Source organism: Orbaceae bacterium BiB (assembly GCA_036251205.1).
GTDB lineage: Bacteria > Pseudomonadota > Gammaproteobacteria > Enterobacterales > Orbaceae > Orbus > Orbus mooreae.
Genome location: CP133958.1, coordinates 1,384,118 through 1,441,788, shown reverse-complemented (window position 1 = coordinate 1,441,788; position 57,671 = coordinate 1,384,118). Strand labels below are relative to the sequence as shown.

Genomic DNA, 57,671 nt, shown 5'->3' with positions numbered 1-57,671 from the left:
GGTGGTAATGCGCTTAAGTTTTATGCTTCAGTTCGTTTAGATATTCGTCGTATTGGTGCAGTGAAAGAAGGTGAAGATGTCATTGGTAGTGACACTCGCGTAAAAGTTGTAAAAAATAAAGTTGCAGCACCATTTAGACAAGCTGAGTTTCAAATACTATATGGTTGTGGTATATCTAAAGAAGGTGAGTTGATTGATTTAGGTGTTAAACATAAATTAGTTGATAAAGCCGGTGCTTGGTATAGTTATAATGGTGAAAAAATTGGGCAAGGTAAAGCTAACTCAATTAAATTCTTACAAGAAAATCCACAAAAATCTCAAGAACTGGAAGAGAAATTGAGAGAACTATTATTAAGTAATCCTGGTAGTCTAGCTGCGGCTGAAGAAGATTCACCTATTGGCGATGATGAATAATCCATCGCTATACAAAGAGTTATTACATAAAGCTGTGCAGCTACTTGCACAGCGTAATCACTCAGCCTATGAATTAAAAAATAAGCTAATCTCCTTCTGTCAAAAAAAATATTCTGGTGAAGAGGATGATGGAGATACTATTTATCCTGTTATTAACCAAGTGATTGATGAATGTATAGCAAAAAAATGGTTGAATGAAAACATTTATATTGAGCAATATATTGCGATGAGATCTCGTAAGGGTTATGGTAATAATCGCATTATATTGGAGCTAAAACAGCGTGGAGTGACTAATTCGGCAATCATGAACGTGATGTCAGCGTCGAATATTGATTGGATTGAAATTGGTATTAAACAAGTTACTAAAAAATTTCCTCTTATTGAACATAACGATTTAAAACAAAAAAGTAAAATATTTCAGTTCTTATCTTATAAAGGTTTTTCACAAGATCAAATTCAGCTTATTTATTCAGCAATATAATTATTTTTTTCTGAACGATTAATTTGCTGATTTTCTCTCATCAATAAATATTTTTCTCTCATTTTCCATAAAGTTATCCTTGAAGTCGTTTAGCGATAACAGTATATTAATCAGATAAAGTATTAATACACTATTAATTATTGGAAGTATAAATGAAAAGTACCACTGAAATTCGTCAAATGTTTCTTGATTTCTTTCATAGCAAGGGACACGAAGTTGTAGAAAGTAGTTCACTTGTTCCACATAATGATCCCACTTTGCTTTTTACTAATGCTGGGATGAATCAATTTAAAGATGTTTTTCTTGGTATGGATAAGCGCGCTTATTCAAGAGCAACTACGGCTCAACGCTGTGTTCGTGCAGGTGGTAAGCATAACGATTTAGATAATGTAGGTTATACTGCTCGACATCATACATTTTTTGAAATGTTAGGTAATTTTAGTTTTGGCGACTATTTTAAGCGTGATGCTATCCATTTTGCGTGGGAACTATTAACGAGCGAAGGTTGGTTTAATTTACCAAAAGATCGTTTACTTGTGACAGTTTATGCAACAGATGATGAAGCTTTTGATATTTGGGCAAATGAAATAGGGATACCAAAAGAGCGAATTATTCGTATTGGTGATAATAAAGGTGCACCATATGCTTCGGATAATTTCTGGCAAATGGGTGATACCGGCCCATGTGGTCCATGTAGCGAAATCTTTTATGATCATGGTGATCATATTTGGGGCGGTCCTCCAGGTAGTGCAGAAGAAGATGGTGATCGATTTATTGAGATTTGGAATATTGTCTTTATGCAATTTAATCGCTTGTCTGATGGCACGATGGAATCGCTACCAAAACCGTCAGTTGATACAGGGATGGGATTAGAACGGATTTCAGCGGTATTGCAGCATGTTAATTCTAACTATGATATCGATTTATTTAAAAAATTGATTAAAGATGCAGCTTCAGTAATCGGCACTACTGATTTGTCTAATAAATCATTGCGCGTTATTGCTGATCACATTCGTTCATGTGCATTCTTAATTGCAGATGGTGTCTTACCTTCAAATGAAGGGCGTGGGTATGTATTACGCCGCATCATTCGTCGTGCAGTTCGACATGGCCATATGTTAGGTGCAAAAGATATTTTCTTTTATAAGCTCGTTCAATCATTAATTGATGTTATGGGCGATGCAGGCAGCCACCTTGTGAAGCAACAAAAACAAGTTGAAGATACTTTAAAACTTGAAGAAGAACAATTTTTAAAAACGTTAGAGCGCGGTTTACTATTATTAGATCAAGAGTTAGCTCAAGTTTCGGGTAAGATCTTACCAGGTGAAGTCGCTTTTAAACTTTATGATACTTATGGTTTTCCATTAGATCTAACGGCCGATGTTTGTCGAGAAAAAAATATCCGTATCGATGAAGCTAAATTTAATCAATGTATGGAGCAACAACGCCAGCGTTCGCGTGAAGCTGATAATTTTACCGTTGATTACAGCAATAGTATTAAACTAGATAGTACAACTGAATTTGTTGGTTATCAGGAAACAGAAGTTGCAGCTAAAGTGTTGGCGATTTTCCAAAATGGAAAAAGTACACAAAGTGTACAAGCTGGTCAAGATGCAATTATTGTATTAGACAAAACGCCATTTTACGGTGAGTCTGGTGGTCAAGTCGGTGATAAAGGTATATTTACCGCACCAGATACTATTTTTACAGTGCAAGATACCCAAAAATACGGCCAAAGTTTTGGTCATATTGGTTCAATGACCAAAGGAAAATTAAATGTTGGCGATATGATTACAGCCGCAATTGACACTGAACTGCGTGACCGAGTTCGTCGTAATCACTCCGCAACACATCTATTGCAGGCTGCGTTACAGCGTGTATTAGGGAATCATGTACAGCAAAAAGGATCGTTAGTGAACGATAGCTATTTGCGTTTTGACTTCTCTCATATGAGTCCTATCTCGTTGGCTCAGCTACAAGAGATTGAGAATCTTGTTAATCAGCAAGTTCGTCGTAACTCACCTGTTGCTGTTGAATTAATGCCAATTGAACAGGCTAAAAATAGAGGGGCGATGGCATTATTTGGTGAAAAATATGATGATATTGTCCGTGTATTAACGATGGGGAATTTTTCAATCGAACTTTGTGGTGGGACTCATGTCGATCGCACTGGAGATATTGGATTATTTAAAATTATGTCTGAGTCAAGTATTGCATCTGGGGTTCGACGTATTGAAGCCACGACAGGGCAATCGGCTATTGAACTGGTACATAGTGATGATATCAAACTTAGCGATATGATGTCATTGTTGAAGAGTGATAAACACAATCTTGTAGCAAGATTATCACAATTGATTGAACAAACTAAATCGCTAGAAAAGAATATTGAACAATTGAAATCACAACAGGCATCTCAAGAGAGTGCTCAACTAGTTCGTCAGGTTGAAGAGATCAAACAACATAAGTTATTAGTTGCTAAAGTTGATGGTGTTGAAGCGAAAGTATTACGTGAGATGATTGATGATTTAAAGAATCAGTTAAAATCAGGTGTTATTGTGTTAGCAACAGTAAATGACGATAAAATCAGTTTAGCTATTGGTGTAACTAAAGATTTAACTGAACAAATTAAGGCGGGTGTATTCGTTTCCTTATTAGCAGAAAAAGTTGGTGGTAAAGGTGGTGGACGACCTGATTTTGCTCAAGCTGGTGGGACAGATATTGCTGCATTACCAAATGCATTACTAGAGATTAAAGGTGCTATTGTCGAAAAATTGAACTCAATGTGAAATCGGATTATGTCGGAATAGGGAGATCGGATGTTAATATTAACAAGAAGAGTTGGTGAAACACTTATTATTGGTGATAATGTTGCTATCACCGTTTTAGGGGTAAAAGGAAATCAAGTCAGAATTGGAATTAACGCACCAAAAGACATTCCTATTCATCGAGAAGAAATTTATAACCGGATTCATCAACAGAGTGATGAACAAAATAGCAGCGAAGATACATCAGAAAACCCATAATTGGGTAGTAAATACACAACTGACACAGATAAATGAAAAAAATATTTGACATATTTTCTGTAAAACGTAATATGTGCGCCATACGTTACAGATTTATAGCGTGTATTTTATAAAGAAACGGTGAGATGGCCGAGAGGCTGAAGGCGCTCCCCTGCTAAGGGAGTATAGGGTCAAAAGCTCTATCGAGGGTTCGAATCCCTCTCTCACCGCCATTTATATCGTGCATCCGTAGCTCAGCTGGATAGAGTACCCGGCTACGAACCGGGCGGTCAGGGGTTCGAATCCCTTCGGATGCACCATTTTCTTACTTTATGTGCATCCGTAGCTCAGCTGGATAGAGTACTCGGCTACGAACCGAGCGGTCAGGGGTTCGAATCCCTTCGGATGCACCATTTTATTTTACTCCTTTTCTACCTGCATCCGTAGCTCAGCTGGATAGAGCACTCGGCTTCGAACCGAGCGGTCAGGGGTTCGAATCCCTTCGGGTGCACCACTTTATTTCTCATCTAATATTTATTAGCAATATATGCTTAATTATTGTTTCTCAGTGATTCAAAGAATGGTATCATATGGCAATTTTAGACCCTTATAATAAATGGTTGTGAGTAACGATGATAAAAACAATTTCAGGACATAAATTAAATAAAATCGTATTAGCTATTTGTCTTTCTTCTGTCATTAGTGGGTGCACACTGACTGGCTCGAATATTTCAACTAGTAATAAAAATGTGGTTAAACAGCAAGATGATAACTTTGATATTAATAAGTTAGTCGATATTTATCCTGTAACCCCAATGTTAATTCGTGATTTATATAAATCTCCTGTCGTTGCTCAAAACAATCTTCAATTAGATAAAGAAATTAAAAAATATCAATATCATATTGGTGTTGGTGATATCATCAACGTAACAGTTTGGGATCACCCAGAATTAACAATTCCTGCTGGTTCATATCGTAGTGCTAGCGAAGCGGGTAACTGGGTTCATGCCGATGGTACTATCTACTATCCCTATATTGGTAAATTGAGTGTTGAAGGTAAAACGCTAGAGGAGGTTCGTAATACGATCTCTACTAAACTTGCGACTTATATCGAGAGTCCACAAATTGATGTTAGTATCTCTTCGTTTAACTCACAAAAAGCCTATATTACTGGTGAGGTAACTAAATCAGGCAAGCAACCGATTAGCAATGTTCCATTAACTTTATTAGATGCGATTAATAATGCCGGTGGCCTGACTGATAAAGCTGATTGGCGTCATGCGGTATTAACACATAACGGTCAAAAAGAGCAAATCTCATTACAAGCATTAATGCAATATGGTGATTTAACTCAAAATAGATTGTTATCAGGTGGTGATATTGTTTATGTACCGACTAACGATACGTTAAAAGTATTTGTGATGGGAGAAGTTGAAAAACAATCTACGTTGGTGATGGATCGCGCTGGAATGACCTTAGCAGAAGCGCTTGGAAATGCATCGGGTATTAATCAAAAAACCAGTGATACTTCAGGGGTTTTCGTTATTCGATCTGTGATAGATGGTGGTGATGCTGATAAGCAAGGTAAAATTGCTAGTGTGTATCAATTGAATTTAAAAGACGCGACAGCAATGGTACTAGCTACCAATTTCCAATTAGAACCTTATGATGTGGTTTATGTGACAACCGCGCCAATCGAAAGATGGAATCGTACTATTATGCAAATTTTACCAACCATTCAAAGTGCTAATAGTATGACTGAAACCATTCGATGGATTCGTAACTGGCCTAACTAAAAACGGATAAGTGATTATAAAGAATGTTTGATTCAATTTGTGTGGTATGTATTGGTAATATTTGTCGCTCACCAATTGGTGAGCGTCTTTTACAGAAACTTTTCCCAAATAAGAAAATTTCTTCGGCCGGTATTGCTGCTGAGGTTGGCGATCCTGCTTATCATAAATCAGTTACAGTTTCTGCTCAGCATGGTTTATCTCTTGATGAGCATATAGCAAGACAACTGACCAAATCGATTTGTGCTGAACAAGACCTGATTTTAGTGATGGAGAAAGGCCATATTGACGCAGTGTGTAAAATAGCGCCAGAAGTCAGAGGGAAAGTGATGTTATATGGTCATTGGATTAATGAGATGGAAGTGACGGATCCTTATGGTCATAGTCTAGAGTTTTTTGAAAGAACCTATGAGTTATTAGATAAATCAGCACAAGCTTGGGCGAGTAAGTTGAAGTAAAATTATAAGGTTTAATTAGGTTATGGTTACAAAAGAAACAAAAAATTTGTCCAAAGATAGTGATGAAATTGATTTATTAGGTTTACTCTATGCCTTGCTTCATAAATGGAAAATTATTGTTGGATTTACTATTTTCACTACCTTAATTGGTGTGCTCTATGCCGTTTTTGCTACTCCAATTTATAAAGCAGACGCCTTAGTTCAAGTTGAACAAAAATCAGCAAATTCATTGTTAAATGATTTTTCAAGTATGCTTTCTGGTACGAAACCGACGTCAAGTACTGAAATTGAATTGATTCGTTCACGTATGATTGTGGGTAAAACAATCAAAGATTTATCACTGGATATTGATGTTAAGCAGTCTTTCTTTCCTATTTTTGGTAAAGGATTTGCCCGATTGATGGGAGATAATAATCAGATTGCATTATCTCGTTATGATGTACCACAAAGTTGGAATGATCAGCCACTTGAATTAAAAGTGATTGATGGTGAACATTATACTTTATCCAAAGATGGTAAAGCGCTTTTATCTGGAACTGTCGGCGAATTTAGTACTAATCAGGGTGCTGCGATTTTAGTTAGCCAGATAGATGCTAAGCCAGGGACCGTATTTTTAGTAACAAAACGTTCACAATTACAAGTCATCAATGATATTTTGACTAACTTATCGGTAGCCGACAAAGGTAAGGATACTGGTATGCTTGAATTAAGTTTGCAAGGCGATGATCCTGTACTTATTCAAGATATTTTAGATCAAATTAGTAAAAATTATTTGGCACAGAACGTTGAACGGGGCTCAGAGGAAGCTGCGAAAAGTCTTCAGTTTTTAAAGAGTCAGTTACCTCGTATCAAAGCTGAGTTAGAAGATTCTGAGAATAGACTTAATAAATACCGCCAAGATAATGATTCTGTTGATTTATCACTAGAGGCTAAATCAGTCTTAGATTTATCGGTACAGCTTGAAGCGCAGTTAAATGAGTTAACATTTAAAGAGGCCGAAGTATCTAAGTTATACACTAAAGAGCACCCAGCTTACCGTTCTTTATTAGAAAAACGCCAAACTTTATTAAATGAACGAGATAAACTTAATAGTAAAATTACGTTTTTGCCTCAGACACAGCAAGAAATTCTTCGTTTAACGCGAGATGTTAAAGCGAATAATGAAGTCTATATGCAGTTACTTAATAAACAGCAAGAGTTAAGTATTTCTGAAGCGAGTGCAGTCGGTAATGTTCGAATTATTGACAATGCCTTAGTGCAACCTAAACCGGTTAAACCGAAGAAAGTCATCATCGTTGGTGTTGCCTTCTTATTTGGTCTGATTCTCTCTTCTGGTGCTATTATTTTAGTAACAGCCTTAAGAAAGACCATCGACTCTGTTGAACAGATAGAAGATATTGGTTTAAACGTATATGCGAGTGTTCCTCTTTCTGATTGGCAAAGTAAGCAAAATCAAACCTTCAGAAATACGCTCAAAGCTCATCGTAAAAAGAATATTAGAGCCAAGCAATTGGTATCGGTTGGTGCTCCAAACGATCTTTCTGTTGAAGCTTTACGTAGTTTAAGAACTAGTTTACATTTCGCGATGTTAGAGGCTAAGAATAATATTTTAGTGATATCAGGATGTAGCCCTGAAATTGGTAAAACCTTTATTACAACTAATCTATCGGTGGTAATTGCAGACTTAGGTAAAAAAGTTTTACTGATTGATTCTGATATGCGTAAAGGGTATTTGCATGAATTGATGAACATAAATATGAAGCACGGTTTATCTGAATATTTATCTGGTCAGCAAGATATCTCCTCAGTTATTCATAAAACACCGTTAAACTCTTCACTGGATTTTATTCCAAGAGGTGTTGTACCGCCAAATCCATCTGAGCTGTTAATGCATCCAAGACTCGCTGAGCTATTAGAATGGGCAAGTCAAGAGTACGATATGGTATTGATTGATACTCCACCTGTATTAGCCGTAACTGATGCATGTATTGTTAGCCAGTATGCAGGTACGCTGATGTTAGTGGTTCGTTATGGTCAAAATACGATAAAAGAAGTTCAATTAGGCGTGCAACGTTTTGAACAAAACCACATTCAAGTTAAAGGTGTGATATTTAATGGTGTGGTACGTAAGGCTGGTAGCTATTATCAATATGGTTATAGTTATAAATAATTTATAGTTTTGAGTGTGAATAAAAAAAACCACCTTTTATCAGGTGGTTTTTTTATAGGTTTATCAGTAATAATATCTGATGTTTTATTATTCTATTTTACTGTGCAGAATAATTTTGCTAATACGATTGTGTTATATTTAACGCATCGTGACAAATTCTTCAGCAGCAGTTGGGTGAATTGCAACAGTATTATCGAAGTCTTTTTTGGTTGCTCCCATCTTTAAAGCAACAGCAAAGCCTTGTAATATTTCATCCATGCCATAACCAATCCCATGAATACCAACAATCTTTTCTTCCTTACCGGCACAAACTAACTTCATTTTACAAGGTTGTCGGTGATGAGTTACTGCGGTATACATTGCGGTAAAGCCAGATTGATAGGTTTTAATATTTTCCTTACCATAAATTTTTACAGCCTCAGGTTCTGTTAATCCGACTGTTCCAATTGGTGGATGGGTAAAAATAACGGTTGGAATATCATTATAATCTAAATGTTCATCAGGTTTATTATTAAATAATCGTTCTGACAATCGGCGTCCTGCGGCAACAGCTACAGGTGTTAGAGCTACAGCTTCAGTATCATCACCCACTGAATAAATTCCAGCTATATTAGTATTTTGATATTTATCGACTTCAATAAAGCCTGACGATTTAACTTTTAGTCCAGTGACTGCAAGATTAAGTTTATCTGTTGCTGGTTTTCGTCCAATTGCCCAAATTAAGCAGTCAACTTCGTAATTTTGACCATTTTCCAGTTGTAAAGTCAGTGAACTATCACTGTTTTTTATAACCGCTTTAGGTATTGAATTCGGATGTAATTGCTGGCCTTCTTGTTTAATCACATCCATTAATGTATCAATAATAATTGGATCTAAAGAGCGTAATGGAGTGTCCTTACGAATAAATTGGTGAACTTCACTACCTAATGAGTGAAGAACACCAGCAATTTCACATGCAATATAGCCAGCTCCCACAATTGCAACACGCTTTGGCTGCTCAGTTAAGGCAAAAAAACCGTCAGAAGTAATACCATATTCTGCTCCTGGAATATTAGGAATCATCGGCTCACCACCGACGGAGATTAGAATATGTTCTGCTGTATATTGTTGACCATTTACTTCAAGTGTTTTTGGGTCGATAAACTTAGCATAGCCATTAATGACATCAACTTTATTATTTGTTAAGACTCTATCATAAGATTGATGGATTCTATCAATATATGCGCTGCGACTCTCGATGAGCTTTTTCCAGCTAAATTGATTAATTGTCGTGTCAAATCCGTAGTCGGGGCCATAATGATTAATTGCTTCTGCAATTTGTGCTCCATACCACATCACTTTTTTTGGCACGCAGCCAACATTAACACAGGTTCCGCCTAATGCCTTAGCTTCAATGATGGCACATTTTTTACCATAAGATGCGGCACGATTGATCGATGCGATACCGCCACTACCACCACCTATTGCAATATAATCATAATGTTTTACTGTCATCTCTTTTATACCTTTTAGTAAGAATATTTATAACTTATCATATAATTAAATAGATAAAAACCTATAATAAGGTAATAGAATAATCGTTATAATCTATTAAAGCATAAATTACTTTATTAATTATTCAGATACTAACTCTTTAAGTAATATATGCCCCATCCCCTCTGGATCAAGAATATCTTTTAACCAAGGTAGAATGCTCTCCATTTGCTGTTGTAGTTTCCAAGGTGGATTAATAACAATCATTCCGGAAGCTGTCATTCCTTTCTGGTTATTATCCGGTCTAACTGCTAGTTCAATTTGCAAAATTCGTTTAATCCCACTGTTTACAATACCATCAATCATACCTTGAGTTTGTTTACGATTGACTACAGGATACCAAAGTAGATAACAACCCGTTGCAAATCGTTTATAGCCTTCATGTAATGCTAATGGTATTTTTTGGTAGTCATCTTTTATTTCATATGAAGGATCTATCAAAATAACACCTCGACGAGACTCTGGTGGTAATTTAGATTTTAGTTGTAAAAATCCATCCTCTCTGAGGACTTGGGCTCGTTTATCTTTATTAAATTCTTGCCTTAATAGTGGGTAATCGGACGAGTGAATTTCCGTTAAAGAGAGCTTATCTTGTGGGCGTAATAACTGCTTTGCAATCAATGGTGAGCCTGGATAGTATTTCAGCGTTTCACTACGATTGTAATATTTTAGAACAGACAAGTAAGGATTTAATAGATCTAATATTTCTGTCTGTTGCCAAACTCTGGCAATACCTGATAAATATTCTGCTGTTTTTTCAGCATGCTCACTCTGTAATAGATAGCGTCCAGCACCTGAATGGGTATCTAGGTATAAAAAAGGTTTATCTTTTTCTTTGAGTGATTCAATACATAGTGTCAGGACAATATGCTTTAATACATCAGCATGATTACCTGCATGGTAGCTGTGTCGATAACTTAACATTTTAATCTCTACTAAATATAATATTTGTTCAGTATATATGAATTGGACAAGTGAGTGGATTTTTATTTCGTTAAAATATTGCTGTAATATACTATTATAGTGAAAAAATACTTGAATTGAAGTCAGATGAATTAATTATTAAATCATAGAATAATTAATTCACCTTTAAAACAGTAATATTATGAGTGACTATTTCATTGCTTGATGTAGCTTATAATAAACTTGAAGTAGCTTTTGATGTGCATTAAATTGCGTTAAATTATCATCAACATTAAACAGGCCGAAGAAACTCTTTTTCGCCGTTGCATATTGCCACATTTCAGTTACACATTCTTCACCATACATTTTATTAAATGCTGTTTGATAATCAGAAAATTGTTTACGATCTCGCATTAACATAAAATCGACTAATGTGGCTAGACAGCGATAAGCGTGATTACGTTCAGGCGTGAAAATAGAACTATTCATCTCAATCGTCCAGTCGAGCCATAATTTTGCTTGTTCTAAGTCTTTACCAGCTAAAGCTAACATCGCTTTAAGCTCACCAACTCGTAAAGTATACCAAGCATTATCTTGTCCTGTCGCAAGTCCAAGAAGTTCGCGCACTCGAGCAAAATCATCTAGCCCATCGTCATCAAATTGCTCAATTAGAGCCAAATACTCTTTTGCTTTTAATTTACTTTCTGGTAAGGATAAGATGGTATCCCGCCAGTGGATAGCCATATTGTTATTGGCAATGAGTAGATCTTCTGGAGGATAGATTTCAGACATTCCAACAGCAAGGATACGACAAGCATAAACCTCTAAATGCTGATAATCCATGATCAACACTTCAACATCTTGCTGATTAATAATAGCCATTAAATCATGAAATTCTTGTTCGGTAGAATTTGTACCACTTTTATTTGTAAAAGACCATTCAACAAACTCATAGTCTGCCGTTTGTTTAAATAGATCCCAAGAGATTAAACCACTTGAGTCAATAAAGTGAGTTTCAAGATTACTTAAATCAGCAACATCATCATTATCAAAAGAGGGTGGAGAGAATACGTCTAAATCTTTTAAGCTACGTCCTTGTAATAACTCGGTTACAGTTCGCTCTAATGCAACACCAAAATTAGGATGGGCACCAAATGAAGCATAACAAGTACCATTATTGGGATTAAATAGTACCACACAAATAACCGGATATTGTCCCCCCAAAGAAGCATCAAAGCAAAATAGCGGAAAACCTTCTTGTTCTAAGGTTTTAATTGATTCTACCGTATTTGGATAACGTTGTAATACTACGTCAGGAATCAGTGGTAAGCTGATTGCTTCGGTGATAATACGATTTTTGACATAACGTTCAAAGACTTCAGATAAACCTTGTACCCGGGCTTCAAACATCGTATTACCAGCAGACATACCATTTGAAGCATAGAGATTGGCAATTAAATTAACGGGAACATAGACTGTTTTTCTATCAGATTGCTGTTCAAAAGGTAACGTACAAATTCCCCGCTCTGGATTGCTAGATTGTAGATCGATTAAGTCGCTAGCAGTCAGTTCATCATTTGCATCGTAAAACGCTAATAATTTTTTACTTAAAATACCTTTAGGTATGGTATCACTTGGGCCAATTGGAAACCATTTTTCATTAGGGTAATGGACGAAATCAGCATTAGCGGCCTGTTTTCCAAGGTAAAAATCAGAAAAGAAATAATTGGTTGATAAACGTTCAAAATATTCGCCTAATGCAGAGGCTAACGCAGCTTTTTTACTCGCTCCTTTACCATTAGTGAAGCACATTGGACAGGCTTTATTTTGGATATGTACTGACCATACATTGGGAACCGGATTTAGCCAAGACGCTTCTTTGGCTTCTAAATCATAGTGACTGAGTAGTTTTTCAAAATGGTTAATTGAGTCTTCAAGTGCTGCATCTTTGCCTGGAATATAAGTTTTCATGTTGTTTCTCATTATCATTTATAGGGTTGAATTAGGCTCAGTTGATAGCTCACTTAATGACCAACGAGGTTTTACTGTAATCGATAAATCAGTCGCGATATGCTGGTGTTTAAATCGTACCATACCCGCATAAGCAATCATGGCACCATTGTCGGTACAAAATGCTAGCCTTGGATAGTAAACCTGCCCTTGTCTTTTTTGCATTAATTCAGCTAATTTTTGTCGTAATGTCAAATTTGCACTAACTCCACCCGCAATGACTAACCGTTTATAACCGGTTTGTTCAAGTGCTCGTTTAGATTTGATCACTAATGTATCAACGATAGCATCTTCGAATGCTCGAGCAATATCCGCTCTAGTTTGCTCATCAAGTGGACTATGTTGGTGAACGGTATTAGCTGCAAAGGTCTTTAAACCTGAAAAGCTAAAATCAAGCCCAGGTCGATCCGTCATTGGACGAGGAAATGTAAACCGTTGACTATTCCCTAACTGAGCTAGTTTTGATAATTTTGCACCACCAGGATAGTCCAATCCTAATAATTTTGCTGTTTTATCAAATGCTTCACCCGCAGCATCATCAATAGACTCACCTAACAGTTCATATTGACCAATTTCCGTCACTTTAATTAGTTGGGAATGGCCTCCAGAGACTAATAAAGCAATAAATGGGAATTCTGGTGGATTATCTTCCAGCATAGGTGCTAATAGGTGTCCCTCCATATGATGAACAGCTATAGCCGGCACACCCCAAGCGTACGCTAAAGAGCGACCAATTGATGCTCCAACAAGTAGGGCTCCAATTAATCCAGGTCCTGCGGTATAAGCTACTGCATTAATATCTGAACTGGTCAAATTTGCTTCTTTTAATGCTGCTTGAATTAAGGGAATCGTTTTACGAATATGATCACGAGAGGCAAGTTCAGGAACTACGCCGCCGTAATCAGCATGTAGACTGATTTGTGAGTAGAGTTGGTTTGCAAGCAATCCTCGTTCATCATCATAGATAGCAATACCTGTTTCATCACAGGAAGTTTCAATACCAAGAATTATCATACTCAATTATCTTTATGGCTAAAGGGAGTAATATCATTTTCACTCCACATATCTTGTTCATTATTTTCATCGACCAGAATTCGATGGGTTTCATTTGCCCATTCACCAAGATCTATTAACTGGCAGCGTTTACTACAAAATGGGCGATAAGGATTTTTTTCATCCCACTCAATCATTTTTTGACAAGTAGGGCAATTTACAATTAATGGCTCTGTTTTCATGTATCATAGATCGTGTTTTAATAAGTTCCAGCACACCTTAGCAGGTAGCTAACTCAAATTCAACACAGTTAGTGTCTATTTTATCATTTAGTGATGGTTCAAGATGTACAAATCTAATCGCGTAACGAGCTGCATTACCAGATACTTGTGGGTATAAGCTATTAGCAAGTGGCAGCCTTATTCTTAATAAACTACTAGAATCGGTACAGTTCTGGTAAAAATTATTATTACATGAAAAAGGTTTGAAGATGCTGCATTGACGAATAAGTGGTAATAAAGTAGAAATAGCTTGATATAATGTCAGAAAACTATCGCGCCATATTGTAACATGAGTATTTCGATAAGTTTGTGGCTGTTGTAGCCATAAATAGAAAGAGGGAAGATCAAAACTACAACAACCGCCAGGAATCGTCAGTCGTTTACGGATCGCGGAAACAAATCGATCCTCTTTTAAACTCTGCCCCATTTTATCATTCTTGCTTAATTGATTTTGTATATAGTTGATTCGTTCAAGTAATGTTTCAAGTAGATTACTATCAACTCCTGCCACATTCAACCAAGTAGAGAGTTTTTGTTTCTGCTCATCAAGCTCTTTATATAAATCACCTCGCACATCGTTGCGTTCGACGATTTCTAATAACTCTGAAAGCGAATGAAAGAACAGCAACGCATTAGCTGTATTTACTGTTTTATTCTCTTCAAGCTGCTTAATCAAAAATTCAATACGTAACCAAGTGCGCATCTTTTCATGCAGAGGATGTTCAAAAATTACCTTATTATCCATATTAAGTTAACTCTTATTTGCATTGTGAGACAGTATGAGGTATTTATGATGCAATTGTTCAACTTGTGAAGATAGTGCTGATAGTTGCCCATTATTGACGATGATATCATCAGCAAAACTCACTCTTTCTTTATTACTCTTTTGAGATGATAACATGTTTTTCGCTAAATTTTCATCAATATTATCGCGTTTTTGTAGCCTCTCTAGTTGAGTTTGATAGTCGGTATCAATAATCAATATGCGGTCTGCATAATTATGTAAATTGTTTTCAATTAATAATGGCACTGACCAGATGATATATGGGCTCTGCTGTTTTGCAATTTGTCGTTGTGTTTCATCAGCAATGAGTGGGTGTAGATAGTTATTTAACCAGATCCTCTCTTGGGCATTATTGAAAATAATATTACGTAGTTTGCTACGATCTAATTCGCCCGTTGTGAGTAATATCTGTTTCCCAAAGTGTTGAGCTATCTGCTCAAGGGCGATTGAACCTTTTTCGACAACTTGTCTTGCAATTAGATCTGCATCAATAATTGGCACGCCAAGTTGAGCAAATAGATTTGTTACGGTTGTTTTCCCACTGGCAATTCCACCACTTAACGCGACAACATATGGCATATAATTAATAAATATTCAATATGATACATCACATTAGCTTATCATATCAGTAGGCAACTTCAAGTCTGATGTTAACTAGATAAACTAGAAGGTTAGTTGAATGATAATATTAATAAGCGTAGATAAGCACAGATCAATAGACATGAGCCAAATGGCACCAGAATATTTTTTTCTATTGGCCGAACAATTGCTTTATAGATTATAAAGTAAGTGATTCCGACTATTGATGCATATAACAGTAAATTCACTAATTCAGTAACTGGCAACCATGTGCCGAGTGCGGCTAACAGTTTTATATCACCGCCACCTAAACCTGCTCGTTTTTTTATTAAATAATAGACCGCAGCGGGTATCGATAATAATGTATAACCATATATTGCACCAAAAAGCGCATCATAAAAAGTGATCAGCCCAACATCAAAATAAGCGAATAGTAGTCCTGTTAATAATAGAGGATAAGTCAAATAGTTTGGTAATAAGAGATATTTAAAATCAATTATTGCCAATAAAGCGTAATAGAGTCCAATGAAAATAAGTATTATTGACCAAACTGTTAAATTGTAGCAGTACGTAATACCTAAACAATAAATACCAACAATAAGTTCAGTGATGAGATAGTCAATAGGTATAATCGCTAGACAATATTTGCAGCGTCCCCGCTGTTTTAACCATGAAAAAATGGGAATCAACGATAATATATTAAGCTTTTTATGGCAATGTGGGCACTTTGAGCGAGAAAATATTATCTCTTTGAAATATTGTATCATTGTTTGATCGGGCAAAAAACGGCTAATAGCACAATGTATAAAACTACCCAAACAGAATCCCAAACAAATCATGACGGATAAAATTAGTATATTCATACTACATACTTGTTAGCGAATTACGCTACTGAGTTGAAAAACTGGCAAATACATAGCAATCACTAAGCTACCGATAATAATTGCCATGAGTAACATCATAAGTGGTTCTATTTTTTGCGATAAATTATCTGCTAACTCAATACTATTTTGTTGATAAAATTCAGCTAATCTTTGTAACATTAATTCCAATGTTCCTGACTCTTCACCAACACGAATTAATTGTACACACAAATTGGGGTACAGTGAGTATTTGCTGATTGCTTGGCTAAATGATTGTCCTTGCTCTATCGAATTTGTAATTTTTAATAGGCTATGTTGAAATAAGATGTTTTGTGTCGTCTTTTGCGCTGTTGCAAGTCCAGTTAGTAGTGGAATTGCTGATTTTTGAGTAATAAATAGTGTTTGAAAGATTTGTGTCAAACATGAGTAAGTAATAATTTTACCTATAATGGGGGATTTCAATAGGTATTTGGCAACACTTTCTTGATGGTATTTCTGGATATATTTTTTATAAAATAGCACTATTATCATGAATAATCCGCATAATGCTAGATAATACTCTTTTATCGTGTTTGATAATGCAATTACCATCTGTGTAAAAAGTGGTAGTTGGGCATTAAAACTTTCATATACTTCTGCAAATTTAGGTAGTACTAACAGTAACATAATAAGAGTAACGATCAATGATATGCTTAATAAAAATAAAGGATAACGCATAGCTTGGCGGACTTTTTTATGGAGTTTTTGGTTATTTTCTAATTGATACGCTAACGTTTCAAAACTATCTTCCAACTGACCCGTTAATTCTCCTGTAGCAACTATCTCCTTATAGATAGCAGGAAATACGTAGGGATAATGACTTAAACTCTCCGATAGCTGGTCGCCCTTCATTATTTGTAACTTTATCTCCGTTAATAGCCATTGCCATTGATGAATGGGGTGTTGCTCTGCTAATAAAGCTAAACATTCAATAATCGGTAATCCAACCTTTAACATTGTTGCAAGTTGTTTAGTGATGATGATGAGCTCTTGTTTTTTGAAACTATAACGGGTGATATAGCTCTTGAAAGTCAACTTAAAAAAGTACTCTTCTCGTTGTAATAATATCTGCTTAGCATCAGATAATGATTGTGCTATAAGGCTCTGCTTTACACCGTTTAACCCTTGCCATAAATAGAGTTTTTTTATACTAAAATAGTGCTTCATTTTAGTCTCCTAATACTCGTTGTACTTCAGCTATAGAGGTGATGCCTTGCGTAACTAACTCTTTTCCTGATGAGGATAATGTTTTTATATTGTTTTGTTGGATTATCTGTTCAATTTGATTTAAGGAACATTCGCTATTGCTTAGCAGTAGTGCTTGCAATTGTTGGTTGACTAATAAAAATTCATATACTCCGATACGGCCAGAGTAGCCGTTGCTACATTGACTACAACCTTGAGCAATAAAATGGCAACTGTTTGGAGATATAACATAGTGTTGAGCATTATGTTTTACATCTGCAATCATTTTGCAATGGTTACATAACTTTCTAACTAAACGTTGAGCAATAATTAATTTTAGGCTAGATGCAATCAAATAATTTTTTATACCGATTTGGTTGAGTCGAATTAGCGCTTCTGCACTTGAATTTGTATGTAACGTTGATAAAACCAGATGTCCTGTTTGAGCTGCTTGCATTGCGATTTCAGCTGTTTCATTATCACGTATTTCACCGATCATCATAATATCGGGATCTTGTCTTAAAAATGAGCGTAAAATACTACTAAAACCAAGTCCTGCTTTTGTATTGATTTGTGTTTGATTAATACCATCAATAGGCATTTCAATAGGATCTTCAACGCTGCAAATATTACGGGTATCATTGTTAATCTCTTTCAAACCACTATAGAGCGTAATCGTTTTTCCGCTACCTGTCGGCCCGGTTACTAAAATTAATCCTTGTGGGCTATTCAATATCTTACGATATTGATTCTGTTCTTGATTGGTCAAACCTAGCTGCTCTATTGAGAGTACTAATTTATGATTATCCATAACTCGTAAGACAATCTTTTCACCATGCAAAATAGGAATACTTGATACTCGCATTGTCTGTTGGCCGATAGTTAGTAAACCGTCTTGTGGTAAACGTTGTTCTGCAATATTGAGTTTAGCCATGATTTTTAATCTAACAATTAATGGCTTAGCTAAAGTTATTGGTAGTCTCTCAACTGTTTTTAATACGCCATCAATACGCATTCTAATACGTAATTGTTGCTCATAAGGTTCAAAGTGAATATCTGAGGCGCGTTGACTAAGTCCATCATTGAGTAATTGATTAACCTGTTCAATGACATCACTTTCATGATATTTGATATTGGTGTTTAGCATAATGATTAGAACCTAAATACATCATTACAAGCATCATTAATACTGCTATTTGTTGGGGTTGTAGTACAAACTCGAGCCCACTCTAAGTGCCCATGTGTTGTATTAATTGTTGGTGTTAAAGTGGTTGTCAATCCAGCTAAGGTACCTTGACCAATAAGCGATATTACACCGCTAGAGACATTGATCGAGGCTACATAGTTAGTGGCTTTTGAGGTAGCAATACCATTGCTACCACTATTGCAGGCTGTTAAGTCGCCCTGTTGCAATGCACATATTTCAATTGCTGTTTTATACGGGGCCATCGTTTGTAACATATCCGTCATCGCTGCTTTTTGTACATATCCTTGATAAGCGGGAACACCGATTGCTGTGAGTATTGCGATGACAGCAATCGCAATCATCAGTTCAAAAAGGGTAAATCCACCTTGCTTGATTTGGTTATTGTATTGTTTTGCCATAATAAAACCTCCATTGTGCTATTTTGATAAATAAGGTTAAAGTCATCATGGCATAACTGGATTTTAGTTCTGTTATTATCTTTAGTTATTGCTACTTAATAGCAAATATTTTTGTATATTAGTTGAAAGTGATATAATTTCGCGATTAGCTATACAAAATCGTGGTGGTGAAAAGAGATATGTATTCAAAAATTCAAGGTGGTTATTTAGTTGATGCTAAAAAAGTTGTGTCACCTTATTTTAATGAACGCCCAATCGGTGAAATGATATCGTTACTTGTGATCCACAATATTAGTTTACCGCCAAACCAATATGGTGGTCCCCACGTAGAACAATTATTTACTGGTCGCTTAAATCCAGAAGAATATGAGTATTTTAAAGCTATTTACCAGTTACAAGTTTCATCTCATCTGTTTATTCGTCGGACTGGTGAAGTCATTCAATTTGTCTCATTTGAGCATAGAGCCTGGCATGCTGGTGTTTCTAGTTTTAATGGGAAAATGAATTGTAATGATTACTCTATTGGTATTGAGTTAGAGGGGAGTGATTTTGAACCTTTCACCGAAAACCAATATAATGTGTTAGCAGATGTAACTCGATGTTTAATGCAATACTATCCTATTGAAAATATTGCTGGGCATAGTGATATTGCACCAGATCGTAAAACCGATCCAGGTCCTTATTTTGATTGGTTACGATACCGATCATTACTTACTTAAAATTTGACTGGTTTATTTATGGAAAAATTTAATCAAAGCATTTCATTACTACTTAATGAAATAAAGCAAGAGATGCAATTTAGACAGTTATGGCAAAGTTTACCACCGCCGCCAGAGGCTTTTATTAGTGAACAACCCTTTGCGATTGATACGATGTCAGCTTATGAGTGGTTACAATGGGTCTTTTTACCGAGAATGCATGCCCTAATTGAGGCAAATGCTAGTTTACCTCGTAACTTTGCTCTCCACCCTTATTTTGAGGAAATATTGAAAGAGCAAGATGAAGCATTGCAATTGCTCTCCTTGCTCAAACGTTTAGATCTGTTAGTTAAAGAATAAAAAAGACGATAGAATTAACGATAAATACGGGAATTAATATCCCGATTGACCATTTCATATAACCAAAAAAACTCGGCATTTTAATATTATTTTGGCTAGCAATACTTTTCACCATAAAGTTAGGAGCGTTACCGATATAAGTTAATGCTCCCATAAATACGGATCCCATTGAAATAGCTAATAATGTTTTTTCTAGTGGCCCCATTAATGTCGCCGCGTCTCCAGATGCTAAGTTAAAGAAGACTAAATAGGTTGGTGCATTATCTAAAAAGCCAGATAAAAGACCGGTTAACCAAAAGTACATAAGATTGATTGGTGAGCCATTGTTATCGCTGACTAGTGAGACCAGTGATGAGAGACTTCCTTCATTACCCATTCGTAAAATAGCAAGAACTGGTACGATTGTGATAAAAATACCAATAAATAATTTCGCGACTTCTAAAATCGGTTCCCAGTTAAATTGATTAGCTGAACGTATTTGCTTTGGCGTAATAAATAGAGAGATAAAGGTAATTACCAAAAATAGAATATCTCGTATGATATTTTGTAAAGCAAGGTTTGTTCCAAATAGAGAAATATTAATATTAGGCTGCCAAACACCAGAAAGTAGAACGGTTATGATAACGGCAATTAATAAAATAAAATTCTGTTTACCATAAATTTTTATACCTTTATCTGGTGTAGGATCGCGTTCTAAAATTTCATTTTGTGATTGGTAATAATAGTTATCAATAAAGTAAAAAACCACTAATAATAATATTGATGTTAATAACACCGGTAACAACATATGTTGTAATGTCCAGATAAAGTCAATACCTTTCAAAAAGCCAATAAATAATGGCGGATCACCTAATGGCGTTAATCCACCGCCTATATTGGCAACAAGAAAGATAAAAAAGATAATAATATGTACTTGGTGTTTACGGTTATCATTTGCTCGAATAATCGGTCTAATCATTAACATTGCTGCGCCCGTTGTTCCCATTATTGAAGCAAGTACAGTACCAATTGCGAGTAAAGCAACATTAAACTTAGGAGTACCTTTTAAATTGCCTTTAACTAAAATTCCACCTGAAACTGTAAAGAGAGCGAGTAGTAGTAAAATAAAGGGGATATACTCTTCAAGTACTGCATGAGCTACAATATAAGTGATAGTATCAAGACCAAATGTGATGGTAAATGGTACCGCAAACAATAGTGTCCAGACGAAAATTATTTTTCCATAATGGTGGTGCCAAATAGTTGGCGCAAACAGTGGGAATAATGCAATAGAAAGTAAAATTCCAGCGAAAGGGATTCCCCAGCCTAGTGATAATGAAGATGCATCAAAATTTGCAGCATAAACCTCGTTAGGTAAAAAACAAAACAGAATCAGTATAGCCATTAGTCTAGCTGGCATTTCATTACTCCAAAAAATAGTTAAATTGACTGCGTTATTATAACAAAGATATCATCATTAAGTGCGCTATTTTATGGAATGTAATAAGCAGTGTTGCCAATTGTTATTATATTTTTATAAAATAGATTTGTAGCTAAAAACGAGAATAAATTATTAGATTTGACTATCTATGTGATCTTTGCATTTTGGATAGGCTACACTAATTAGTACCAGTTTTATAAGGTCATTGTTATGATAATCCAAAAACACAAGAAAGGAGCAACAATGACACAACATTTAAATCGAAAAGAAAAGCGTAGTTTTAGTCATGAGTTTAAAAAACAGATGGTTATGCTACATCGAAATGGCAAAAAGCGAGCAGACATCGTTGCTGAGTACGATTTAACTAAATCAGCATTAGATAAGTGGATAAAACAATACCAAGAAACGGGTTCATTTACAGCGCAAGGTAATCGAAGTCATGAGGAGAATGAACTGATTGCCTTACGCAAAGAAAATAAACGCTTGTTAATGGAGAATGATATCCTAAAGCAGGCAGCGTTGATAATGGGGCGAAAATCGCATTAATTTCGCAGAATAAGCATCGATATAGCCTACGAAGTTTATGTCGATGTTTGCACGTCACCCGAAATCAGTTTTATTATCAACGACGAATGGTACCGTATCAACAAAATGAAACACTCTGCGATAAAGTAAGCGAAGTATTTGACCTAAATTATCGTGTTTATGGTACAAGACGCTTGCAAGCAGAGCTGAAACGGCAAGGTATAGCATTATCGAGACGGCGAATTGGTCGAATAATGAAGGAAAAGGAATTAGTCTCAAAATATACCTGTAAAAAATACCGTATTGATGCTGAAAAGAGTAATGAATCAATCGTGAGCAATGCGCTTGACCGAGAGTTTGAAGTGGGTCAAAAGCGAAAAGTTTTGGTAACTGATTTAACCTATGTAAGGGTAAAACAGCGTTGGAATTACCTGTGTATTATTGTTGATATCCGTAATCGAGAGATAGTCGGACGAAGTGCTGGCAGAAATAAGACAGCAGAGCTTGTGATGCAAGCAATAAGCCAAATACCCATGGACTTACATGATGTTGATTTATTTCATTCTGATAGAGGAAAAGAGTTTGATAATCACCTGATTGATGAATGTTTAACGACATTTGGTATTACACGTTCGTTAAGTTATAAAGGTTGCCCGTATGACAATGCGGTTGCTGAAGCAACATTTAAAGCCGTAAAAACCGAATTCGTCTCAAATGGTGTATTTGATTCGCTTGAACAGTTGACGTTACAATTTAATCATTATGTTGATTGGTTTAATTATACTCGGCTTCATTCAACATTAAATTATCAAACACCCGTTGAGTATAGAAATAGATAATGACCTTATCTTTTTGGTACTAAAAGGTGTGGACATTCCACATGCATAAAACGCTCGATTATAAGCAACTTACGAATTGTATTACAGTGCATAACCCTTATAACGCATTACCATTACATCTTCAATTCTCTTTATCTGGCTATACTAAAACCGCGCCGAAACCGACACCAATTAATGGGGTTCTGAGTATTTCAAGACAATATTTTGATACTAAAGGTAATCCAATAACGCCTGACCAGCTTCACGTCGGTGATATGATTATTGTTATGTTAGATGTTTCTGCCGATAGAGTGATTAATGATGCATTAGTTGTTGACATGTTACCTGCTGGGCTTGAGTTAGAAAATCCAAATTTAGTGAATAACTGTATTAATCTGCAGGCAATGCCAGAATTAGCTGAGTTACTTAAAGAACAACACAGTAATGATATTAAATACCAAGAGTTTCGTGATGATCGTTATATTGCGGCTATTGCAATCCATAATCGTACAACCGAAAATCGTTATAGTAAAAAATTAATTTATTTGGCGAGTGCGGTTAGTGTTGGGCAATATAGGGTTCCAGCACCTTATGTTGAATCGATGTATAGTACTCAATGGTATGCGATTGGCGATTCCATCCCTTTAATGACAATCAATCCTAAAAAAGAGTAATCATGATGAATGACTCAGTTAGTCCGATAAATAATAGGTTTTGATAGGGTTTAATGAAACGACGATTGAAAAAATATCTGTATACAGTCATTATTTTTCCCGTAATTCTGTTTACTATATTTATTGTTGCAGACTTTTTTTTACCTTTACCGATTGTTAATGTTAAATCAACGCAAACTGTTTTGGCCCAAAATGGTACTCCACTATGGCGATTTGCTGATAGTAATGGCATTTGGCGTTATCCAGTGACATTAGAGGATGTGCCTGATTACTATATTGAGGCACTACTTACTTATGAAGATCGACATTTTTATCAACATGTCGGGATCGATTTTTTAGCTTTATTACGTGCAACCTATCAAAACATTACTAATGATAAAATAATTTCAGGGGGGAGCACACTTTCAATGCAAGTGGCGAGAATCCTCGATCCCCATGAGCGTTCAATATGGGGTAAATTTAAACAACTATTTCGTACGTTACAATTGGAATGGCACTATACGAAAGACGAGATTCTCACTTTATATATTAATCGTGCCCCATATGGTGGTACGATTGAGGGAATTGGTGCAGCTAGTTGGTCTTATTTAGGGATATCGCCACGGGAATTGACTCGAAGTGATGCTGCTCTTTTAGCTGTATTACCACAAGCCCCGAGTCGTTTAAGACCTGATCGTTACCCTGAAAGAGCGCAACAAGCTCGAGATAAAGTATTAGAACGATTATTAACCTATCATGTTTGGTCTAAAGAGATTATTGAACAAGTTAAACAAGAAGAGGTTTGGGTTTATCCTCGTCGCTCACCTCAATTAGCACCATTACTTGCGCGTAGATTAAGTCTTGCTTATCCAACAAAAGATATTATTCACTCAACGATTGATGAATCCTTACAATATGCGCTTGAAGATATGGCTATTAACTGGAAAAACCAACTTCCACCGAAAAACTCATTAGCCATTTTAGTGGTTGATCATGTTGATATGACCGTGAAAGGCTATGTTGGATCAATTGATTTCAATGATCGAACTCGATTTGGTCAAGTTGATATGATCAAATCGCTACGTTCTCCAGGCTCAACATTAAAACCTTTTTTATATGGATTAGCCCTGAATGATGGCATGATTCATTCTGAATCATTATTACAAGATGTACCTCGGATTAGTTCTGATTACCGGCCAACTAATTTTGATGAAGGGTATAATGGTCCAGTTAGTGTCAGTGAGGCATTACAACGCTCACTGAATTTACCTGCCGTTCAAGTAATGGAGATTTATGGACCTACTCGTTTTGCCAGTCAATTGAACTCTGTAGGTTTATCACTAGTATCAAGTCAAAATCAGCCAAATATCAGTTATATTTTAGGTGGTGCATCAGTCCGTATGGATGAGTTAGTTAGTACTTACAGTGCTTTTGCTAGAAAAGGGCAGGTTGCGCAGTTACGTTTTACGAGTGATGAACCATTATCAGAAAAACCATTAATGAATGAGGGGAGTGCTTGGATCATTCGTCGGATTTTAGCTTTTCAAACTGTTCCAATGTTGGGTTCACAATCCGGAAACATTTCTCCCCTTGCTTGGAAAACCGGTACTAGCTATGGTTACCGAGACGCTTGGGCTATCGGTATTAATCCTCGTTATCTTATTGGTGTTTGGGTTGGTAGACCAGATGGAACTCCTGTGGTTGGTCAATATGGTAATATTACGGCGGTTCCTATTTTGCAACAAGTAAATCGTTTTTTACTGAATAGAGAACGTAATCTTAATCGAAACTTACCGATTGACCCGATGCCTAATTCGGTGAGTGCTGTTAATATCTGTTGGCCCACAGGTACGCAGTTACATGAGAATGATATCAACTGTCATCGAAAAAAACGAGCCTGGATTGTTGATGGCATTATTCCCCCGACACTTGAACAACTTAATATGATAAGAAAACGAGCTTTTCGTTCAGGTTTTATGACAATTTGGGTTAATGAGCAAGGTCTAAGTGTTGGTGCTGATTGCACAAATGCCATTAAAAAAGATATCGCACTGTGGCCTATCCAACTAGAGAATTGGCTATTACCCAATGAGCGCAGAGCGAAATTTATTCCACCAATTGATCCAACTTGTCCACCGGAAGGCGGAGCGCAATATTCACCTCTTTTTATGAGTGGTATTCTTCCTAATCAAGTGTTACAAATATTACCTAATCAAGATAGTTTAGAGTTAACAATCCGGAGTCAAGGTGGTCTTGGTCAAAAATGGTTATTTTTAGATGGTGAGTTAATTACTGACACGAGCGGAGATCTTGATGCTAAAATAATATTTACCAGTGTAAATAAAGGTTCCCATAATTTATTATCATTGGACGAAAGTGGCCAAATTGATAGAATAAACTTCCAAGTACAACAGGAGTAAGGCAGAATGAGTATGGAACAAACATTATCAATAATTAAACCTAATGCAGTAAAAAAACAGCTTATCGGTAAAATAATAGAACGTCTTACCCAGGCTAGACTCAATATTATTGCATTAAAGATGGTTCATTTAACTCGTGAACAAGCAGAAGGCTTCTATGCTGAACATAAAGGAAAAGTGTTTTTTGAACGCTTAATTGATTTTATGACTTCAGGTCCTATTGTCGTTATGGTATTACAAGGCGATAATGCAATCACTCATTATCGTGAAGTTTTGGGGGCTACCGATCCCGCCAAAGCATTAGCGGGAACTCTTCGTTATGATTTTGCTGATAATGTGACTGAAAATGCGTTACACGGATCAGATTCTATTGAGTCTGCGGAACGTGAAATCGCTTACTTTTTCGTAAAGAATGAGATTTTTTCTGCATAATAAAAAAGGCACTTTAGTGCCTTTTTATCAATTGTCGGTATATAGCTACTCTTCAGCAGATACATAGCTTTTAATACTCTCAGAAGCGCGTCTTGCTTCACCTTTATGCTGCAATTTATTTAACTGTTTTTCGAGTTTACTAATTAAATCATTAACAGCTGTATACATATCATCATGTTTAGCGGAGGCGACCAGTGGTGTTCCCTTCGTTGCAATCGTCGCATCAATAATAAATCCATCAGGCTCTTTTGATAAAATGAAATGTGGATTAATTAGTAATGCATGCCATTTATCAAGTTTGCTAAATTTATCTTCAATATAGCTTCTGATTGCTGGTGTAATATCCATTTGCTTACTGGTAATACTTAAAGTCATAATTGACCCCCTTTTTATTTACTAACAAATATAACAAGGATATAAACTACTTACTACATTCGCAAATTATTACTCAAAGGTCAATATATTCGTGGTAACTATTTTATGTTTAACTAAAAATTTACAGAGAATTGTAGTCCCATTGTAGTTTCATTATAGTTCTACTCTAGTTCCGTAAAGAACCTTAGCCACCGCTTCGTTATCTATTTTTATACTATATTCATATCTTACATCAAAATTATAACGAATCTGATTCAGCGATGCTAATCTTCACCATATCCAGACAATGGGATCTCTTTATTATCTAAATAAGCTTTACCTTGTTGCATCGATAATCGATTATCACAAAACCATTTGATAACTAATGGATAGATTTGATGCTCTTGTACCAGCACTCTATCAATCACATCTTGTTCGGTATCATCGGCAAAAATTGGTACTTTAGCTTGCAAAATAATTGGTCCACCATCAAGCTCTTCAGTAACAAAATGAACGGTTGTACCGTGCTCTTGATCTCCGGCTTCAATGGCTCTTTTATGTGTATGAAGTCCAGGATACTTGGGTAAAAGTGAGGGATGAATATTAAGCATCTTACCCGCGTAGTGTTTAACGAATTCTGGGGTCAATATACGCATATAGCCTGCAAGTACAATCAGATCGGGTTGATAGACATCAATTTGTTTAGCAACAACCTGATCAAACGCTTCTCGAGATAAATAATCTTTATGATTAATTACATGGGTAGGAATATGACTGTTTTTTGCTCTTTTCAGTGCATAGACATCGGGTTTATTACTAATGACGGCAACAATATTTCCATTAATGTGTTTTGTTGCACAGGCATCAATAATTGCCTGTAAATTTGAACCGCTACCTGAAACAAGAACCACTATATTTTTCATTATTGTCACTTACTATATTTATCCACAACGAAAAAAGAAAAGGGCGTTAATTCGCCCATATTTTCAACATCTATTATTTGATAATGACTCGTTCCGTTGAATTAGATGATTTTATTTCACCTAACAACCAAGCCTTTTCACCACTATCGTTAAGTAATTTTATTGCTTTATCAACCAGTTGTTTTGGTAGCACCACAATTAAACCAACGCCACAGTTAAAAGTACGATACATTTCGTGGGTATCAACATTCCCAGCTTTTTGTAACCAATTAAATACTTCAGGCCATTGCCAACTTTTTGCATCAATAATGGCTTGTGTATTATCAGGTAGTACTCGTGGAATATTTTCCCAGAAACCACCACCTGTAATATGAGCAATAGCATGAACATCAATGTTCTCAATTAAGTTAAGTATTGATTTAACATAGATTTTAGTTGGTGCTAATAGATGATCCGCTAAACTTTTCCCGGCTAATAACTCTTTGGCTGGGTTTGCTTTGCTAACTTCAATAATTTTACGAACTAATGAATAACCATTTGAGTGTGGTCCGCTTGAGGCTAAAGCGATAATTGCATCACCATCTTGCACTTTACTTCCATCAATTATTTTTGATTTTTCAACCACCCCGACACAAAAACCTGCGATATCATAGTCATTACCATGATACATACCTGGCATTTCTGCTGTTTCACCACCAACAAGCGCACAACCTGATTGTTTACATCCTTCTGCGATACCCGTTACAACTGTTGCTGCAACATCAACTTCAAGTTTGCCTGTTGCATAGTAATCTAAGAAAAATAACGGTTCTGCACCTTGTACAATAAGGTCATTGACACACATGGCAACTAAATCAATACCAATTGAATCATGACGATTTAAATCCATAGCTAAACGTAATTTTGTTCCAACACCATCGGTACCAGATACGAGAATAGGTTCTTTGTATTTTTGTGGAATTGCGCACAATGCACCAAAACCACCTAATCCACCAATGACTTCAGGTCGTTTGGTTTCTTTAACAACAGATTTAATTCGATTGACGAGTTCATTGCCGGCATCGATATCAACACCAGCATCTTTATAGCTTAAAGATGTTTTGTCTGACACAGTAAAACCCTCAAGGTTCATTATGTAAGGTGAAATGTGGGGTTATTTTAGCAGTGTTAGGGAGTAATGGCGATAGTTGTTTTTAATTACAATTCAATAATTTTAGTATGCAGCACCATCCGCGGCTGCATACTTTAGATATGTTAACTAAAAAGCTTAAGTATTGCGTCTGTGATTAATGATAATGAGGTAAAGTCTGGATCAGCAAAGGTGACGCCTTGTACACCTAAAAAAGAAAATAGTGGTAATGCCAGTGCCGGCAATATACAAAGTAGTAATCCATTAATAAAGGCCGCTATGATAGCGCCTCTCGCTCCTCCTGTTGAGTTTCCAAATATTGCTGCCGTACCGCCTGTAATAAAACTTGCCATGATGCCAGGGATAATGATCGGTAAATGGATAAATGGAAAGATAACAACACAAAGAATTTCAGTAAAGAAGCTGACTAAAAAACCAATTAAGACGCAGTTGGGGGCTTTATCAAATAATACCATCGGATCGACAGCTGGAACGCAGCCTGGTGCAACTACTTGAGCAAACCCTTTAAATGCAGGAACAACTTCTTCAGTAAAAATAGCGACCCCTTTTTTAGCAATATATAATCCTCCAGCAAAAATTGCTGATTGTTCTAGGGCAAAGATGATAAATGTATCATTGCCTATAATTGTTTTTAAATAATCTTCTGATGAAAATATTCCAGAGATACATAATAAAATAAACATTGTTATAAATGTTGCAACATCTGCTTGTTTTAAAAAACTGTATCTATCATTGATTTTTAAATGTTCAACATCTATTTTTTTGTTACCAAACCATTTTCCGCAATAAGAACCAGCAAGATAAGAGATTGTGCCTGCATGGGCAATACAATAATCGTTATTGCCAATAATTGAACGGCTGAATTTAGATAAAAGAGTCGGGAATATTGCCATATAACAGCCGATGATTATTGCACCTGCGATAATTATTGTATTACCGCTGTAGCCTAAGCCTTGTAATACCGCGGTAAAAGAGAAGGCCATAAAAAGAACTAAATGTAGTGATAGATAGATTGATTTGAAGCGAGTATATCGTGCCAATAGTAAATTGATAATCATGGCAAAAAATAAGATAAATGCAGCACTTGTTCCTAATGTATCCATTGTTAAAGCGGTAATGGCTTCGTTACTTGGCACAACGCCATGCATACCAAATGCATTTGAAAACATAGCACTAAACATGCCAAGGACACCACCCAGTATTTTACCCCCTGTCTTTATTAAGACGAAACCAATAAATGATAATAGCGTACCTGTTATAATTTTTGATATTTTTGCTTTTTGTAAAACTAATCCGATAAATGCAACGAGCGCAATGATTATTGCTGGTTTTCCAAATATACTTAAGAATAATTCCATATTATCACCACATAGTTTAATTAAAATTTCGGATCATTATATTTAAAACGATGTTTTAATTTTGAGATATTTCTCACAGAAATAATATTCCCATAAAAATAATATGGTTATAGTTGTATCTATTTGTTTATATAAAATATTTTTTATTTATACTGTATAAAGTGCAATGATATTGGTAGTTAATGGTAGCAATTATTCAAAAAGGAGCTAATTTTTGCCAGTGAGCGGTGGTGTGATAATTCGTCAGGAAGTCTTTATCCTTTATTGCAATTTAGTGTAATTAATATATAATTTACAGCCCACAGAATGTGCTGAGTTAGAGATCGGCACTTCTTTTTTTAATCTAAAATATTTTAGGAGTTATTATGTCTCTAAGTACAGAAGATAAAGCTAAGCTTGTTGCTGAATATGGTCGTGGAACAAATGATACTGGTTCTACTGAAGTTCAAGTTGCATTATTAACGGCTCGTATTAATGATTTGCAAGGTCACTTTTCTGAACATAAAAAAGATCACCATAGCCGTCGTGGTTTATTACGTATGGTTTCTAGCCGTCGTAAATTACTCGATTATTTAAAACAAAGTGATGTTGATCGTTATAACCAATTAATCCAAAAATTAGGCTTACGTCGCTAATTTTAGTTAATTTTTTTAAAAAGGGGATATTTTTATCCCCTTTTTTTATGGTTATAATTAAGCTAAATGATAAGTAATTGTAAAAAATGTATTAATTTTAATCATTTCTATTTGATGTAGCACAAAAACCTTAAAAAATTAAATTTCATTATAAATCAATTTATTATGTTTTTATAAACTCTAGTTTTATTCAATTCTGTTCTATTTTTAAACAAACAGTGTCAGCAATATCTTGCACGGCTATTTTTTCTCTCTATTATTTGGGATGTGTAATGTTGCACGTTTCTGAGATTTTCTCATGGTCTTAAAGATTATAAAAATTATATTAAAAGTTCTATTCCATGTTCGTATCAAAGGTAATCTTAACAATTTTAATCAAGATAAGCTGATTATTACTTCCAACCATGTTTCTTTTCTTGACGGTGTTTTATTAGGTGTCTTTTTACCCGTTAAACCTGTTTTTGCCATCTACTCAGGCTATATTGATCATTGGGTGGTAAACATCGCCAAACGTTATGTTGATTTTGTGCCGATGGATCCAACAAATCCAATGGCGATTAAACGATTAGTTAGAGAAGTCAATAAAGGTCGATCTATTGTGATTTTCCCTGAGGGGCGAATTACTATTACGGGTTCATTAATGAAGATTTATGATGGTACCGCATTTGTTGCAGCAAAATCTCAAGCGACTATTGTGCCAATTTGGATCGAGGGTGCCGAATTCACGACGACTAGCCGTTTAAAAGGAATCTTTAAGCGACGATTATTTCCAACTATTACCATTCATGTACTTGAGCCAACCTCTATTGCGATGCCAAATGCCAAAAAGGCTAGTGAAAGACGTTATATTACAGGTGAAAAACTCCATCAAATAATGATGGAAGCAAGAATGGCAAGTCGTCCTAAATTGACTTTATTCAACGCATTATTAGAGTCGCAAGCTCGTTCAGGATCGAGTACCACGATCATTCAAGATCCAACTAGTAAGAATTTAACTTATCGCCAATTATTACAGCAAATTCTAGGCATTGGTTTGATTATTGAAAAATTGACGGAACCAAAGGAACGTGTTGGTGTGCTATTACCTAATGCTGTCATTAGTGTCTCAGTTATTTTTGGGTTGTCGTTAAAAAACCGAATTCCCGCGATGTTAAATTATACTGCTGGTGAAAAAGGTTTGAATTGTGCGGTCAAAGCGGCTTGTGTTAAAACAATCATTACCTCAAGAAAGTTTTTGGATAAAGGTAAATTAGACCATTTATTGGATGAAATAGATGGAGTTAAATGGTATTTCTTAGAAGATTTTAAAAATAGTTTGTCGATTACCGATAAACTATCGGTTCTTACCTATCAGTTTATGCCGCGTTTTTTAAAACGTAGTCACAATTATGAAGATGAAGCATTAGTCTTATTTACTTCTGGTTCAGAGGGGAATCCTAAAGGGGTCGTTCATTCTCATGGGAGTTTGTTAGCTAACGTTGAACAGATTCGTAGTGTTATTGATCCTATGCCAACCGATCGATTTATGTCAACACTACCACTATTCCATGCTTTTGGTCTTACTGCTGGCTTATTGTTACCTCTTTATTCTGGTAGTAAAACCTTTTTATATCCAAATCCTCTGCATTACAAAGCCGTCCCTGAAGTTGTCTACGATCAAAATTGTACGGTACTATTTGGAACACCAACATTCTTAGCCAACTATGCACGCTACGCTCATCCTTATGATTTTATGCGTTTACGTTATGTTGTTGCAGGAGCTGAACGATTATCTGATGCAACTCGTGAATTATGGAAAAGTAAGTTTGGTATTCGTATTTTAGAGGGGTATGGTGTTACTGAATGTGCGCCGGTTGTTTCATTAAATGTACCGATGGCTTATAAAGCTGGTTCGGTTGGCCGAGCTTTACCTGGAATACATACCAAAATTATCCCTGTCCCTGGTATTGAAAGTGGCGGTCGTTTACAGTTACAAGGGCCGAATGTAATGAAAGGCTATCTATTAGTTGATCATCCAGGTAAATTAGTCTCTGTTAGTGCAACCGATAATGATGGTAAAGCGATTAAAGGCTGGTATGATACTGGCGATATTGTGGACATTGATAACGATGGGTTTATTACTATCAAAGGTCGACTAAAACGTTTTGCTAAAATAGCTGGTGAAATGGTTTCTCTTGAAAGTGTTGAAACATTAGCGAAGATGGTTGATGCCGATGCAATGCATGGTGCGACGATTAAAGCTGATGGAAGTAAAGGGGAAGCAATAGTTTTATTTACCACTTCTGAAAATATGTCACGCGATAAGCTTAATCAAGCTGCACAGTCATTAGGTATTCCTGCCTTAGCTGTTCCTCGAGATATTCGTATTATTAAACAGTTACCATTACTCGGTACAGGTAAAATTGATTTTATTACCTTAAGAAAAATGGCAGACGAAAGTTAAATAATTGCAAACTTAATCTCAATATCAAGCCTCGTATAGTTTTTATACGGGGATTGATGAGGAATTATTATGGACAATCAAACTTTATTAAATCGTGGTATAGTTGCGACCATGCTTGCTCAGTTCTTCTCTGCTTTTGCTGATAATGCTTTACTGTTTGCTATTTTGGCATTGATTAAAAATCTCCATTATCCCGATTGGAGTAAACCAGTACTACAGATGGTATTTGTTATTGCTTTTATTGTGACAGCTCCTTTTGTTGGACAAATTGCTGATAGTTATTCGAAAGGACGAGTGATGCTGATTTCGAATTTATTAAAACTATTAGGGGCCATGATTATCTGTGTTGGTGTTAGTCCTTTCTTAGGTTATGTGTTAGTTGGAATTGGTGCAGCATGCTATTCACCAGCTAAATATGGCATTTTGGGGGAATTAACGAGTGGTGATAATTTAGTTAAAGCAAATGGATTAATTGAAGCATCAACAATCGCTGCGATACTGTTAGGTAGTGTTGCAGGAGGATATATATCAGATCTTCATATTACTGCATCAATTATTACCTGCATAATTATGTTCGGCATTGCGATGGTTGCCAATTTATTTATCCCTAAGTTAAAACCTGCTAGAAAAAATGTGACGTGGAATCTTATTGGTATGGTCAACGATTTTGTTCATTCAGCAAAGGTGCTATTAACACATCAGCAGGCAAGGATTACTTTAGTTGGAACTAGTCTATTTTGGGGAGCGGGTATTACTTTACGCTTTTTATTAATTGATTGGGTACCGTTAGTATTGAATCGTCATGATAATACAACGCCAACGATTTTAAATGCCGTCGTTGCAATTGGTATTGTATTTGGAGCTGGCTTGGCTGCTAAATGTATTAATATGGAAAATACTAAACGCTGTATTCCCGCTGGGATATTGATGGGAATAGCGGTCATCTGTTTTACATTGCAAAGTAGTATGGTTTTTTCTTATTTATTACTGGTAATTATTGGTATGCTTGGCGGATTCTTTCTTGTTCCACTCAATGCACTATTACAAAATTTTGGTAAAAATACTATTGGTGCAGGTAGCGCGATCGCGGTACAAAACTTTAGTGAATATAGTGCAATGATGGTCATGTTAGGACTCTATTCTGCAGCTATTGCAATCGGTTTACCAGTGATTGTAATTGGCGTTGGCTTTGGAGTGCTCTTTTCTCTCGCTATTGTTGTTCTATTACATTGGTCAAGAAAATTAGCTTAATTATCTATTTCAAAAATTGTACTAAAAATCATCCTCTTGAGCTATTTTACCGCAAGAGGGTGATTGTCTAATTACCCTACGTTAAATACTAACCTTTCATTGAGCACTTCAATTTTGAACTTTTTTTACACTATAATGATAGTTTATAGCAATAAAATAACGAAAAAACGTTAAGTATACTGAACAATCATATATGATAACTTAAGTGCCGTATAAGTGTTCTGCTTGAATATATTGCCAGACTTTAGGCGGTAATAATGTTTCACAGCTTTTGCCATTACTGATTTTCTCTCTGATTTCAGTCGCTGAAATATTTTCTAGTGGGGTATTGGCAAAATAGATAAAGCCATTGGGATGAGTATGTAAATCATCAATATTTTTTGTTTGATGACGCTCGATCCAATCTTTAAGTTGTGGATTATCGCTATTCTCGGCATAGCCAGGTCGTCGGCAGATGAGTAAATGGCAATAGTTGAGTAATGTTTGCCAATTATTCCATGTTGGTAAACTGAGGAGAGAATCCTGTCCTAATATAAACGCTAAACCAGGCTGATCCCCATTTTCCATACGCCATGCTTGCAGCGTTTCAATGGTATACGATGGTCGATCTAGACGACTTTGACTCATTTCCCGCATATCGATAGATAGCATCGGGTAGTCTGCAATAGCTAACTTAAGCATCTCTATACGCTGATAAGTAGATGCTTCAGGTTGTGTTTTATGGGGTGGGATATGGTTCGGTAATAAACTTACCTGTGACAATTTAACCTCTTCAACTAAGGCGACAGCAGGTAATAGGTGACCATAATGAATAGGATCAAACGTACCGCCAAATAATGCTGTTAATGATTTAGTCATGCATTTTTACCTATAAATAACATATTTAGGGTGGTGAGTTGTTCCCAAACAGGGGATTGATAATCATGTTTTAAGATAATTTCAAGTTCCGTTAATTTATTTAAAATTTGATAAAGTTGTTCAATATTTGTTTTATTTAAATAAGGTGTAATCAAATTACGTCTATTTTGCCAAACTTTATAAAAATCATAAGCCATTTTTAGATTATGCTTAGCGGTATATTTATGGATATTGATTAATAGAATGAGTTCACGTTGCAGAGTTCTCAATAAAATAAGTGGCTCAGTATCATTACTTTTTAGTTGTTGTAAAATATGTATAGAGCGTTTAGTTTTACCTGCAAGCATCGCATCAACCCAGTGGTAAGGGGTAAAGATAGCTGTATCATTGACATTATTTTCTAATTGGTTATAACTGATTTTACCGGTTGGATAAAGCAATTTTAGCTGCTCTAGTATTTGCGCTAGTGCCAGTAAATTACCTTCATAATAGTAAGAGAGCAGTTCAATACTCTGTTTTTCAAGATCTAATCCATAATGTGGTAATTGTTGTTTAATCCACTGAGGTAGTTGTTCGGCATCAGGCGTATTACAGCTAATAACCATTAAATGTTCAGATAACGTTTTAAACCATTGAGCATTCTCTTGTGTTTTAGTCATTTTGCTTAATGAGATTAATAAACTGATATCTGGAGATAAACTTGCTGTCAATTCATCAAGTTTTTTTGCTAAGGCAACTGTTAGTGCCGTTTCACCAAATTGGAGTATTAAAGCAATTTGATTCGCAAAAAGACTCATCGCTTGACTACTTTGATAAATTTGGTTCCAATCGGTTTGATTATCAATAACAAAAACAGTATGTTCAGCATAACCAAGAGAGGTTAGCTTCGCTTTGATTTGATTTTGTGCAGTATATTGTAAATAGGGATCGTTACCCACTGTTATAAAATAGCGCAGAGAATCATTCTGCGCTAACTTGATTACTAATTGGCTATCACTAATTTTTATCATAGGATATTGGTTTTTTATCAAGGACGCTAATTGATTTTAATTTACCAATAAGCTGTTTAGCTGCTTGATTATACATCTCTTGTTCTATCAAGTTTTGTTCGGTACTTTTTGCCAGTGCACTTGCTGGGTTATCAAAGAACGTTCTAAATACTTTCACTGTTAACGGATAAATATCATCTCCAGCAATGATCACTTGTGCATTAACAATTAAAATTAGCTGATATTCAGCTGATTTACCATCTGGGTAAATCGAAATAGTATCTTTGGTGATTGAATGGTTCAGTATTTGCAATGAAGGAAAATCGCGTTTCTCATCACTATTCAATAACTTGACATTATTTTCACGTAATACATTTTTGATTTCACGTGATAACTGACCATATGGATCATGGCTATAAAATGTCATTGTTTGGAATTGCTTTGGTATTTCTGTGTTGTTTTGTAGATGAAAACCACAACCACTTAATACAACCGAGAAAAACAGACATAAGCTGAGCAATTTTTTCATGTATTTTACCTAAATTAAGGGGGTGACTATAACACCCCGTATTTTTATATTAGCTAGCAACAATATTTAATAATTTACCCGGTACGTAAATCACTTTGCGAATTGTTGCACTTTCTAGATGTTTTTGAATATTCGCGTCAGTTTTTGCAAGATTTGTGACAAACTCTTCAGTTGCATCAGCTGGGACGGTTAATTTTGCACGAACTTTACCATTAATTTGAACAACGACAAGTTTCTCATCTTCGATCATGGCAGATTCATCGGCAACTGGCCAGCTAGCATTATCAATACTATCTTTATGGCCTAATGCTTCCCACATAATAAAACAAGCATGTGGCATCATTGGATATAATAGACGAACGATGGCCTGTAGCGCTTCATCCATTAATGCTCGATCTTGTGCTGATTCTTGCGGTGCTTTTTGTAAACGATTCATAAATTCCATGACCGCAGCAATCGCAGTGTTAAATGTTTGGCGTCGACCAATATCATCACTTACTTTCGCTATAGTTTTATGCAATTCACGTCGTAATGTTTTTTGTTCACTATCTAGAGCGTTGACATTTAATGCTGGCGCAGCGCCTTTTTCAGCATGTTCAAATACTAAACGCCATACACGTTTAATAAAGCGATTTGCACCTTCTACACCAGACTCTTGCCACTCAAGAGTCATATCCGCTGGAGAGGCAAACATCATAAATAAACGTACGGTATCTGCACCATACTTTTCAACCATCTCTTGTGGATCGATACCGTTATTTTTTGATTTAGACATTTTTGTCATACCGGCATGAATCAATTCACGACCGGATTTATCAGTGGCTTTCGCAATTCGACCTTTTTCATCACGTTCTACAGTAACTTCAGTTGGTGAAATCCAAATACGTTCGCCAGTCTCAGTTGTATAGTAAAAGGCATCAGCAAGAACCATTCCCTGACAAAGTAATCTTTTGGCTGGTTCATTAGAAGTAACCATTCCAAAATCCCGCATCAATTTGTGGAAGAAACGGAAGTAGAGTAGATGCATGATGGCATGTTCAATACCACCAACATACTGATCAACCGGTAACCAATAGTTTGCCACTTTTTCATCAAGCATGCCTTGGTCATAATGAGGACATGTGTAGCGAGCATAGTACCAAGATGACTCCATAAATGTATCAAAGGTATCTGTTTCACGTAATGCCGGTTGACCATTAACCGTTGTTTTTGCCCAATTTGGATCGGCTTTAATTGGACTCGTAATTCCATTCATTTCAACATTTTCAGGTAAAATAACGGGTAATTGATCCGCTGGTGTTGGAATGGTTGTTCCATCCTCAAGTGTAACCATTGGAATTGGCGCTCCCCAATAACGTTGACGAGATACACCCCAATCGCGCAAGCGGAAATTAACTTTACGAGCACCAACACCTTTAGCTATTAGTTTATTGGCAATTGCATCAAAAGCTTGGGTAAAGTCTAAGCCATCAAATTCACCTGAGTTAAATAGCTTCCCATGTTCAGTATAGGCTTGTTCACTTAAATCTGGTGCTTGGCCATTCGCATCTAAAATAACGGGTTTAATGGTTAAGTCATATTTACGGCCAAATTCAAAGTCACGTTGATCATGTCCAGGAACGGCCATTACAGCCCCAGTACCGTATTCCATTAAGACAAAGTTAGCAATCCAGACAGGGATCTTTTCATTAGTCAGTGGATGGATTGCATAGAAACCAGTCGCAATACCTTTTTTCTCCATTGTCGCCATATCGGCTTCTGCCGTTTTGGTATTTTTACATTCAGCAATAAATGCAGTAATATCTGCATTTTTTTGTGCTGCTAGTTGAGCAATAGGGTGCTCAGAGGCAACAGAAACAAAACTGACGCCCATTAAGGTATCTGGACGCGTGGTATAGACACGTAATTTTTCACTGTAGTTTTCAACCGCAAAGTCAATTTCAACCCCTTCAGAACGACCGATCCAGTTTTTCTGCATGGTTTTAACTTGATCTGGCCAACTTTCTAGGGTCTCTAAATCATCAAGTAACTCTTGTGCGTAAGCGGTAATTTTAATAAACCACTGTGGAATCTCTTTGCGTTCAACCGGAGTATTACAGCGCCAACAACAACCTTCAACAACTTGTTCGTTAGCTAAAACCGTTTGGTCAGTTGGGCACCAGTTAACTGCTGAGGTTTTTTTATAAACTAGACCTTTTTCATAAAGTTTAGTGAAAAACCACTGTTCCCATTTGTAGTATTCGGGTCTACAGGTTGTTACTTCACGATCCCAGTCATAACCGAAGCCCAGTAATTTTAATTGCTTTTTCATATAAGCAATATTTTCATAAGTCCATTTTGCTGGTGCAGTATTATTTTTTACCGCCGCGCCTTCAGCAGGTAAACCAAATGCATCCCAACCAATCGGTTGTAAGACATTTTTACCTTGCATACGTTGAAAACGAGAAATAGTATCGCCGATAGTATAGTTACGTACGTGACCTAAATGCAGTCGTCCAGAAGGGTAAGGAAGCATCGATAAACAGTAATATTTTGGTTTATTGGGATCTTCGCTAACATGAAACGTTTTATTGTCCTGCCAGTGTTTTTGAACTTGTGCTTCAATCTCGTCCGGGCGATAATTTTCTTGCATATGTATTGACATAATCGGTCTGTGTCCTATTAACTATTTTTATATTTGCATTTTAATACAATTAACTAAAATATGATCTGCTAATTGTATGGGTTATTGACCAAAAATGAAATATCTGATTAATAATTTGTCGGATTTTTGTGTCATCATTGAGTGGAAATAGCTAAATTACATTATAATGATACCTTTCATCAGTATTATAACGAAATCGTTTATTGTTATTTTATGGTTTTAGCCAAGATGAGTAATACTAAGATAAAGTTGATTACTTATTGCTAATTTAAGACTTTTTGACGTAGGGTAGTGCTATATGGGATTAATTTTATTAGGTATTTTTGCAATTGCGATTCTGTTTACCGTGATCATCGTTACGATTTTGATCTGTTTGTTCAAACCCAAAGAACTAATAGCTATTATTACTGGAATAGGTGTAACGGCTGTTAGTATTCTTTTTTGTTATTTCTCCATTATGAATATCACTGATCCTGGCTCAAATTATCAAGCCTTTAAACAATTTGTTTTTTATATGATAGGGCTAGCATTAGCTCCCTGTATTGGTACAGTTTTTGCTATTCTTGTCTCAAGAATTTATAGAAAAATCATTAGTTCGGGTTATCAGTCATCTTGATTAAAAAATAGGGTATCTTATTAATAGATGATGATTAAAGATACCCAAAGCTGCTTATTTACCTAATGTGTTTTATAGTGAATAAGTGCGATTTTATTTGTATAAACTAATCCTATGAAAATATTGGTAACTCTGTCATTAAGACGATAATATCAAGTATGATTAAAATCGCTAAATAGAGCAGTTCATGCTTTGCAAAAATTGGTTCATTAGGTCTGTTTTCTTTACAAGCTATAATAAAAAATGGCAAACCACAGGTTAATAATAGTGGTGTCATGATGACATATTGATAACTACTTGCATAAATCATAAATAAGCAGAATATTAGTCCAATGACACTCGTTAATACGATACGTAGACGGTGTTTAGGGAAGTTATGTTTGAAGTCATCAGTAATCGCTAATTTAAATAAATAAGCTGCGGAAGCAAAGTAAGCCGGTAAAACCATCACGGCAGATACATTAAGTAAAGTTAGCCAAGCATTATGTGAAAAGTAAACTAATAAGATCACTAATTGCATGATGCCACTACTAACCCAAAGAGAGACCGATGCGGCTCCTTTGCTATTTTTCTTGGCAAATATTTTAGGGAATGTTCCATTTTGTGCTGCTGACATCGGGAGTTCGGCACATAACATAGTCCAAGCAAGCCAAGCAGCTAATACCGAGATCACCACACCAACATTGATTATCCATTCACCCCATTTCCCAACAACAGCTTTTAATACACCAGCTGTAGATGGTGTCGGAATATTTGCTAATTGGTGTTGAGTTAATACGCCAAATGGTAACACTGAGACTAAAACACATAATATTAGTGAGATAAAAAATCCCCAAAATGTTGCTTTTGCGATATCCTTTTTATTTTTTACTCTGCCAGACAAAACAACCGCTCCTTCAATTCCGATAAAGGACCATAAGGCAACATCTAAAGGCGAGAGAATTTGGGATAAAATAGATATTTTAATGTCATTATGAGTATTTACTGCTGTTTCGCCCCATAAATTGCTAGTAATTTGATGATAATTGACGGCATAAACTAAAATACAAACAAAGAGTACTAGTGGAATTAATTTTGCAAATGTACCGATTGTATTAACAATACCAGCATCACGAACACCAGTGAGTGTTAAAAAGTTAAATCCCCAGATCAGTACTGAAGTACCGATGATTGATGCTAAATTATTACCGCCTTGAAAATAACCTGGGATGAAATAATTTAATGCATCCATCACCATCACACCATAAGCAACATTACTAAAAATACACATCAACCAATATCCCCAAGCGACAATAAACGCAATAAAGGCGCCAAATCCTTGTCGTGCATACATGTAGACACCATCTTGTAAATCAGGGCGTATCTGGGAGAGATAAATAAAGGTTTCTGCGATAAAATAGATACCAAAGCCGGCAATGATCCAAGCGATTAAGACGGGACCAAGGGCTGAATTTTGAGCCATATTTTGAGGCAATCCATCGATTCCGCTACCGATCATTGAGCTAACAACAATCGCGATAAGAGCGATGAGTCCGAGTTTTTGTCCTGAATTATTTTTGATGTTTTCAGACATATAAATTCCAAGTAGGTTATTTTATTTAGTGGTAATTACAGTTAAAAGCTCGTTAATAATTACGTTTAAGATTGATTGATATTATTGATGAAAAGGTTATTAGTTATAATCGTGCCAGTATAAGAACTGGCACGATACACTTGCTATAATTATTCGGTTAATACTTTAACCACATATTCACCATCATCATTTTGATAGACGCCGTGAATATCAGTTTCAAAGCCCGGATAATGTGAACCAATATCACATAACATTTCAAGAAAACTTAAGATCGGCTGATTATCTTCAGTCACTTTTTCACCTGGCATAATTAATGGAACCCCAGGAGGATATGGTAAAATCATATTCGCACTGATTTTACCAACCATGTCTTTTAATTGACATTCGGTGACGTTACCACGGATCTCTTGTTGGTATGCATCGTGAGGAGTCATCTCCATAACTGGCAATTCATCAAACGCTTTATACATTAACTCAGGTAGGTTATGTTGTATCGTTAACTGATGGATTCCTTGTGCTAACTCTTGTATACGCATATTATGATAAAATTCTGGATCTTTTTTGTACAGTTCAGGCATTGCTTCACTAATTTTTAAGTTTGTATCGAAAACACGTTTAAACTCCATCAATGTACGTAATAGCGTCAATGATTTTGTTTTGTTAATTCCGATACTAAATAAGAATAGTAGTGAATAAGGGCCTGTTTTTTCAACAATAATGCCATTTTCATCTAAGAATTGTGCTACAACTGATGCAGGAATCCCGGTCTTTTCTAGATTACCGTGGATATCCATACCCGGCGTAACCAGTGTGACTTTAATTGGATCGAGATACATGTGGTCATCATCAATATTATTAAAGCCATGCCAGTTATTCACAGAACTTAATGGCCAGCAGTCAACACTATCGATATTATCGGGTTGCCAAACATTAAAGAACCAGCTATTAGTTTCTTCGTTTAAGCGTTGGATCTCTTTTCTAAAGTTCATTGCACGCTTAATAGATTGGTTGATCAGCTGTTCACCAGCTGTACCGCGCATCATTGCGGCAGATACTTCACAAGAAGCAACAATACTATATAGTGGTGATGTTGATGTATGCATCATATAAGCTTCATTAAAGGTTCTTTCATTAAAATCCCCTTTGATATGGATCATTGAAGCTTGAGAAAATGCGGCTAACAGCTTATGAGTCGATTGTGTTTCATAAATAATTTTACCTTCAACTCGTTCTCCACTCATTCCTGATTTGCCTTTATAAATCGGATGGAAGTTAGTATACGGTACCCAAGCTGAGTCAAAATGGATCGATTTTACATCTAATGTTTGTTTGATGTAGTCAGTATTATAAAATAGTCCATCATAGGTTGAATTGGTGATTACAGCATGCACTGGCCAAGTTGCATTAGGTGTTTTTTCTACTAATGATTGAATATGGTCTCGACTAAACTCTGCTTTAGGAATACCACCTAAAATGCCATAGGCATTACGAGTCGGTTTTAAATAGATTGGTGTTACATTTGTCATCATCATTAGATGTGTGATTGATTTATGACAGTTTCTATCGACAATAACTGTACTACCAGCCGGACATGAATACATTCCAACAACTTTATTCGCAGTTGAAGTACCATTAGTGATAATAAAACTACGTTCAGCATTAAACGTTTCAGCAATAAAATCTTCAGCTTCTTTATGTGGCCCAGAATGGTCTAATAAAGATCCTAGTTCAGATACTGAAATCGATATATCTGAACGCATCGTATTTTCACCATAAAAATCGTAAAATAGTGAGCCAACAGGACTTTGTTCAAAAGCGGTTCCACCCATATGACCAGGTGTACAGAACGTATATTTTTCTTTATGTACGTAATCAAATAGTGCTTTTGTTAATGGTGGTAGTAGTTTAGTGATATAGTCTTCTGTACTTAAGTTAATGCGACGGGCGATATCTGGTGCATGTTCAAGTACATATTCATAAAAATGGATATTCACTTCTAAGTCACTAAAATTAACATCTAACGATGTTTTACTGTTAACAAAAGTATAAATAGGTAGACTTTCGTTAAGAGCAGTGATGTTTTTACATAAACTTAAGTTATGTTGATCCCAATCGAGAATTACGCCTGCAAGACGGGCATTTTTTTTGATTAAATCAATAAGGTCATCACAATTTTGTGGATAGACAACCTGAATGCCGACTTGCTCAAGCTCTGCTGCAACACGAGTTAATACGTTTTGCTTAAATGTCTCGGTAACATCAAGTAACATCGCTATTGTATTCATATAATATTCTCCTAGCAGGTTAAAATTCAGTAATATTTATTTACAATCTGACGGTTGTGTCGTTTTTCTGCCTACTTTTCTGGCATAGAAAAGTAAAACAATCAAACTCACAATAAAGGTGCCAGCAAGTTCAAATGAGTTTGAACCTAATATGGCAATGAAACAGAAGATACTTCCTAAAGACGCAGCAATTAAACTCAAAATATTTTTAATATTAGCGCCATCCATACGAATTAAATCAATACATGAATAGAAATAAGGCAACATTGTTAGTAATACCGCCATACTTGTTAGATCGCCAAAGATTGAAGATGCTTGGCCCCCTTTCATGTTCATTGCAGTAACAATAATCAATAAAATTGACATCTGGATTGCAGCTAATATAAGTCCTTTACGTGGAATACCATTTTTATCCAATTCGCCATAGATTTTTGGGAAGTTACCATCGTGGGCTGCTCTTGCTCCCGCTTGACCAACTAACATCATCCAAGAACCTAGCGAGGTTAAGCAAGCAATGGCGGTAAAGATAGATACAACTGGGCTTGCCCAATGTCCAACCATTGTTGAGGCGGTTTGTGAAAATGGTGCGCCGGATGCCGCCATTACCGAAGCTGGGTACATACCATTGATGACTTGTGTTGCTGAAATATATACTAAACCAGCGATAAAGGTTCCTAATATGGTTGCAATTGGTACAGTACGCTTAGGATTTTTTACTAATGAAGTACTTACCGATGCTGATTCAACACCAATAAATGCCCACAAGCAGAGTAATGTACTACTTAATACTGCTTTATAGTCAGTCGTATGAGATACATTCCAGTTTTGCATGTAAGTATTTGCATCAAACCAATACCAGCCAAAAATAGCGGTACCAACAATCGGAATTAGAATCAATATTAAACCGAAAGTCGTTAAACGACTGATCCATGCTCCACCAAGTAAATTAATACAAGTAAAAATCCAAATGATCGCTAAAGATGCAATACCTGCTGGAATTGCTTCATTTAGTACCGGGAAAAAAGTTGATAAATATGAAACGGCTGTAATGGAAATTGCTAAATTACCAATCCAGTTAGCATGGTAGTAAAGAACACCTGTTTGGAATCCTAAGTCTTTACTAACCTCACCGGCATAAGCAATAGGCCCACCTTCTTGAGGATCTTTTGTTGCCAGTCTTGCATAGACATAAGCTAAAGATATTGCACCAAGTAATGAAATAACCCATCCAATTAAAGCTATTGAACCAATACTGGCTAAATTAGCAGGTAATAGAGCGATACCACTCCCCATCATATTCCCTGCAACAATCCCAGTACAGGCAAATAATCCGATTTGTTTTGCTGTTGACATGATTTTCTCTCTCATTCAAAAATTAAAGTTTATATTGATAAAATGGGTTAAACGCCTTAAGGTAAATTGCATTTAACTTGATTCAATCGTTTTGATTCTTAGAAATTGTAATTAATACCAATCCCGGCTTGTGGTTGTAAGCGCCAATCTTTTTCAGAATCCCCCCAAACTTGGTTTGAATATTTAACTTGAACAAAGGCATTAACCGAAAAATCTTTACTGATGTTATGTGTTAAGTTGACTTGAGGTAGAGCAAATAATGAATAGGTACTTTTATAGTTTCCTTTCATTGCCGTAGGGCTAAGCCATTCATACATTTGGTTGCCGGCAAGGAATGGATCCCATGCGCCTTTGCGATTTGATGAAATATAAGGATCGTATCCACCAATAAAATTAAAACCTAATGAGGTACTGTCATTGAATTGATAAAGTGTATTTGAGTAGTTAAGCCATGCTAACATCATAAAATAATTTGCATTACTATATGATTGGTCACCATTACTGATTTGCATTGAACCATCATACCAATCTCTAAAGGCATAGGCTTGGAAAGTAAATGAGAAGTTTTGTGGTAATTTCCAATTAGTTAATAAACTTAAAGCTGCCGTATTTTGATGTCCAGATGTTCCTTTACCTGTCCAACCATGAACATAAAGTGGTGCAATCGCAAATTGTGTGGCTTGAATGTAATCATTTTTCGGGATGTATTGAGAAAAATCAAATGCAGTTTGTATTAAGGCATAATATTGATTTGTACCATCAAAAGTCGCCTGATTTTCAAGACTAAATGATGTGCTCCAACCGATATTAGTGTCACCAAGCTGGCCATAGTTATAATTTACATTTAGTTTAGGTTGGCTAAGATTATTGTTTTGCTGTTTTTCATCACCATTATAGTTATACATATTCCATGCTCGATCCCATTGGAGTGTCGCACTTAGTTGTGAGGTGAAATTATAATTTAAAGCCAAGGAAGGATGAGAGGTTTCGGTTTTATATCCACCTGCATTACCATAAAATGTTTGTGTAAATTGAGCAGAACCATTAGGGGTAAAATCTGATGCATAAAGGTAGGGAATCATACAAAAGATTATTAAGCCAGCTACTTTTTTCATGTAGATCTCCGTTATTTAAATTCAATTTTTTAAAAGTATTTTTCTTTTTTTATAATAGGTTTTTATAGGAAATAAGCAATTAGGCAAGTTGATAAAGTTTCGTCAAGTTTTGAAGGTTTTTTAAAAAATTGAACAGATTTTTGAAAAGATAATTGTACAAATATTGTTAAGAATAAAAAGTGCAGCAAATTGGATATTATTGGATGTACTTTGCTTTAACATATTTTAGATATAAAAACGAATAAAATCCCCGCAGATTTTAAATTTGGCCTTTTAATTTTCACTTATCGAAATTTATAGATTCCTGATTAGCTACAATTTTTTTAATAGCTGCAGCCAAAATCAGGTGGATTTGGTATACCGAAATAGAGAACATCTTGATAAAACTAAGATGGAGAGTTTGGAAATAAGTATATATTGAACTAGCTAACTCTGAATTAAGAGTATACTAGAACGATCATTTTGTTGTGGCTTCATGTACATAATCATAAGAATAGAGAATGAGCTATTAAATTCTTATTTAAATTCGCGAGCAATCCCTCTTCTTATTGGAAAATCGTTGCCGCTAATGATCATGATAATTCTTAAGAATATCGTCAATAAAAGAGTTCTGTTATATCTATTTTACAAAATCAATTTGTTATATAATTCGTGTAAATACCCCATTTGTAACACAGTGATCTCGTAGAATAATTTATGCAACATTTCGATATTCATATGGCGTCATATTATTCAGTGATTCATGTGGTCTTTCTCGATTATATTGTTCAATCCAATCAACCGTCATTTGTTTCACCTCTTTTAAATTACGAAAAATATAGCTATCGAGTATATCTTCACGGTAAGTCCGGTTAAATGGTACAATTACTAGTGGTGTTGACAATATTACTATAGAAAATGGTACTGATGGTTATAAAAGTTTAGGTCCAGGCTATCCAGTTACTTATGATCAGATGACACTACAAGATGCAATAGATAATGGATTTGTTGCTTCTAATATTTTTGAGACTGCAAATATTAATGGATTAATGGATTCAATTGTTACTACAGATAAGAATATTGTTGTTTATGATAAAATTACTGGAGAAACGCATAATTATAAAGTAATTGATACTAATAATAGCCAATTTAACAAGGCTGATACATCAAATTTATCTTTAATACTATACAATCCAAGAAAAGATGGAATGTCCACACCTTTTAGTACCAAAAAGATAAGGTCATTATCTATTTCTATACTCAACGGGTGTTTGATAATTTAATGTTGAATGAAGCCGAGTATAATTAAACCAATCAACATAATGATTAAATTGTAACGTCAACTGTTCAAGCGAATCAAATACACCATTTGAGACGAATTCGGTTTTTACGGCTTTAAATGTTGCTTCAGCAACCGCATTGTCATACGGGCAACCTTTATAACTTAACGAACGTGTAATACCAAATGTCGTTAAACATTCATCAATCAGGTGATTATCAAACTCTTTTCCTCTATCAGAATGAAATAAATCAACATCATGTAAGTCCATGGGTATTTGGCTTATTGCTTGCATCACAAGCTCTGCTGTCTTATTTCTGCCAGCACTTCGTCCGACTATCTCTCGATTACGGATATCAACAATAATACACAGGTAATTCCAACGCTGTTTTACCCTTACATAGGTTAAATCAGTTACCAAAACTTTTCGCTTTTGACCCACTTCAAACTCTCGGTCAAGCGCATTGCTCACGATTGATTCATTACTCTTTTCAGCATCAATACGGTATTTTTTACAGGTATATTTTGAGACTAATTCCTTTTCCTTCATTATTCGACCAATTCGCCGTCTCGATAATGCTATACCTTGCCGTTTCAGCTCTGCTTGCAAGCGTCTTGTACCATAAACACGATAATTTAGGTCAAATACTTCGCTTACTTTATCGCAGAGTGTTTCATTTTGTTGATACGGTACCATTCGTCGTTGATAATAAAACTGATTTCGGGTGACGTGCAAACATCGACATAAACTTCGTAGGCTATATCGATGCTTATTCTGCGAAATTAATGCGATTTTCGCCCCATTATCAACGCTGCCTGCTTTAGGATATCATTCTCCATTAACAAGCGTTTATTTTCTTTGCGTAAGGCAATCAGTTCATTCTCCTCATGACTTCGATTACCTTGCGCTGTAAATGAACCCGTTTCTTGGTATTGTTTTATCCACTTATCTAATGCTGATTTAGTTAAATCGTACTCAGCAACGATGTCTGCTCGCTTTTTGCCATTTCGATGTAGCATAACCATCTGTTTTTTAAACTCATGACTAAAACTACGCTTTTCTTTTCGATTTAAATGTTGTGTCATTGTTGCTCCTTTCTTGTGTTTTTGGATTATCATAACAATGACCTTATAAAACTGGTACTAATTAGTGTAGCCTATCCAAGATAAAGATTATGTTGATCATACTATTGCGGCGATATCTAATGGGAAATTATTAACTATCGAAGCTGATAGTGGATTAACTAGCGATTGGTATAAAGATGAAAAGCATCAGATATTAGCGGGTCATCGTGATTCGAATCTTTATAAGGCATCAGGAAGTGGTAGTACAATTGAATATAAAGATAAAGTTAACCTTGCCATGGGGTGGTTACCATCTTATGCAAGTGGTGGTTCAATATCGGTTTCAATTGGGTCTTATTATGAATGGAATGGGACGATAAATACGGTTTTAGGAACAAGAACGATCTCTGATGAAGCTTCATTTATTAGTTTTAATGATGAATTAATAGCGGCACTTCAAAATGGAACTATTAGTTATCAGGATTATACGGATAATGTTTATAAAGCATACACTCAAAGTTATAAAAATATTCCTTACGATATATCAAAAGATCCAAATTATATTAATGACCCCATTTTTAGAGGACAGAATAACTCCTTTTTATATGGAGAAAATGGCGCGCAAATTAATTTAGATAATAATTCTGAAATATTAATATCCAATGGACAATTCAGCGCTATCATGGTTGTTGGATCTAAAGCTGTTAATAATGGCGAAATAACAGGATTAGAGCATTATTTTAATAACATAGTCAACGTAATGGATGGCTCAGCGTTTATTAATAATGGAATTATAAATAAACATGTAACTACTGATAATAAATATAGCGATTTGCCTGTATATACAACTTCTCAAGGGCAAACGAATACAATATATGTTAACAATAATTCGAACATAATAAATACAGGTATAATTAACTCAGCCTCTATATCAAATACGAATGATTCTAATACAAGTTTAATTGCTATTAAGGTGCAAAATAATTCATCTATCACTAATTCCGGAATAATCAATTTTGGGGTTCAGAATATTAGTGAAGTTATTTCTACCCAAATGAATGCTGGCCTACAATTAAATAATAAGAGTTCATTTTATAATACCGCTGATGGCAAATTTTCTGTAGGGAAAAGCGCTCAATCAGATAAAAATCAAACACAAACCTATGTCAATATTGATAGCTCTAAAGGTAAAACAGTGGGTATCAATAGTAATGACAGCATTATTCTTAATGAAGGACTTTTCGAGTTATCAGAAACAACTAAAAATATATCCCTTATTGATGTTATAGCTTCACAAGTTCAAAACGATGGAGTTATCCAAGTTGAAGGTGTTAATAATATCGGTATCAATGTTAGTGGTAGTGATGCAATCGGTAAAGATACGCTTGTTATTAATAACGGTAACCTTTTAATTCAAAAAGGTAGTGATATTAAAGGTATTAAAGCAAGTAATTTTAATGGTAAAGGTTTTATTCAGATACAAAACACGAATAGTGGCGTAATTACTATCGATGGAAATAATAGCTTCACTTCTGGCTCTGATTTAGTGCGTAATTATGGTATGTGGGTGGAAGGGGAAAATGCAATAGGCATCAATGATGGGAAAATTTCCCTAGTCGATGGTGGTTCTGTCGGGGTTCATGCAAGAAATAATGGTGTTGTTTACGTTAATAGTAACTCATCGATGGCTTTTTCGGGAGAAGGAAGTCAAATTGGTTATTTTTCGTATGGTGAAGGAAGTGTTATTCAATTTAATAACCCAACTAAGTCAAGCAATGTTGATTCACAAAACTCTAATTTTGCTCGAGTAGAAAATGGTGCAAATTTAATTTTTGTTAATAACCCTAACGAATCTACAGAAATAAACCTTAATGCTGATAGTACACTTGGTTTCCATATTTCAGGAAATAGTACAGGATTCTTAGCCGATTCTAATATTAAACTTAATCTTATCGGTAATAATTCAACTGGTTTTTTAGCTAGTAATGGTGGGCAAATCGAAATATCTGACTCGATGAAAACCGTAATATCCGGAGATAATGCTATATTTGCTATTGCTGATGGTCAAAACTATAAAATAGATAATACGATTGTTGAAGGTGATGGTTATTTATCTAAAATTATTTCAAGTGCAGTGATTAATGACAGCGTGGCTACTGGTAGTGGCGTTATTGGATATTTATCGAATAAAGATGGGGTTATTTATCATCAAGGTGTAATCGATTTACAAAATAAAGGTGATGCAACAGGGATAAAAATTGATGGAGGAACCGTTGTTAACAGTGGCTCTGTATCTGTTAATGGCACCGGTGTACATGTTATTGGTGATGGCTCTGTGTATCAAGGTAGTGATGCATCATTAGTCAAAGCAACTGATGGTAACGCTGCTTTTTTCATAGATAAAGATGCTAAGTTAAATTTAGTTGGTGGGACGATAGAGGCATCAAAAAATGCTCATGGTATATTAGTTGACTCGCAAGCTTTAGAGCTATCAATTGCGAATGCTACATTATCATCTGATGGTGATGGCGATGTTATTCATAATAATGCAGATATAACAATCACGATGAAAGATAGCCTTTTAACCGCATCGGGTAATAATACGGTTATCGATCATAATGCTAATAATGCTACCTATAACTTGGATGGTGTTTTAATTCAAGCTAAATCAAATGAGCAAAATGCGGTAAGCTTTAATACAGGGAATGGCTCTTTAGATGCGACTAATGCAACGCATATTATAGGGGCAATTAAAACCAATAGTGGCGCTACATCTGATGTGACTTTAACAAATAATAGTGTTTGGAATATTTTATACTCAGGTTCTAATGTTACCAATTTGACAAACACTACCGGTTCAATCATAGATTTAACCGATCAGTCTGATCCAACCGATCCAAGTGACCCCAATTATCCAGCCTATCCTGAACAGCTAAAATATAATACTTTAAATGTTGATAATAATTATATTGGCGGAACTAACCAACCGACTGAAAATGATCCTATACCAGCTGGTAATGGTAAATTGTACGTCAATACCCTTTGGAATGTTGGCGAGTCTAAATCTGATTTATTAGCGATTGCTGGAGAAGCTTCTGGTTATACCGAAGTTGCCATTAAAAATGGTAAGATTATTGGTGATATCCAAAAAGGCGACTCAGTGCAGTATTCTGCAAATGTAGTGACTGTTGCTAACCATACCGAAGGCAGTAATTCATTTTATGGTTTTGCTGATACTACAGGAGCAGGCCAAGCTATTTTAGTTCAAAAAGATGCGAATAGTTATGCTTGGTCGTTACCTACAAATGGTGTCGACCCAGTGAAACCAGAAGTACCATCTTATGTATTAACACCGAAAGCGAATATGGAGCTTGGTTATAATATTTTAGGTACGTTGCACCAACGAGTAAGCGAACAACAGACAATGGCTTGGGACGACTGTTCACAATGTCAAGTTGAGCATCAAGCAGGACAATTATGGGGAAGATTTTTAGGTAATTACCTTAAAGCGAGTGGATCTGATCGTTATGGTTACCGATCTAAAATGTGGGGAGTCCAATTCGGTTATGATTTTGATATTGATTATGACGAAAATAGCGGCTCACGTAGTCATACTGGTGTGATGCTGAGTTATGCGAAAGATAATCTTAAATTCCGTGATAGTAGATATGTCTCATTTGATACGAATAGCGGAGTCTATACTGAAAATGATTCTAAAACCGGCACCGGCAGTATCGATATGTTTGCAATTGGTCTTTATTCAACCCATTATGATAAAAATGGTAGCTACCTTGATTTAATTGGTCAATTGGATTACTCACGTCTTAAATATGATTCGATCGCATCTGATAAATCTAAAAATCATTCAAAAGGGGTATCATTATCAGCTGAAGTCGGGCGTCCATTTGCGTTAGCTGAAAGCCAATGGTTAATTGAACCACAAGCACAACTGATTTATCAATATCGTGATTTTAATGATTTTAATACTCGACATGATATTGCAGTAAGTCAAGATGATCGTCATGGTTTACGCGGACGTTTAGGTTTTAGGCTTGCGTACAATGAAGGGACTGAAGAATTAAAGACAAAAACAGTCTATTTTGTAGGTAATGTCATACATGATTTTATTAATAGTGACAAAAATGCCACAATCGATAGTGATAATGTAAGTGAAAAAATGGCTCGTACTTGGGGTGAGTTTGGTGTTGGATTACAACTTCCAATTGGCGAAATATCTTATATTTATACCGATCTCCGTTATGCTCATTCATTAAATAATGATGATGGTAAACATGAGCAATATACCGGTAACCTTGGCATAAAATGGCACTTTTAATTGAAAGAATGAAGGATAAATAGATATTATGAAATTAGTATTATTAAAAATTGGATTTATTTCATTAGTGGGTATTACGTTATCGGCATGTACATCGGTCAACGATAAATGGAATGTTCATAATAGTTGGTGTGAGCAAAAAGAAGTATCAGTGACTAATGAAACTATTGTGTTATCAGTTGATACATTATTCGAGTATAACCGTTCTTCATTTAACGCTATTCTTCCTAAAGGTCAAAAGCAGTTAGATGATATGGTTGTATCTTTAAAAAATAATTATCAAAAAATAAATAAAATTGTTTTAGTCGGTCACACTGATAGGATTGGTTCAGAGCCGTATAATGAGCGCTTAGGATTAGAAAGAGCAAATACAATAAAAGAGTATTTAATTAGTCAAGGAATTAACACTTCTTATCTAGTTGAAAGTAAGGGTAAATTAGAGCCAGTTACAACAAATTGTACGAACAATATGGTAGATGAGGTTTTAAAAGTATGCTTACAACCTGATCGTCGTGTTGAGATACATATAGAAGGCGTTATTCCCCCATCAGATTAAATAAAATAAGTACAATTAAGTTAGCCTTTAACTGTTTATTTCAACTTAATAGCTTTGCTTAATTTGAATTTTAGATACCACTTGGACGGTAAAGTCTCCTTCCTTAAATCTGTGCTCAGTTAAAATTTGGATAGTTTTAGCTGAGCATAAATATTTAGCGCAATTAAAATGATCATAAATATTTCCAAAGCATGATAAGATGATCTGCTCCTAGTTTAGTGGAGACTTTTTAGTAACAAAAAAGGAGTCTCAAATGAGTAAAAAATACGATCCTCAATTTAAACAAGAAGCGATTAATTTAGCCCTAAATAGCGAACAAACTTATCGACAAACAGCCAATGATTTAGGTATAAATTACAAAACATTTCTGTAATTGGATGTACCAAACGATGAATAAACCGACCTATCAAGCGATAAAATTAAATAAAAAACCAGACTATCAAGAACTTGAGCTACGTAAAAAGGAGATCGACATCTTAAAAAAGGCCGCTTAGTACTTTGCGAGCCTGAAATAGCAAGGTACGAATTTATTAAAAAGCAAAACATGTTATCTAAGCACCGTTGGTTTCATCTATTTGACGTGTCAAGTAGTGGTTACTATGCCTATTTAAAGCGGCAGCCGTATCAGAGAACCGTGTTTAATGAGCAACTTGACAAAAGGCTTGAAACACTATTTGACGATCATCGGCATCTCTATGGTTATCGACGTTTACATGTCGAACTTTTAGAGGAAGGCTATTGTTTATCACGTGAACGAGTTCGTCAACGAATGCACAAACTTAACCTTAAAGCTAAACAACGCAAAAAGTATAAACAAACAACGGACAGTAACCACAACAAACCGGTCGCTGAAAATATTTTAGATAGGCACTTTACAATGGACACACCTAATCAAGCTTGGGTATGCGATATAACTTATATTAAAGTGAACGGACAGTGGTTATACCTCGCGATTGTACTTGCTCTCTACTCTCGTAAAATCATAGGCTGGGCGATGGATACGCATATGGAAAGCTCGCTAGTTTGTCAAGCCTTAACTATGGCTTTGCTTCATCGGGGCTATCCGAGTAAAGTGATTGTTCATAGTGACCGTGGTGGTCAGTATTGCTCTGATGATTATCAAGCTATATTAACAGCTTATGGGTTAAGGTGTAATATGAGTCGCAAAGGAAACTGCTGGGATAATGCGGTGGCTGAAAGTTTTTCCATACCTTAAAAACAGAATGGATTTACCGACACAAACTAGAAAATATGGCACAAGCTAAATCGATGATTTTGTGGTACATTGAGGTTTACTATAACCGAGTAAGAAAACATTCTTATTTAAATTATTTATCACCTGTTCAATTTGAAGAAAAGATGATTTAATAATTTGAAAATAACTCTCCACTAAAATGTGGGCAGATCAATTTAAGGTGCTCCACGTTGCAAATACTGTTTTTCCTGATTTAAGTTTATTTACCAGTTCTTGGACGACTTTGCTCATATTAACTCCTTAATAACAGGTATATTGATGAGAATTATCTCATCAATATAAAATAAAGTTATTCACCAATTGGTTTTCTGACTAAACCAATATAAGCAAATGCTGAAATAAACGCTACACAGGCACTAATGAGTAATGCAAACTTAAATGAACCCGTATTTTGTGCTATGTAGCCGGTAATAATTGGTGCAAAAGATCCCGCTAAATAACCACCAAAATTTTGTAACCCACCTAAAGAAGAGATTTGGCGAGAAGCAATGACTGTTGTAACTAAGATCCAAGCAGAGCCTGATGCAAATGTTAAACAAAATTGCGATGCACAGATAAATATAATCGCCATAGTAACATCTGAAGAATATGCAGCAGGAATCGTAAATAAACCAGCCATAATCAAACTCGTTGCGGCTAACAATTTGCGACTTTTGATGATAGAATATCCTCTTTTAGCTAAAGCATCAGCAACAAAGCCAGCTACAATCGTTCCTGCGATCGCAAAAAGATAAGGGATCATAACAACAAAGCCTGTTTTGGTTATACTTAAGCCATACTCATGTTCTAGGTAAGCGGGTAACCAAGTTAAGTACAACCAAACCATATAAACCACACCCATAAAACCAATAATAATGCCCCAAGTAGTTGAATGAGATAATAATCCTACAGATTCTTTAAGTGTAGCTTTACCAGCTTTACCTTTTGGGCTACCTTCATCTAAAGACTGATTTTCTTCAGCTGTAAGATTAACTTGATCTCTATTTTTATACATAGCAAGCCAACCGATTGCAGCTAAAACACCAAGTATACCTAAGATAATAAACATCCAACGCCAGCCAAAAGATACCATTAATACAGTTAAAATAGGGGGCGCTAATGCAGGCCCAATACTTGAAGATGAGTTGAATATTCCCATTGGACGACCGCGCTCTTTAATATTGAACCATTCACCTATTGATTTTGCACCAGCTGGAAACTGAGGAGCCTCACCTATCCCTAAAATAAGCCTACAAATAAAAAAAGTTTGAAAACTATGAACTAAACCACAACAGGCCTGTGCAATAGACCAGAATAATAATCCCGCGCCTAATGTTACTCTAGAACCTATTTTATCAAGAATGACGCCTATCGGTAATTGCGCAAAAGCATAACTTAAAGAGAACGCAGATAACAAATAGCCCATTTGAATTTTTGTTAAACCTAGATCTCCACTAATTTCTGAGTTAGCTATTGATAGTGCACTTCTATCTAAATAATTGATGATCCCCGCTATTATTAAAAAAGTTAATGTGATTTTTTGGATTTTTTTTATCCTTGGAGATTTGAATATACTCATATTAAATTCCTTAATTGTTAAAAATACTATATGCATTAATAAATGATATTGCTTTTTGTTTGGTTATCTCTACCGTTTGCCCTACTTTATACAAATCACTTCCTAATCCTGCACCAATACAACCCGCATTAATGTATTCATGAAGATTTTCTGGTGTGATACCGCCCACGGAAAAAACGGGAATATCTTTAGGTAAAACAGCTTTAAGTGCTTTGATATAGCTAGGACCAAATGCCACAGAAGGAAAAATTTTAAGATTTTGCGCTCCAGCATCAATTGCTTCAAAAGCCTCAGTTGCTGTTGCACAGCCTGGACAAACAACCATTCCATACTCGACTGCTTTTTTAATGACGGCTGGATTGATATTTGGCGTGACAATTAGCTTACAGCCAAGCTGATTTAACTCATCAACTTGAGATGATTTTAAAACGGTTCCAGCACCAATTAACGCTTTATCGCCAAATGTATTCACGGCAATTGCTATACTTTTTTGCCAATCGGGTGAATTTAAGGGAATTTCAATTGTATCAAACCCTGCATCGATAAGGACATCAATATGTTCAACAACTTCCTCTGCTTTTATTCCTCGTAATATAGCAATCAAAGGGATTTTTGTTTTCCAACTCATAATTGTTTACCTTTATTTATAAACTGCTCAATCAGTGCAATTGCACCAACGCCTGAAAGTGGAGGATAATTTTCCTCCGCAAAATCAACAATTTCGCCCACAAAAAAATCATCATTTTTGATTAGGATTGATAACGCATCTCTGAGCATTTTTTTACCACAGATAACGATTTTAGTTTGCTGCGTACAGTTAAGCGCTTCACTATGCTTAATGGCATGGAGATCAGAATATAAGACAATGCCCAATAAAAAATTGGCTTTTTGATTAACAGTTAATTGACTAAAAAGATCCAAAATACGGATAGAAAAACAGCTTCGTGTAATGCCCACTTTTTGACAATATTTTGCACCTTTCAATAAATATTCTTCTTCTATTAAATTGGCAAATTGATGATTTAAAGAATTTGCTAGGATTGTTTGCTGGGTAATAATATCAATAAACTCTCCTGCAAGCGTTGTTGCCGAGCCAATAATCTCATTATTATCATTAATCTTTACAAACTTGGAGTGCGAGCCAGGAA

50 protein-coding genes, 4 tRNA genes and 1 pseudogene (2 of these 55 running past the window's edge) are annotated in these 57,671 nt (G+C 35.6%); 26 read left to right on the top strand and 29 right to left on the bottom strand.

The features are described 5' to 3' along the window. From recA to RHO11_06715, 11 genes are all read left to right on the top strand, one after another. Window positions 1-414, top strand: the 3' portion of a protein-coding gene (recA, locus tag RHO11_06765) for a recombinase RecA (GenBank protein WVD62809.1). It extends 627 nt beyond the left edge of the window; the window shows 414 of its 1,041 coding nt (coding positions 628-1,041); its start codon lies off the left edge, out of view; the stop codon is at window positions 412-414. After that, the gene (locus tag RHO11_06760) at window positions 404-895 is read left to right on the top strand and encodes a regulatory protein RecX (protein ID WVD62808.1); all 492 of its coding nucleotides are present in this window, start codon (window positions 404-406) and stop codon (window positions 893-895) included. Before recA ends, RHO11_06760 begins: the two co-directional genes overlap by 11 nt. A gap of 152 nt (window positions 896-1,047) precedes the next feature. Beyond that, on the top strand, window positions 1,048-3,681 hold the full coding sequence (gene alaS / locus RHO11_06755; protein ID WVD62807.1) for an alanine--tRNA ligase: 2,634 nt from the start codon (window positions 1,048-1,050) through the stop codon (window positions 3,679-3,681). A 30-nt stretch (window positions 3,682-3,711) separates the two neighbouring features. Beyond that, a complete protein-coding gene (csrA, locus tag RHO11_06750; GenBank protein WVD62806.1) occupies window positions 3,712-3,918 on the top strand; it encodes a carbon storage regulator CsrA in 207 nt (68 codons plus the stop codon). A 119-nt stretch (window positions 3,919-4,037) separates the two neighbouring features. Further along, window positions 4,038-4,130, top strand: a tRNA-Ser gene (locus RHO11_06745). 10 nt (window positions 4,131-4,140) lie between these two features. Further along, a tRNA-Arg gene (locus RHO11_06740) sits at window positions 4,141-4,217 on the top strand. A gap of 16 nt (window positions 4,218-4,233) precedes the next feature. Continuing rightward, window positions 4,234-4,310 (top strand) — tRNA-Arg (locus tag RHO11_06735). 24 nt (window positions 4,311-4,334) lie between these two features. Then, window positions 4,335-4,411: transfer RNA gene (locus RHO11_06730), tRNA-Arg, on the top strand. 118 nt (window positions 4,412-4,529) lie between these two features. Further along, a complete protein-coding gene (locus tag RHO11_06725; protein WVD62805.1) occupies window positions 4,530-5,693 on the top strand; it encodes a polysaccharide export protein in 1,164 nt (387 codons plus the stop codon). Between the two features lie 23 nt (window positions 5,694-5,716). Continuing rightward, window positions 5,717-6,148 (top strand): hypothetical protein, encoded by a 432-nt coding sequence (locus tag RHO11_06720; protein ID WVD62804.1) that lies wholly within the window; start codon window positions 5,717-5,719, stop codon window positions 6,146-6,148. Window positions 6,149-6,170: 22 nt separating this feature from the next. Beyond that, window positions 6,171-8,318 carry a polysaccharide biosynthesis tyrosine autokinase gene (locus tag RHO11_06715; protein ID WVD62803.1) on the top strand — a complete coding sequence of 716 codons (2,148 nt, stop codon included), beginning with the start codon at window positions 6,171-6,173 and terminating at the stop codon, window positions 8,316-8,318. A gap of 138 nt (window positions 8,319-8,456) precedes the next feature. On the opposite strand, the gene gorA is transcribed toward RHO11_06715, so the two are convergent. The 11 genes from gorA to ppdD form a co-directional block, all read right to left on the bottom strand. After that, a complete protein-coding gene (gene gorA, locus RHO11_06710; protein WVD62802.1) occupies window positions 8,457-9,812 on the bottom strand; it encodes a glutathione-disulfide reductase in 1,356 nt (451 codons plus the stop codon). Between the two features lie 120 nt (window positions 9,813-9,932). Beyond that, window positions 9,933-10,775, bottom strand: coding sequence for a 23S rRNA (adenine(2030)-N(6))-methyltransferase RlmJ (locus RHO11_06705; protein ID WVD62801.1), 843 nt, complete (start codon window positions 10,773-10,775; stop codon window positions 9,933-9,935). 189 nt (window positions 10,776-10,964) lie between these two features. Continuing rightward, complete coding sequence (ycaO, locus tag RHO11_06700; protein WVD62800.1) at window positions 10,965-12,725, bottom strand: 30S ribosomal protein S12 methylthiotransferase accessory factor YcaO; 1,761 nt, start codon at window positions 12,723-12,725, stop codon at window positions 10,965-10,967. Between the two features lie 18 nt (window positions 12,726-12,743). Beyond that, the gene (gene tsaD, locus RHO11_06695; protein ID WVD62799.1) at window positions 12,744-13,778 is read right to left on the bottom strand and encodes a tRNA (adenosine(37)-N6)-threonylcarbamoyltransferase complex transferase subunit TsaD; all 1,035 of its coding nucleotides are present in this window, start codon (window positions 13,776-13,778) and stop codon (window positions 12,744-12,746) included. Window positions 13,779-13,780: 2 nt separating this feature from the next. Further along, window positions 13,781-13,999, bottom strand: a complete 219-nt coding sequence (gene yacG / locus RHO11_06690; GenBank protein ID WVD62798.1) for a DNA gyrase inhibitor YacG — start codon at window positions 13,997-13,999, stop codon at window positions 13,781-13,783. 37 nt (window positions 14,000-14,036) lie between these two features. Continuing rightward, window positions 14,037-14,783: a cell division protein ZapD gene (locus tag RHO11_06685; GenBank protein WVD62797.1), complete on the bottom strand. Its 747-nt coding sequence runs from the start codon at window positions 14,781-14,783 to the stop codon at window positions 14,037-14,039. 6 nt (window positions 14,784-14,789) lie between these two features. After that, window positions 14,790-15,401 (bottom strand): dephospho-CoA kinase, encoded by a 612-nt coding sequence (coaE, locus tag RHO11_06680; GenBank protein ID WVD62796.1) that lies wholly within the window; start codon window positions 15,399-15,401, stop codon window positions 14,790-14,792. Between the two features lie 92 nt (window positions 15,402-15,493). Beyond that, entirely contained in the window at window positions 15,494-16,264 is a 771-nt protein-coding gene (locus tag RHO11_06675) for a prepilin peptidase (protein ID WVD62795.1), read from the bottom strand. Between the two features lie 12 nt (window positions 16,265-16,276). Next, window positions 16,277-17,470, bottom strand: a complete 1,194-nt coding sequence (gene hofC / locus RHO11_06670; protein WVD62794.1) for a protein transport protein HofC — start codon at window positions 17,468-17,470, stop codon at window positions 16,277-16,279. 1 nt (window position 17,471) lies between these two features. Next, on the bottom strand, window positions 17,472-18,635 hold the full coding sequence (locus tag RHO11_06665) for an ATPase, T2SS/T4P/T4SS family (GenBank protein ID WVD62793.1): 1,164 nt from the start codon (window positions 18,633-18,635) through the stop codon (window positions 17,472-17,474). A gap of 5 nt (window positions 18,636-18,640) precedes the next feature. Next, entirely contained in the window at window positions 18,641-19,093 is a 453-nt protein-coding gene (gene ppdD / locus RHO11_06660) for a prepilin peptidase-dependent pilin (protein WVD62792.1), read from the bottom strand. Between the two features lie 179 nt (window positions 19,094-19,272). Between ppdD and ampD the strand changes: the two genes are divergently transcribed. Beyond that, complete coding sequence (gene ampD / locus RHO11_06655) at window positions 19,273-19,812, top strand: 1,6-anhydro-N-acetylmuramyl-L-alanine amidase AmpD (protein WVD62791.1); 540 nt, start codon at window positions 19,273-19,275, stop codon at window positions 19,810-19,812. Between the two features lie 18 nt (window positions 19,813-19,830). Beyond that, window positions 19,831-20,151: a YqcC family protein gene (locus RHO11_06650; GenBank protein ID WVD62790.1), complete on the top strand. Its 321-nt coding sequence runs from the start codon at window positions 19,831-19,833 to the stop codon at window positions 20,149-20,151. Here RHO11_06650 and RHO11_06645 read toward each other — a convergent pair. After that, window positions 20,141-21,550, bottom strand: coding sequence for a sodium:proton antiporter (locus tag RHO11_06645; GenBank protein ID WVD62789.1), 1,410 nt, complete (start codon window positions 21,548-21,550; stop codon window positions 20,141-20,143). The genes RHO11_06650 and RHO11_06645 overlap by 11 nt on opposite strands. A 264-nt stretch (window positions 21,551-21,814) precedes the next feature. Here RHO11_06645 and RHO11_06640 point away from each other — a divergent pair. The 4 genes from RHO11_06640 (at window position 21,815) to ndk (ending at window position 26,419) form a co-directional block, all read left to right on the top strand. Next, window positions 21,815-22,935 (top strand): IS3 family transposase gene (locus tag RHO11_06640; protein WVD62788.1). Its coding sequence is split into 2 segments (ribosomal slippage): window positions 21,815-22,109 and window positions 22,109-22,935, totalling 1,122 coding nucleotides; the frame shifts between segments, so codons are not numbered across the junction. 41 nt (window positions 22,936-22,976) lie between these two features. Further along, window positions 22,977-23,588 (top strand): hypothetical protein, encoded by a 612-nt coding sequence (locus RHO11_06635; GenBank protein ID WVD62787.1) that lies wholly within the window; start codon window positions 22,977-22,979, stop codon window positions 23,586-23,588. Between the two features lie 53 nt (window positions 23,589-23,641). Next, window positions 23,642-25,987, top strand: a complete 2,346-nt coding sequence (pbpC, locus tag RHO11_06630; GenBank protein WVD62786.1) for a peptidoglycan glycosyltransferase PbpC — start codon at window positions 23,642-23,644, stop codon at window positions 25,985-25,987. A gap of 6 nt (window positions 25,988-25,993) precedes the next feature. After that, window positions 25,994-26,419: a nucleoside-diphosphate kinase gene (gene ndk, locus RHO11_06625; GenBank protein ID WVD62785.1), complete on the top strand. Its 426-nt coding sequence runs from the start codon at window positions 25,994-25,996 to the stop codon at window positions 26,417-26,419. A gap of 45 nt (window positions 26,420-26,464) precedes the next feature. Here the strand turns inward: ndk and raiA are convergent, their stop codons facing one another. The 4 genes from raiA to RHO11_06605 form a co-directional block, all read right to left on the bottom strand. Continuing rightward, a complete protein-coding gene (gene raiA / locus RHO11_06620) occupies window positions 26,465-26,794 on the bottom strand; it encodes a ribosome-associated translation inhibitor RaiA (GenBank protein WVD62784.1) in 330 nt (109 codons plus the stop codon). A 263-nt stretch (window positions 26,795-27,057) separates the two neighbouring features. Then, window positions 27,058-27,696: a phosphoribosylglycinamide formyltransferase gene (gene purN / locus RHO11_06615; GenBank protein WVD62783.1), complete on the bottom strand. Its 639-nt coding sequence runs from the start codon at window positions 27,694-27,696 to the stop codon at window positions 27,058-27,060. Between the two features lie 73 nt (window positions 27,697-27,769). Continuing rightward, complete coding sequence (purM, locus tag RHO11_06610) at window positions 27,770-28,807, bottom strand: phosphoribosylformylglycinamidine cyclo-ligase (GenBank protein ID WVD62782.1); 1,038 nt, start codon at window positions 28,805-28,807, stop codon at window positions 27,770-27,772. Window positions 28,808-28,950: 143 nt separating this feature from the next. Continuing rightward, complete coding sequence (locus RHO11_06605; GenBank protein WVD62781.1) at window positions 28,951-30,204, bottom strand: PTS ascorbate transporter subunit IIC; 1,254 nt, start codon at window positions 30,202-30,204, stop codon at window positions 28,951-28,953. 365 nt (window positions 30,205-30,569) lie between these two features. Here RHO11_06605 and rpsO point away from each other — a divergent pair, with 365 nt between their 5' ends. From rpsO to lplT, 3 genes are all read left to right on the top strand, one after another. Further along, window positions 30,570-30,839 (top strand): 30S ribosomal protein S15, encoded by a 270-nt coding sequence (gene rpsO, locus RHO11_06600; GenBank protein WVD62780.1) that lies wholly within the window; start codon window positions 30,570-30,572, stop codon window positions 30,837-30,839. A 298-nt stretch (window positions 30,840-31,137) separates the two neighbouring features. Continuing rightward, a complete protein-coding gene (gene aas / locus RHO11_06595; GenBank protein ID WVD62779.1) occupies window positions 31,138-33,282 on the top strand; it encodes a bifunctional acyl-ACP--phospholipid O-acyltransferase/long-chain-fatty-acid--ACP ligase in 2,145 nt (714 codons plus the stop codon). A 69-nt stretch (window positions 33,283-33,351) separates the two neighbouring features. Then, window positions 33,352-34,533 (top strand): lysophospholipid transporter LplT, encoded by a 1,182-nt coding sequence (lplT, locus tag RHO11_06590; protein ID WVD62778.1) that lies wholly within the window; start codon window positions 33,352-33,354, stop codon window positions 34,531-34,533. 201 nt (window positions 34,534-34,734) lie between these two features. Here the strand turns inward: lplT and nadD are convergent, their stop codons facing one another. Genes nadD through leuS form a run of 4 tightly spaced genes read right to left on the bottom strand, consistent with a single transcriptional unit; the run spans window position 34,735 to window position 39,553 of the window. Beyond that, entirely contained in the window at window positions 34,735-35,391 is a 657-nt protein-coding gene (nadD, locus tag RHO11_06585; GenBank protein WVD62777.1) for a nicotinate-nucleotide adenylyltransferase, read from the bottom strand. Further along, window positions 35,388-36,401: a DNA polymerase III subunit delta gene (gene holA / locus RHO11_06580; protein WVD62776.1), complete on the bottom strand. Its 1,014-nt coding sequence runs from the start codon at window positions 36,399-36,401 to the stop codon at window positions 35,388-35,390. Before holA ends, nadD begins: the two co-directional genes overlap by 4 nt. Further along, complete coding sequence (gene lptE / locus RHO11_06575) at window positions 36,388-36,909, bottom strand: LPS assembly lipoprotein LptE (GenBank protein ID WVD62775.1); 522 nt, start codon at window positions 36,907-36,909, stop codon at window positions 36,388-36,390. Before lptE ends, holA begins: the two co-directional genes overlap by 14 nt. Before the next feature lie 49 nt (window positions 36,910-36,958). After that, the gene (gene leuS / locus RHO11_06570; GenBank protein ID WVD62774.1) at window positions 36,959-39,553 is read right to left on the bottom strand and encodes a leucine--tRNA ligase; all 2,595 of its coding nucleotides are present in this window, start codon (window positions 39,551-39,553) and stop codon (window positions 36,959-36,961) included. A gap of 298 nt (window positions 39,554-39,851) precedes the next feature. Between leuS and RHO11_06565 the strand changes: the two genes are divergently transcribed. Continuing rightward, the gene (locus RHO11_06565) at window positions 39,852-40,169 is read left to right on the top strand and encodes a hypothetical protein (GenBank protein WVD62773.1); all 318 of its coding nucleotides are present in this window, start codon (window positions 39,852-39,854) and stop codon (window positions 40,167-40,169) included. A gap of 112 nt (window positions 40,170-40,281) precedes the next feature. Here the strand turns inward: RHO11_06565 and RHO11_06560 are convergent, their stop codons facing one another. The 5 genes and pseudogenes from RHO11_06560 to RHO11_06540 all read right to left on the bottom strand — a co-directional run bounded on the left by RHO11_06560 (window position 40,282) and on the right by RHO11_06540 (window position 47,351). Then, the gene (locus RHO11_06560; GenBank protein WVD62772.1) at window positions 40,282-41,742 is read right to left on the bottom strand and encodes a basic amino acid/polyamine antiporter; all 1,461 of its coding nucleotides are present in this window, start codon (window positions 41,740-41,742) and stop codon (window positions 40,282-40,284) included. Between the two features lie 149 nt (window positions 41,743-41,891). After that, window positions 41,892-44,027, bottom strand: coding sequence for a lysine decarboxylase LdcC (locus RHO11_06555; protein WVD62771.1), 2,136 nt, complete (start codon window positions 44,025-44,027; stop codon window positions 41,892-41,894). A 36-nt stretch (window positions 44,028-44,063) separates the two neighbouring features. Then, window positions 44,064-45,380: a cadaverine/lysine antiporter gene (gene cadB, locus RHO11_06550; protein ID WVD62770.1), complete on the bottom strand. Its 1,317-nt coding sequence runs from the start codon at window positions 45,378-45,380 to the stop codon at window positions 44,064-44,066. 98 nt (window positions 45,381-45,478) lie between these two features. Then, the gene (locus tag RHO11_06545; protein ID WVD62769.1) at window positions 45,479-46,495 is read right to left on the bottom strand and encodes a hypothetical protein; all 1,017 of its coding nucleotides are present in this window, start codon (window positions 46,493-46,495) and stop codon (window positions 45,479-45,481) included. Window positions 46,496-47,189: 694 nt separating this feature from the next. Next, a pseudogene (locus tag RHO11_06540) lies at window positions 47,190-47,351 on the bottom strand (integrase core domain-containing protein). A gap of 97 nt (window positions 47,352-47,448) precedes the next feature. Between RHO11_06540 and RHO11_06535 the strand changes: the two are divergent. Continuing rightward, window positions 47,449-47,757 (top strand): hypothetical protein, encoded by a 309-nt coding sequence (locus tag RHO11_06535; protein WVD62768.1) that lies wholly within the window; start codon window positions 47,449-47,451, stop codon window positions 47,755-47,757. Here the strand turns inward: RHO11_06535 and RHO11_06530 are convergent. Further along, a protein-coding gene (locus RHO11_06530; protein WVD62767.1) for an IS3 family transposase occupies window positions 47,719-48,839 on the bottom strand; the annotation gives its coding sequence in 2 pieces (ribosomal slippage) (window positions 47,719-48,545 and window positions 48,545-48,839; 1,122 coding nt in all). The genes RHO11_06535 and RHO11_06530 overlap by 39 nt on opposite strands. A gap of 277 nt (window positions 48,840-49,116) precedes the next feature. Here RHO11_06530 and RHO11_06525 point away from each other — a divergent pair. The 4 genes from RHO11_06525 to RHO11_06510 all read left to right on the top strand — a co-directional run bounded on the left by RHO11_06525 (window position 49,117) and on the right by RHO11_06510 (window position 54,926). Then, the gene (locus RHO11_06525; protein WVD62766.1) at window positions 49,117-53,154 is read left to right on the top strand and encodes an autotransporter outer membrane beta-barrel domain-containing protein; all 4,038 of its coding nucleotides are present in this window, start codon (window positions 49,117-49,119) and stop codon (window positions 53,152-53,154) included. 28 nt (window positions 53,155-53,182) lie between these two features. Then, window positions 53,183-53,710, top strand: a complete 528-nt coding sequence (locus tag RHO11_06520) for an OmpA family protein (protein ID WVD62765.1) — start codon at window positions 53,183-53,185, stop codon at window positions 53,708-53,710. A gap of 253 nt (window positions 53,711-53,963) precedes the next feature. Further along, on the top strand, window positions 53,964-54,083 hold the full coding sequence (locus RHO11_06515) for a transposase (protein ID WVD62764.1): 120 nt from the start codon (window positions 53,964-53,966) through the stop codon (window positions 54,081-54,083). 138 nt (window positions 54,084-54,221) lie between these two features. After that, on the top strand, window positions 54,222-54,926 hold the full coding sequence (locus RHO11_06510) for an IS3 family transposase (protein WVD62860.1): 705 nt from the start codon (window positions 54,222-54,224) through the stop codon (window positions 54,924-54,926). A gap of 328 nt (window positions 54,927-55,254) precedes the next feature. Here RHO11_06510 and RHO11_06505 read toward each other — a convergent pair whose 3' ends face one another. The 3 genes in view from RHO11_06505 to RHO11_06495 are tightly spaced (at most 10 nt apart) and all read right to left on the bottom strand, a layout consistent with a single transcriptional unit that may run on beyond the window. Further along, complete coding sequence (locus RHO11_06505) at window positions 55,255-56,523, bottom strand: MFS transporter (GenBank protein ID WVD62763.1); 1,269 nt, start codon at window positions 56,521-56,523, stop codon at window positions 55,255-55,257. A 10-nt stretch (window positions 56,524-56,533) separates the two neighbouring features. Then, window positions 56,534-57,151, bottom strand: coding sequence for a 2-dehydro-3-deoxy-6-phosphogalactonate aldolase (locus RHO11_06500; GenBank protein WVD62762.1), 618 nt, complete (start codon window positions 57,149-57,151; stop codon window positions 56,534-56,536). Then, on the bottom strand, window positions 57,148-57,671 hold the 3' portion of the coding sequence (locus RHO11_06495; GenBank protein ID WVD62761.1) for a 2-dehydro-3-deoxygalactonokinase. It continues 484 nt past the right edge of the window; 524 of the gene's 1,008 nt are visible here — the last part of the coding sequence; its start codon lies beyond the right edge, outside the window; the stop codon is at window positions 57,148-57,150. Before RHO11_06495 ends, RHO11_06500 begins: the two co-directional genes overlap by 4 nt.

Excerpts from the sequence above, each read along its gene's own strand:
- coaE (WVD62796.1), bottom strand. The coding sequence starts at position 15,401 with ATGCCATATGTTGTCGCGTTAAGTGGTGGAATTGCCAGTGGGAAAACA.
- cadB (WVD62770.1), bottom strand. The coding sequence starts at position 45,380 with ATGTCAACAGCAAAACAAATCGGATTATTTGCCTGTACTGGGATTGTT.
- RHO11_06645 (WVD62789.1), bottom strand. The coding sequence starts at position 21,550 with ATGCCAGCTAGACTAATGGCTATACTGATTCTGTTTTGTTTTTTACCT.
- RHO11_06665 (WVD62793.1), bottom strand. The coding sequence starts at position 18,635 with ATGCTAAACACCAATATCAAATATCATGAAAGTGATGTCATTGAACAG.
- holA (WVD62776.1), bottom strand. The coding sequence starts at position 36,401 with ATGATAAAAATTAGTGATAGCCAATTAGTAATCAAGTTAGCGCAGAAT.
- RHO11_06705 (WVD62801.1), bottom strand. The coding sequence starts at position 10,775 with ATGTTAAGTTATCGACACAGCTACCATGCAGGTAATCATGCTGATGTA.
- RHO11_06565 (WVD62773.1), top strand. The coding sequence starts at position 39,852 with ATGGGATTAATTTTATTAGGTATTTTTGCAATTGCGATTCTGTTTACC.
- ndk (WVD62785.1), top strand. The coding sequence starts at position 25,994 with ATGAGTATGGAACAAACATTATCAATAATTAAACCTAATGCAGTAAAA.
- RHO11_06675 (WVD62795.1), bottom strand. The coding sequence starts at position 16,264 with ATGAATATACTAATTTTATCCGTCATGATTTGTTTGGGATTCTGTTTG.
- RHO11_06515 (WVD62764.1), top strand. The coding sequence starts at position 53,964 with ATGAGTAAAAAATACGATCCTCAATTTAAACAAGAAGCGATTAATTTA.
- yacG (WVD62798.1), bottom strand. The coding sequence starts at position 13,999 with ATGAAAACAGAGCCATTAATTGTAAATTGCCCTACTTGTCAAAAAATG.
- RHO11_06720 (WVD62804.1), top strand. The coding sequence starts at position 5,717 with ATGTTTGATTCAATTTGTGTGGTATGTATTGGTAATATTTGTCGCTCA.
- pbpC (WVD62786.1), top strand. The coding sequence starts at position 23,642 with ATGAAACGACGATTGAAAAAATATCTGTATACAGTCATTATTTTTCCC.
- aas (WVD62779.1), top strand. The coding sequence starts at position 31,138 with ATGGTCTTAAAGATTATAAAAATTATATTAAAAGTTCTATTCCATGTT.
- purN (WVD62783.1), bottom strand. The coding sequence starts at position 27,696 with ATGAAAAATATAGTGGTTCTTGTTTCAGGTAGCGGTTCAAATTTACAG.
- RHO11_06725 (WVD62805.1), top strand. The coding sequence starts at position 4,530 with ATGATAAAAACAATTTCAGGACATAAATTAAATAAAATCGTATTAGCT.
- lptE (WVD62775.1), bottom strand. The coding sequence starts at position 36,909 with ATGAAAAAATTGCTCAGCTTATGTCTGTTTTTCTCGGTTGTATTAAGT.
- RHO11_06635 (WVD62787.1), top strand. The coding sequence starts at position 22,977 with ATGCATAAAACGCTCGATTATAAGCAACTTACGAATTGTATTACAGTG.
- RHO11_06545 (WVD62769.1), bottom strand. The coding sequence starts at position 46,495 with ATGAAAAAAGTAGCTGGCTTAATAATCTTTTGTATGATTCCCTACCTT.
- gorA (WVD62802.1), bottom strand. The coding sequence starts at position 9,812 with ATGACAGTAAAACATTATGATTATATTGCAATAGGTGGTGGTAGTGGC.
- lplT (WVD62778.1), top strand. The coding sequence starts at position 33,352 with ATGGACAATCAAACTTTATTAAATCGTGGTATAGTTGCGACCATGCTT.
- RHO11_06525 (WVD62766.1), top strand. The coding sequence starts at position 49,117 with ATGGGGTGGTTACCATCTTATGCAAGTGGTGGTTCAATATCGGTTTCA.
- hofC (WVD62794.1), bottom strand. The coding sequence starts at position 17,470 with ATGAAGCACTATTTTAGTATAAAAAAACTCTATTTATGGCAAGGGTTA.
- RHO11_06605 (WVD62781.1), bottom strand. The coding sequence starts at position 30,204 with ATGGAATTATTCTTAAGTATATTTGGAAAACCAGCAATAATCATTGCG.
- RHO11_06715 (WVD62803.1), top strand. The coding sequence starts at position 6,171 with ATGGTTACAAAAGAAACAAAAAATTTGTCCAAAGATAGTGATGAAATT.
- RHO11_06685 (WVD62797.1), bottom strand. The coding sequence starts at position 14,783 with ATGGATAATAAGGTAATTTTTGAACATCCTCTGCATGAAAAGATGCGC.
- leuS (WVD62774.1), bottom strand. The coding sequence starts at position 39,553 with ATGTCAATACATATGCAAGAAAATTATCGCCCGGACGAGATTGAAGCA.
- rpsO (WVD62780.1), top strand. The coding sequence starts at position 30,570 with ATGTCTCTAAGTACAGAAGATAAAGCTAAGCTTGTTGCTGAATATGGT.
- ampD (WVD62791.1), top strand. The coding sequence starts at position 19,273 with ATGTATTCAAAAATTCAAGGTGGTTATTTAGTTGATGCTAAAAAAGTT.
- nadD (WVD62777.1), bottom strand. The coding sequence starts at position 35,391 with ATGACTAAATCATTAACAGCATTATTTGGCGGTACGTTTGATCCTATT.
- RHO11_06555 (WVD62771.1), bottom strand. The coding sequence starts at position 44,027 with ATGAATACAATAGCGATGTTACTTGATGTTACCGAGACATTTAAGCAA.
- RHO11_06650 (WVD62790.1), top strand. The coding sequence starts at position 19,831 with ATGGAAAAATTTAATCAAAGCATTTCATTACTACTTAATGAAATAAAG.
- ycaO (WVD62800.1), bottom strand. The coding sequence starts at position 12,725 with ATGAAAACTTATATTCCAGGCAAAGATGCAGCACTTGAAGACTCAATT.
- raiA (WVD62784.1), bottom strand. The coding sequence starts at position 26,794 with ATGACTTTAAGTATTACCAGTAAGCAAATGGATATTACACCAGCAATC.
- RHO11_06500 (WVD62762.1), bottom strand. The coding sequence starts at position 57,151 with ATGAGTTGGAAAACAAAAATCCCTTTGATTGCTATATTACGAGGAATA.
- RHO11_06535 (WVD62768.1), top strand. The coding sequence starts at position 47,449 with ATGACACTACAAGATGCAATAGATAATGGATTTGTTGCTTCTAATATT.
- ppdD (WVD62792.1), bottom strand. The coding sequence starts at position 19,093 with ATGGCAAAACAATACAATAACCAAATCAAGCAAGGTGGATTTACCCTT.
- tsaD (WVD62799.1), bottom strand. The coding sequence starts at position 13,778 with ATGATAATTCTTGGTATTGAAACTTCCTGTGATGAAACAGGTATTGCT.
- csrA (WVD62806.1), top strand. The coding sequence starts at position 3,712 with ATGTTAATATTAACAAGAAGAGTTGGTGAAACACTTATTATTGGTGAT.
- alaS (WVD62807.1), top strand. The coding sequence starts at position 1,048 with ATGAAAAGTACCACTGAAATTCGTCAAATGTTTCTTGATTTCTTTCAT.
- RHO11_06505 (WVD62763.1), bottom strand. The coding sequence starts at position 56,523 with ATGAGTATATTCAAATCTCCAAGGATAAAAAAAATCCAAAAAATCACA.
- RHO11_06520 (WVD62765.1), top strand. The coding sequence starts at position 53,183 with ATGAAATTAGTATTATTAAAAATTGGATTTATTTCATTAGTGGGTATT.
- RHO11_06560 (WVD62772.1), bottom strand. The coding sequence starts at position 41,742 with ATGTCTGAAAACATCAAAAATAATTCAGGACAAAAACTCGGACTCATC.
- RHO11_06760 (WVD62808.1), top strand. The coding sequence starts at position 404 with ATGATGAATAATCCATCGCTATACAAAGAGTTATTACATAAAGCTGTG.